This is a genomic window from Caballeronia sp. INDeC2, assembly GCF_023631325.1.
GTDB lineage: Bacteria > Pseudomonadota > Gammaproteobacteria > Burkholderiales > Burkholderiaceae > Caballeronia.
The window spans coordinates 1-56987 of record NZ_JALQDG010000028.1 but is presented as its reverse complement, the minus strand read 5'-3'; the positions used below and the strand labels follow the sequence as shown (position 1 = coordinate 56987).

Sequence of the window (56987 nt, the reverse complement as noted above, 5' to 3'; positions counted from 1 at the left end):
ACTCGTGCTCGTCGTGTTCCTGCCGCCGCTCCTGATGTACGGCGCGTACTTTTTCGTGTGGGACGACTTCAAGCGCAATCTGAGCGGCATCCTGCTGCTCGCGATCGGCGCGGTCGCGTTCACGACGCTCGTCGTCGGCATCGCGGTGCATCTCGTCGTGCCCGCGCTGCCGTGGGCCGCGTGCTTCGCGCTCGGCGCAGTCGTTTCGCCGCCCGACGCCGTCGCCGCCAAGGCCGTGCTCGAACGCGTGGCGCTGCCGCGCCGTCTGATGGTGCTGCTCGAAGGCGAAAGCCTGCTCAACGATGCGGCGGGCCTCGTGCTGTTCCGCTTCGCGCTCGTCGCTGCGATGAGCGGCGTGTTCAGCGCGCCGCGCGCCGTCGCGAGCTTCGCGGGGCTGGCGATCGGCGGGGTCATCGTCGGGATCGTCGCGGGCTTCATCGCCGTCAGAATCATGCGCGCGCTCGAGGACGACTATCTCGTCATCACCACGTCGATGCTCACCTCCTGGGTCAGCTATATCGCGGGCGAAGAACTGGGCGTGTCGAGCGTCATCGCGACGGTCACGTGCGGCATGGTCGTCGGCTGGCATCAGCACGAAGTGTTCACGGCGGCGCAGCGCATGCGCGGCACGGCTTTCTGGCAGGTCGTCGTGTTCGTGCTGGAGGCGCTCGTGTTCGTGCTGATCGGCTTGTCGCTGCGCGGCATCGCGGTGCGGCTCGGAGGCGTCGGCGATGCGTTCTCGCTGCTCGGGCCCGCCACGGTCGCCGTGATCGCCGTCGTGATCCTGTCGCGCTTCGTGTGGGTGTTCGGCGTCGAGGCCGTGAAATGGATCGCGTGGACCGTGACCGGACGCAAGCGCGCGGACCTCGGCGAAGCCAGCGTCGCCGTTCCCGACTGGCGCGCGGCCACCGTCGTGAGCTGGGCCGGCATGCGCGGCGTGGTGACGCTCGCCGTCGCGCTTTCCTTGCCCGAGTCGATGCCGGGCCGCGATCTCATCCTTTTCGCCGGCTTCGCGGTGATCCTCGTCACGGTGCTTCTGCAGGGTGCGACTATCGGCCCGCTCATCGCCCTGCTTTCTTTGACGCGCGGCCACGAGCGCTCGTCGCGGCATCTCACCGAACCGCAGGCCTGGGCGCGCATGGAAACCGCGCAACTGGCCGCGATTCAGCCGCTCGTGCACGACGCCGACGGCAACGTGATCCATCCGCGTCTGCTCGAGCAATATACGTATCGCGCGGGGCTCACGAAGCGTTTCGAAGACATGGAGGAATTTCCGACAGACGCGCGCCACGCACATTACGACGTCGTGCTCGCCGCAATCGCGGCCGGGCGCGCGGAGTTGCTGCGCATGCATCGTTCAGGCGAGATTCACGATGAACTGCTGCATTCGCTGGAGCACGACCTCGATCTTCAGGAGATCATCGCGCTCCATTCGCGCGGTTGAGCGCTAGTTGCCGCCATCGCGTGAATGCGACTGAACGACGAGCGGCGTCTCGTCGGATGATTCGTCGCACTGCATCCACGCGTAAGCGGTGAGCGTCGCGCGGGCGTTGTTCCGCAGGCGAATGAGCCATTCGCCTGCCGCCGCGCGACGCATGCCGCCGCGCGCCGCGGTCGGCGCGAGCGCGACGAGGATCATGTGCCCGTCGCCGCGCGCACCGCGGCCGAGATGCACCACGGTGCAAATCGCATCGCCGCCTCGCGTATAAGTGCCGATGTCGCCGAGCGTGAGCCACGCGCTCGCGACGCCGTCGGGCGGCACGATCTGCACATCGACGGCGGGCGCGCCGGCATCGCCCGAACACCAGATCTCCGCGAGACTCGGCGATGCGTAATGCGCGCGCACGGGCCAGCGCAGCGCCGATTCCGCGCGCTCCGCGATTTTCAGCGCCCCGCGGCAGTGCGACAGATCGGCGTTGCCCGATGGCAGCACGACGGAGCACGCGCCGGTGTCCATCAATTCGTCGAGCGCGCCTTCGATGAGCGAGCTGCCGTCCTGCTGCCACGCGACATGCCCGGCGTTCAGGCTGACGAGCGCATGACACGCCGCCCCGCCAATGTCCTGCGCGCGCTGCACGACATAGCGGACGGCGTCGAGCACTTCGGCGTCGGGACAGGGGCCCAACGCGTCGCGCATCGTGCGGCAGCGCCGTTTGAGCTGCACGCCGATCATCGGCAAGGGCGTGTCTCGAACGGCATCGGCATCACGCAACGCGCGCGATGGATAGCGGCTCGCGAGCTCGGCGGCCGCCGGGCCGTCATGCGCGAAACCGTACACGCGTGCGCCGCCGGCCGCATGTGCCGTTTCGGCATGAAGGCGCGCATCGTTCAGCATTGCGTCCATCTGATGTTTGAGCAACTCGCTTCCGTAACCGAGGCCGGCTGCCGGTTCGGCGGCATCGTTCTGATTCCAGAAACATTGAAAGCGTGTGCGCGAACCAGCCGCATCCTCCGAGAAACGCGCATGCGTGAACGCGATGTCTTCATCGCATACGCCGACGATCGCGTTACCCAAACCTTCGCGCATGGGCGCATGTGTGGACGGCACGCGATCCGCGCGAGCATCGACGTGTGACGTGATAACCAGCGCTTCCGTGAAGCGTTCGAACTTGCCCGCCAAGTCGGAATGCAGATGCGCGTAGAACTCGCGCGTCACGTGAGCCGTGCAGAAGCGCGTCGCCTCCAGCGCGGCGGGCGGATCGCCATAGAGCGCGGACATCCAGATCCAGTGCTGCCAGCCGTTACGCTCGATGGTTTGCGCGAACTGCTGCGCGGTATCGCCGCCCTGCTTCATCTCGATGGCTATCGGCACACGGCCGCGCGGCATGCCGCCCAGATCGCGATAATGCGTCGCGCTGGCCCACACGATATATGGATCGATCCGCACGACGGATGCGAGCGCTCGCGGCGCGATAGGCTCGAAACCCTCGCTTGCCGTGCCGATCTCCCAATGCGGGCTCATTCTTCCCTCCTGTCGCCTGCGTTCCGAGGAAGCGAGGCCGTGGGTACGCGCCGGATTCATCGTGCGACGGTTGTTCTTTTCTTTCTCTCGACGATTGATCGCAGTGGCCGCAACGCGCGATTCATCGGTGGATTAGTTCGGGAACCGAAAGGAATCGGGCGTGCGCTATCGCATACCGTAGTCACTCGACGTGTGAGAAGCAAGCCGAATTCCCGCACGCTAGTGTGTGAACTGCGAGTCGGCGCACAGTGAGTTCGCTTTATCGCCGCAGCGCCGCGGAATTCTTCAGTTGCTTCATGCCGATAGCGCGCGGCTCCCCTGCTTGTCCACAGGCTTGTGCACGGAAACTGTGGATAAGCGCCGCGCGCGCCGTTCGTTCGACGCTCAGCCCGACACGCCATCCAGACGACGCGAGCGATTTTCCGTCTGCACATTCGCATCCCGCTTGCCCTTCACGCGACGCGCCAGCAGATTCAAGCCTTCGACGAATCCCGCGAAGCCCATCGCCGCGTAGATGTAGCCCTTCGGCACGTGCGTTCCGAAACCTTCTGCAATCAGCGTCATCGCGATCACGAGCAGGAACGAGAGCGCGAGCGTCACGACCGTCGGATTACGCTCGATGAAGCGCGAGAGCGGTTGCGCGGCGAAGAGCATCGTCGCGACGGCGAAAATGACGGCGATGAACATGATCGGCAAATGCTCCGTCATACCGACCGCCGTAATGATGCTGTCGACGGAGAACACGAGGTCGAGCAGCAGAATTTGGCCGATCGCCGACCACGCCGTCATGCTGCTGAGACTCGACGCGACACCGGGCACATCGTCGTGATCCTTTCCGACGTGATGGTGCATCTCCTTGGTCGCCTTCCAGACCAGGAACAGGCCGCCCGCGAGCAGGATGAGATCGCGCCACGAAAACGCGTGATCGAACACGGTGAACACGGGCGCGGTCAGTTGTGCGATCCACGCGACGGTGCCGAGCAGCGCGAGCCGCATCACGAGCGCGAGCATGATGCCGATGCGCTGCGTGCGCGCCCGTTGCACGACGGGCAGTTTGTTGCTGAGAATGGAAATGAAGACGAGATTGTCGATGCCGAGCACGACTTCCATCACGATCAGCGTGACGAGTGCGGCCCACACGGCGGGATCGGCGGCAAGCGAGAGAAGGTATTCCATGAGCGATGAAAGGTTCGATTGACTGGGTGTATCGCGCCATGATCGCCGCAACGCGCGATCGTAAAAATCAGCGATAATCGAATCGACACTTCGGTTTTTTCGAAGCATTTGAACTCCACCAAAACGAAGGACGCGCGACGCATGCTCAACTATCGTCATCTGCATTATTTCTGGGTCGTCGTGAAGGAAGGCGGGTTCGCGCGCGCGGCGGAGCGGCTCGATATGGCGGTGCAGACTATCAGCGCTCAAGTGCGCGAGCTGGAAAAATCGCTCGGGCATCAGTTGCTCAAACCGTCGGGACGCGGCGTCACGATGACCGAGGCGGGACAGGCCGCGTACGCGCGCGCCGAGGAGATTTTTCAGCTCGGCCAGTTGATTCACGACGAAGTGCGCGAGGCGGCGAGCGGCACGCTTGCGCGTCTTGCCGTGGGGCTATCGGACGGCATCTCGAAGCTCGCCGCGCATGCGCTGCTCGCGCCGGTGCTCGGCAATCCCTCGCTGCGCCTGCTCTGTCACGAAGGCGAAACGGACGAACTGCTCGGCGAACTGGCGCTGCATCGGCTCGATCTGGTGCTCGCGAGCCACGCCGCACCGCACAATCACAATCTGCGCCTCACGAGCGAGCGGCTGATCGCCTCGCCGGTCGACTGGTACGGGCCGGCCTCCATCGTGCGCAAGAGCGCGATCGATCACTTTCCGGAGAGTCTCGCGTCGCTGCCCATTCTTCTGCCGACCGGCCATTCGTCGCTGCGCGCGCGGCTCGATCGCTGGCTGGAGACGCAAGGCATCGTGCCGCGTATCGTCGGCGAATTCGAGGATAGCGCGTTGATGGCCGTGTTCGGCGCGCGCGGCCTGGGCGTGTTTCCGCTCGCGGAGTTCGGCGCGGGCGATGCGCCGCTGTTGCGCGGCCTGCGCTGGCTCGGCCGCTCGCCGGAGGTGAAGGAGGAAGTGCACGCGATCGTATCGCGGCGCGGGCGGCATCATCCGTTGACGCAGCAGGTTCTTTCACACGCCGGGGCATGACTTCGGTTTTTTCGAAGTTCTTTTTCTGTTAGTTCTGCTTTTTCGTGCCGCGCCGACGCCTTACGCTGGTCGCATGTTCAACGAGGAGGCGTCAATGAAAGTCCTGTTCAAGTCCCGCGAACCCGAAGCCATTGCGATGCACGAGCTTGCGAAAGCGCGCAGCGAGTTCGTCTTTCGCCGTCTCGCATGGCTGATTTCGAAGGCGACCGTGAGCTTGTCCGACATCAACGGGCCGCGCGGCGGCGTCGACAAGCGCTGTCAGGTGGAAGTGCAGTTGAATCGCGAACACAAGGTCGTGGCAACCTCGATCGCGCGACTGGCGCGGCGCGATCGATCTCGCGCTCGCTCGCGCGGTGCGTACGCTCGTGCGCCGGCGTCAGAATCTCAAGCCGACGCGCCGCGTCCGTGCGCGCGGCCTTGCGTGGAATCTCGCACAGGAGCCGGTGCTGCAGGAAGCAATGGATCCGCGCGAGCGTCTCTTGAGGAAGATGGCGGGCGCGTAACTCAGGCGGGCGTGCGAATGAGAATTTGCGTGCGCGGCATGGCGCCATAAGCCGCGCGCGGCGCTTCCTGTTCGATAGACTCGAAGCCGCCGTCCGGCACGGCGTTCATCGACATATACAAGGTGCGCATTTCCGCGCTCAAACCGTGAAAATGGCAGAGGAACGTGTTGCGGTCGGCGTAGTACCACGGCGTGTTCAGATCCCTGAAGCTCACGAGTTCAGGCGAATCCATTTCGGGACACAGGCCGTGCGCGATCAGTTGTTCCATGAAGACGTACTGGTCGCCCTGACTCGAAAACGTGTACTTGACGTCCTCGATTTCATGCACTTTCGCGAGCACGGCGTCGAGCGCGCGCGCGTTGGCTTCCGTGTTGCGAAAGCCCATCACGCCCGAGTTGAAACGCCAGCCGCAGATGTCCGCGGTCAGTACGCGCTCGCGCCCTTCGGTGAACTTCTCGAGCTTCACGGTCTGATTCATCGCGATGATGTCCGCGTCCATCCAGAAGACCCATTCGTGCTGCGGCAGATATTTGCTGAGCAGGAACGGCTTGGCCCAGTTGTCGCATGCGTCGCGCCCGAAATCCGGCGGCACGTCGCGATGCACGTACAGCGTATAGCCATGCTGCTCGCAATACGCGCGCAGGCTTGCTTCGCCGAAGCGCGCATAACTCGCGATGTTCGGCGTGTAAAGCATCACCACGGCGATGGAACGCCCCGGCTGATACACGGAAAGCGGCTCGTGCGAATCGCTCGACAGCGGCGCCGCGCGATCGAAAACACGCAACTCGCCCGACGCGTGGCACGCATTCACATGACGTGCAAACATCGCGCGCCATAGCGGGCCGTACTTGCTGTAAAGGCGCGGCGTATAGACGAGCGACACGGCGACGACCTGCCTGCCGCAAAAATCGGGATGCTGGCCCGACCACATCGACGCGATCGGTAGCACGCCGTTCAGATCGTCCCAATCGGGCACCGTCGGCAGATCGTCGAGCAAGGCTTCCTCGGTGACGAAACTGCCGTACTCGAAGTATTTGCGGCATCGTGCGGCGAGTCCACGCGCGATGCGTCGGTTCTCTTGCGTGTTTCTCAGCACGAACATTTCCGTGTTCACGCCGAAATGGCCTTTGGTCAGCAGGAGGTCGCGGCCGGCCACGATCTGCTCGAAGTCGTGAAAACGGATGAACAGCGCGTTCTCCGTGACGAAGATGACCAGCTCGCCCTCTTCCGCTTCCCGCAACATGTCGCTCACCAGCTGATACTTGTAGAGCGTGCGCAGCTCGATCGAATCGACGCAGCTCGACATTGCCTCGAAGCGATGCTTCACGTTCATGCGGCGGCAATATTCAACGTGGTTGTCGCACGATGAGCTTGCGTTGCGATCGGAGAAACAGCTGACCAGAGTCACCATGGCGGTTTGACAATCGAAAGATGGAAATCGGGGTAAAGGCGTGCAGGCCGTCTGCCCGCATGAAGCGTCGGAGCATATCCGGCCAAGTCCGCGCATTTGTGAATTATTGAATCAATCGAGATGATCGACGTTAGGAATCGGCCGATTTTAGGAGTTTCTTGAGGCGATTCTTATGCGCAGCTCGGCGCGATTTCGGATTAGAAAGAGGCGCACGCCATATGCCGCACACGCAGCGTCGATTCCTGCTCGAAGCGCACGCGATAGTGCTCGCGAATCTCGCCGATGGCCTTATCGCTCGCTTCGTCGTCGGGATGGGCGAGGCTCAGCACCCACGTCGGTTCGTGCACCATCGAACCGTCCGCCGCGCGCCATTGCCCGTTCGCGCGCCATGTCGTGATGCCTTGCGGGAAGCGTGGCGTGACTTCGGTGCGCAGGAAGTCATCGAATTCTTGCGGAGAGACGAAATCCTTGGGCTTTGCGGTTCCGAAATAGATGAGGTCGCTCTCGACGCGCTGCTCGCCCGGCGCGCATTTTTCGTGGCTCAGCGTAGTGCAGGCGGAAAGAATCGTCGTGAGCGTCAGCAGCGAAATATTTCGGCATCCGAACATTATCGGTTTGGAATGAACGAAGTAATGGCGCGCTTCGCGAGGGATCCAGTGCCCAAGCGCAACGCTTTCAACCCGACACCGCGACGCGCGGCCCGTGCCCGGCCGGACGGCCGTCGAGCTCCGCCTTGCCGCATTCGATTGCGAAGTTCATGGCGGCCTGCGCTGTCGGAAACGCGCGAAGCGGTCCGATCGCGCGCCGCACGCCGCCGGGCCGCTCGATCAGGAGCGTCGCCACGAATTCGCCGGACACGTGCCGGATGATGACCGAAAGCTCACAGCCTCGATATTCGATAGGAGTGGAGTCCACCGCTGACCTCGCTTGCTTGAATGCACTGGCATGGGCTCAATCTACGCAAGGTGGACGAAAGACGTAACCCCGCGTGTGAGTGGCTGCGAACGTAGGCCGAACGATTGTCTGTTGCGCCGAACGCGCCGGGGCAGCGCAAACGTTTCAGGTCGCGCGTCGGCGCAAACAAGAATGACTCATATTTCTGCACGAACTTTCTTAAGTCTGTATCCTGCACGAACAGGCCCATACGAAAGATGCCGGACCCTTGTGAATCCGACCTCGCCGATGACAACCTCCAAAAACGAACGACGTTGCAAGAGCGCCGCGTGCGTGATCGTGTGTACGGCGCTCGCCATCGCGGCCGACGCGGCTCACGCGCAGGAATTCTCCTTGCTCGCCGGCCCGCTCAAGAGCAGCAGCCAGAACACCTACTCCTGGGAAGCCAACTATCGCGAAGGGCTCGGGCGCTATGCCGCCTGGAGTTTTTCGTGGCTGAACGAAGGCCATATCCCCGATCATCACCGTGACGGGCAGGCCGTGCAGATCTGGGGCCGCCTGCCGCTCTGGAACGACCGGCTGGAACTGTCGGCGGGCGCGGGGCCGTATCGCTATTTCGATACCAGCCAGGCGCAGGCCGGCGGCGACTATGCGAACACGCACGGCTGGGGCGGCATGTTCACGCTGCGCGCGGCGTATTACTTCGACAACCGCTGGATCGCCGAAATGAAGCTGAACCGCGTGCAGGCGTTCGGCGGACCGGACACGACCGCGTTGCTCTTCGGCATCGGCTATCAGCTCGACGCGTCCGAAGGACGCGGCTCGCGTGCGCGTCCCGTGCCGCGCACGACGAACGTCACGAACAACGAAGTCACCGTGATGCTCGGCACGACGATCCTGAACAGCCCCGACTCGGAAACGAATCTGGCGGAAAGCATCGAGTACCGGCGCGGGCTGTGGCATTACGTCGATTTCACCGCGTCGTATCTGCACGAAGGCGGACACGTGCAGTCGCGGCGCGATGGCGTCGCGGCCCAGCTTTGGGCAACGCGCGCGTTCTTCGACGACAAGCTCACGCTCGGCGTCGGCGCGGGCCCGTATCTGTCGATCACGCAAAACGACGACCTGCCGCAAAACCGCACCGGCGATGGCCGCTTCTCAGGCCTCGTATCGGTATCGGCGAGCTACCGGCTCACCAATCGATGGCTCGCGCGCGTGACGTGGAACCGCATGGTCACGCGTTATGACCGCGATGCGGACATCATCGAGGCGGGTTTCGGCGTGCGCTTCTAGCCTAGAACAGCTCTTTCTGACCCGACATCAGCGCGATGAAGTCGTCGCGCAGGAACGGCAGGATGCCGTCCGCGACCGGCTGAAGCTGCTTGCTCACGTAGTGCTCGTAGTCGATCGGCGCGTGCCGCGCTTCCACCGGCTCGGGACCGGCCGTCGTCATCACGTAGCTGATCCAGCCGCCGTTCTGATATTGCAGCGGGCGGCCGGCGCGCGCGTTGTATTCATCGGCGATGCGCGCGGCGCGCACGTGCGGCGGCACGTTGCGTTGATAATCGCCGAGCGTGCGGCGCAGACGCTTGCGATACACGAGCAGTTCGTCCATTTCGCCGCGCCGCGTGCTTCCGACGTAATCGCGCACGTATTCCTCATACGCCTCGCCCTTGAAGACGCGCATGTACAACTCCCGCTGGAAGCGCTGCGCGAGCGGCGTCCAGTCGGTGCGCACCGTTTCGAGGCCCTTGTAGATGATTTCCTCGCTGCCGTCCACGCGCGTCGTGAGTCCCGCGTAACGTTTCTTGCTGCCCTCTTCCGTGCCGCGGATCGTCGGCATCAGGAAGCGCTTGAAATGCGTTTCGAATTGCAGTTCGAGCGCGCTGTCGAGCCTGAATGTATCGCGCAGATGCTCGCGCCAATATTCGTTCACATGTTCGACGAGCGCGCGGCCGATACGCGCCGCGTCGTCTTCATCGCGCGCGCGGCGCAGCCACACGAAGGTGGAATCCGTATCGCCGTAGATCACGCTGTATCCGCGCGCCTCGATCAGCTCGCGCGTGCGATGCATGATTTCGTGGCCGCGCATTGTGATCGACGACGCGAGGCGCGGGTCGAAGAAACGGCAGCCGCTCGATCCCAGCACGCCGTAGAACGAATTCATGATGATCTTGAGCGCCTGCGACAGCGGCTTGTTACGCTGACGTTTCGCCGCCTCGCGCGCTTCCCACACTTGCGCGACGATCGCGGGCAGGCAATGCGTGTCGCGTGAAAAGCGCGCGCCGCGAAAGCCCGGCACGGTTTCGGCGTCGTCCTGTGTGGCCGTGCCTTGCGCGAGCCCGGCCGGATCGATCAGAAACGTACGGATGATCGACGGATACAGGCTCTTGTAGTCGAGCACCAGCACGGAATCGTAGAGGCCGGGACGAGAGTCCATCACGAAACCGCCGGGGCTCGCCTCCTCCGGCACATCGCCGAGATTGGGCGCGACATAGCCCAGCCGATGCATCCGCGGCATATACAGATGCGTGAACGCCGCGACCGAGCCGCCGCTGCGGTCGGCCTGCAATCCGGTAACGGTCGCGCGCTCGAGCAGAAACGGCAGCAGCTCGGTCTTCTCGAACACTTTCGTGACGAGCTCGCAGTCGTTCAGGTTGTAACGGGCGAGCGCGGGCTTGTCTTCCTGAAAGCGCCGCTCGATTTCGTCCATGCGCGCGTACGGACTGTCGATCGCTTTGCCCTCGCCCAGCAGCGACTGCGCGACATATTCCAGGCTGAACGACGGAAAATTCCACGTCGCCGAGCGCAACGCCTCGATGCCGTCGATCACGAGCCGTCCCGCGATCGCGGCGAAGAAGTGATTGCGCTTCATGCCGTGCTCGCGCCATTCGATCGTGCTGCCGTCGCGGCCGAGCGTGAGCGGCACGCCGTAATCGTCGGCGTGTCGCTGGAGGATGCGCAGGTCGAACTGCACGACATTCCAGCCGATGATCGCGTCCGGATCGTGCTGCGCGATCCACGCGTTGAAACGACGCAGCATGTCGGCGCGGCTTTCGCAATAATCGAGCGCGAAATCGGCTTGCCCGTCGACGCCATTCGGCGGACCGAGCATATAGACCTGACGCGCGCCGCAGCCTTCGAGCGCGATCGAGTAGAGATCGCCCTTCGCGCTCGTTTCGATATCGAGCGACACGACTTTCAGCGACGGACGGTAGTGCGGCGCGGGCTTCAGTTCGCTGGAAATGTGACCGTCGCCGACGACGCCTTCGAACGTCACCGGCGCCGTGATGAAGCGCTCCATCAGATAGCGCTCGTGAGGACGGATATCGGCTTCGAATACGTTGACTCCCGCGCTCCTGAGGTTCTTCTCGAGCGCGAGCAACTGTCGATACTGCGGGCAATAGAGGCCGAGCACCGGCCGCTGGCCAAAATCCTTGAGCGGCAGTTCGCGCAGATACGCGGCCCTTACAACGGCGACGATCGGCTCGGCCTTCGCGCGATCCTCCGCGCGTATGAACGCGACGCTCGTCTGTAACGCGATGCGGACTTTTCGCGGGCCATCGTCGGTGGCGAGCCAGAAATCGACTTCCGTCCCGGCCGCGGTGTCGCGCCAGTGACGAGTCAGCAGAAAACCCTGTTGTGCGGAGGCCAAGCCGATACCTTCGAGAACGCGTGCCATCGACGCATTTTACTTGGCCCCAAAACAAAGAGCCCGGCGGCCAATTCGGCGCCGGGCTCGGGAATTCGGGAAAAGAAAAAAGTAAAACACGGTAGCGGCGAACCGGTCATCCACCATCCTCGCGGACAGTCCCCGGAGGATGGCCAGCGGCCGCTACCGCCTAAGCAGCCTGTGCGACCAGGCTTGCCCGTTGCGGCTGCAAGGCCGCCACGTTACCGAGTGCCGTGTGCTCCGCATGCTCCGGCACTTCGTTCTTCGACATCACTACCTCCAGCGCGGCTTCTTGACTGGCCTGCTTCGCGGCCGCCGCTTTCTTGGTCTTCCCCGCGCGTGACGGCGGCTGGCAGGCCCCGCACACCACGTTGTTCTGCAAATCATGTTTGTGTGCGACGAACTTCCCGGTGCAGCGGCAGCAAGGTGTCATCTGCAGCATGCCCGCGTCGAAGAAGCGCACAAGAGTCCAGGCCCGCGTAAGGTCGAGTACCGCCTCGGCGCCGCTATGATTGCAGTGCTCGAGATACAGCCGATACCCTTTGGTCAACGCATCGAGATGCGAACAGCCAGCTTCGTTCTTCAGGAACGTATAGGTGTTATAGAAAAGCGATGCGTGGATATTGGCGAGCCACGTCATGTACCAGTCGGCCGAGAACGGCAGCATGCCTTTCGGCGGCGATACACCCTTCACTTCGCGATACAGGCGAATCATGCGATCCCGCGAGAGCGTGAGTTCGCTCTCCAGCACTTGCATGCGCGCGCCGAGCTCGATCAGCGCAATCGCGCGGAACACTTCCTGGGCGTCTTCGGTGAGGCTCTTCTTCAGCATGGCTCGCTCCGTCGTCCCTTAAGCGAACTGTTCGGCCGGCTGGCCAGCCAGCAGGATTGCCGCGTGCGTCGGCGCGATGTCCGCGTTCTTCGCGGGTTGCGTCAAGGCCGACAGCATCGTGTGATCGTTGAAGCGGAAAGCGCAGAGCAGGTTGTCCGACGACGCGAGCTTGACGACCTGCGCGAGCGTGAGGCCCGAGAGCAGATCGGCGAGTTCCGCCGACAAACCGAGCCGGAACATGCCGATGGCCCGGTCCTCGCGCAACAGACGCTGCGCGAGCATGATGTACGACAAGTTGATTTCCCGGATCGATTCCAGCGTTTCGCGACCGTTCATGGTTGCAACTTCCAGTAAATCCCCGAATTTCCGCCGGCTTTTTGCCGATATCTTTTTTGTGCCTCACCGGGCGAGTTCTGCCCGGCTACGTACCGCGTAATCTTTGTTTCAGAGCGTTACATCTTGTAACAACCACTGTGAAACGGATTCTAAGTACGGTTTGAAACTTAAGCAAGGGTGTCTCAATAATATTTTGTTGCAAACAACACTTTCGATCGGTAACTTTTTCTGTCTGGTAATTTCAGCCGTATTCGGCGCGCCTTCTCTATTCTTCTGATGTTTCCGGCGGTAAATCGGGCGGCTTGGTTTTTAGTCGGATTAATTGCCTGCCGCCAGCAATAACGGGGGATTTCGGGAATCGGTTGACGCACCTTGCAAGTATTTTCGAGACGATTCATCAGACGAGAAAAGTCTAAAATCGCTTCGTGATTGCTCTTTACCGAACCGTCGGTATACAGGCAATAATTACCTTATTGCTGTTACGCCGATGTTACGGCTCGCGTTACGTGGTTCGTAACGCCGCTTGTCACCTTTGAGGGACGCCTTTACTCCACGCATCCCAATGTGTAACAACCGTTTGTATTAAAGGAGTGCCGGCCCGGTACAGATTTTCGATGGCGGGCGCAAAACCGCCTTGCGCCGCGTAATTGAGCAGATTGTCGGCGGCCGGTTGTCCCTTGTAAGGGCGATCGAAATCGGAACCGGCGCGCAGCACCGCCACGCGCGACACGTCCACCCGCTGCACGCTCGCCGCCCGCTTGAGCGCCTCGTAAGTGGCGTTGTCTTCCTGCTGCGTCGTGCAGTACACGCCGCGACTGTCCGTCAGAAGCCGCGTCCACGCGCGTGCCCGCTCGCCGATGTAGTTGCCGGACCACCACGTATCGCCCGCGAGCGTGTCGCACTGGATCACGCGCGGCGGCCGGTTCGCCGGCGCGTAGTTGAACTTCGCGCGCGCGGCCTTGGCCTGGTCGCTGTCGGTGAGCACGACGTTGCGCGAGAGCGCGTAGGCCGTATCGGCGAGCGTCGCGTTGAGCGCGAACACTTCCGTGCGATAGTCAGGCGCCGGCTTCTCGTTCGGCCCCTTCGTGTTGATGCCGATGAATCCGCTCGGCCAGCGGGCGGGCTTTTCGCGCGCGTCGAGTTCCCATTGCGGGCCGAAGTCGACGAGATACTTCGCCCACGCCGCCGAGCCGACCGTGCCTTGCGCCGGATCGATGCCCGCAATGCCCGCGATCAGAAAGTACGCGTGGCGCAAGTCGAAGCGGTCGGAGAATGCGAGCGCCATCATCGACGCGGCCGCATTGGTGTGGCCCATGCCCGTCGTGACGACGCACACGTCGTCGTGATTGCAGTGCACGTCCGGATATTCCGGCGACAGTCCCGCCACCTTGATCGCGTCCCACGGACCGAGCCTGTCGAGCCACACTTTGCCTTCAGGCGCGAACATCGTGACGATCATGACCTTGACGGGGCGCGCGCCGCTCGTGCTATCGGGCGAGCGCGGCGCGGATGCGCATCCCGCGAAGCCTGCTACGCCGGCGGCGATCGTCATGGCGATGACCGCCCTCCCCAACTTGAATTCCGATGCGGCGACTCTCATGGCGGGCGTGATCCTCGTAAAAGTTCGACCTTCAAAAAAATCGCGCCCGTCAGAGGGCGCGATCGGGGCCGAACGATTATAGGATCACGTGCCGCTTTGCGAGCTTCGCGGCGGCGGCGCATTCGATGCGACATTCGCTTGGCCCGCCGCCTCGCTCGTCGGATGCTGCGCGGCCTTCGACGGCTCGCCGCGCTGATCCACGCCCGCTTCGTCGGCGTCTGGAACGCCTTCGGGATTGGCGTCCTGCGTGCCGCCATTGACGATCACGAAGTTACGCTGCGGATTCGCGATTTCGATGCCGCGCGCCGTGAACTCGTTGAGGATGCGCCGATTGAACTCGCGCTGCACCGGCCAGCGCGCGCTGTCGCGGCACTGGATCTGGCCCGCGAGCGTGACGGTCGAACCGTCGACGGCATCGACGCCCCAGAAGCTGAAGTCGGAGAGAATGCCTTCGCGGAAGGCGTCGTCCTCGCGCAGCGCCGCGCCGATTTCCTTCAGCGTGGAGATCGCGAGATCGACGTCCTGGCCGAGCGCGATCGACACGCGCACCGCCGCATTGCCGATGCCGCGATTCGTGTTGTTCACCGTCGATACCGAACTGAACGGCACGGTGTAGAGCGAGCCGTCGCCGCCGCGCAGACGCACCGTGCGTATCGACAGATACTCGACGGTGCCCGACACGCCCGCGAGCGTCACCCAGTCGCCGACCTGCATCGCGTTTTCCATCAGCAGGAAGATGCCGGTGATGAGATCCTGCACGAGCTTTTGCGAGCCGAAGCCGAGCGCCACGCCGAAGATGCTCGCGCTCGCGAGCAAAGGCGCCGTGTTCACGCCGATCTCGGAGAGGCCCGTCATGACGACGACCATCGCGATCACGATGAAGAGACCCGAGCGCATCATCGGCAGCAGGGTGCGCAAGCGCGCGGCGCGCAGACGCTCACCGCTCGCGGTCCATTGTTCGAGCCGCTGCTCGACGACGATGTTCGCCGCCTCCCACACCAGCACGGCGAACACTGCCGCGATCAGGATCGTGAGAAGCGCCGATGCGAGCCGGTTGCCGACACCGCCCGACGTGAGGAAATGCAGGATATCGACGTGCCACACTTCGAGAAGCGCGACCACCGTGACGATCGAAATGAGCGCCTGCACGATGCGCCGCAACGCCGGGTAATAGCGATAAGCGCGGCGCCGCACGATCGATTCGCCCGTCACATCTTCCTCGTCGCCCTGATGAAAGACGCGGCCGAGCGCGCCGAACGCGACGATCGCCAGCACGCGCGCGCCGACGAGCACGAGCAGCGACACGCCGCCCAGATGAAAGAGCGTCGAGTAGCCGTTCTGCACGTCGAGCGCCCACACGAACCACAGCGCGAGCACGAAGAAGATCGCCACGCCCGCCCAGACATCGGCGACCCAGTTGCCGAAGAGCCGCACCGAGCGATTCGTCCGCGCGCGTTCCCGGATGCGTTCGGCCACCGACGTGCGGCTCTCGAAGATCACGAACGCGATCATCAGATGCACGATCAGCAGGACGATCTTCAGGATCGCGATGCGCGCGTCGGCGGACAGACCGAGCGGCTCGGCTGCATTGGCAAGCCCGATGCCCGCGCCCGCGATACACACGATGCGCTGCACCCAGCGATGCAGATAGGCCGCATAGAAATCGCTGACCTGGAAGAGGCGCAAGCCGGGCGCACGCGGCGCGACGAAAAATCCGCTCACGATGACGATCGAGCGGCAGACCAGATACACGTCGATGAGCGTGCCCGCGACGCGCGCTTCGGGTGTGTTGTCGTCGATGAAGATCGACATGAGCAAGGTCACCGCGCCGATGAAAACGACGAGCGGAACCAGCGAGAGAAAGCCGTACAGCAGCGCGCTCGGCAGACGCTGCAACAGCGTCCAGTGACGCGCGGCGTGACGCTGGCCGCGCGCGGTGTCGGCCTTGCGCTCGGCAAGATGCATGGCGGTCGCGTCGCCGCTGCGCGCCGCGGCGTCCTCCGCGCGCTCGGCCGCGTGTTGTTCGCGCACGAGGTCGGGATCCTGCTGCTCGGCATCGACGACGCCGCGTGCCGCGATCCGCGCGCGCGGCCGCTTGAGCAGCCGCAAGCACAGAAATTCGAGCAGCAACGCGGGCACGAGCGACGCCAGCACCGTCCACACCACATGTCCGACGAGCGCGCGCCCTTCAGGATTCGACGTCCGGTCGCGCCACCACGAAACGACCGAGCCGAAATCGAGCAGCGCCACCGTCGAGTGGCGCAGGCCCGTGCCGATCTGCACGAGCCAGTGCCCCGCCTGCCGCGACAGTTGCGATGCGAGGCCGTTCGCGGTCAGCGAATGCGCAAGCACGCTCGACGCGCCCGATGCCGGCGCCGCACCGCCAGCCGCCGTCGATGCCGCCTGCGGCGCGCTCGCGGGCGCGGACAGTGCGCCTGCCGCCGCAATGGCGCGCAGCGTATCCGCGACTTGCGAACGACGTGCGGGATCGTTGAGCACCGAGAGCGCATCGCGCGCCTGCTGCGGCGTCAGCGCGACGCCCGGCTGCGACGCGTGCTGCGCGGGAGCGGCTGCGGCGAAGGAGGACTGGGAACAGATCGGAAGAAGGCTCGACACTACGACGAGCAGCACAGCAAGGAGCGATTTGCGCATGGGTCGGATGAAGATCACGAAATGTCAGGGACTCGATGCGGACGACGCGCACGGCGTTATGTTAACGCGACGCTGTCGATACGGCAGAAGCGGTCCTGAACGACCCTGTCTTCGGTAGCACGCGGCGCGCCTGCCCTTCCCCCACCCGTGAACTTACAACGCCGCCGGCTCGCCCCGATCGCGCGCGATGTCGGGTTCGAAAAACACCCAGCGCACTTGCGGAAATGCACGCTGCAGATCGTCCTCGATGATGTTGATCGCATCGATCATCGCCCGGCCGCTCGCGTAATCGATCATCTCGGCCTGCACCGCGACGACCACATGCTTGCCCCATTGCAGCGTGATGAGACTGATGATGCGCGTGATCTCGGGACGCGCGCGCAAGTGCGCATCGATCGCCTTGCGCACTTCCGGGCTCGCCGATTCGCCGACGATCATCGACTTCACTTCGCGCGCGACGAGAAACGCGATGATCATCAGCAGCACGCCGACGCCGATGGAACCGGCGGCATCGTATGCGGGATTGCCGGTGAGCATCGTCATGAGCACGGCGGTGAATGCGATGGCGAGACCGAGCAGCGCCGCGACATCCTCGCCCGCGACCACGAGCAGTTCCGATTCGCGCGTCTCGCGGAACCATCGCCACAAGGTCTTGTTGGGCGCGCCCTTGCGAATCTCGCGGATGGCGCCCGCGAGCGAGAACGCTTCGAGCACGACCGAGATGCCGAGAATGACGAGCGCGACGATCGGATTCGACAAGGGCTCGTGATGCATCAGCCGATGCGCGCCTTCATACACCGAAAACGCGCCGCCGACGAAGAACAGCAGGAGCGCGACGATCAGCGCGTAGAAATAGATCTCGCGCCCCGAGCCCAATGGATGCAGCGCGTTGGCGGGCGCCTGCGCGCGTTTCAGACCGAAAAGAAGCAGCAGTTGATTGCCGCAATCTGCGGTGGAATGGATCGCTTCGGCGAACATCGCGCCCGAACCGGTGAAGGCCGCCGCCCCGAACTTGCAGACGGCAATGCCGAAGTTCGCGGCGAGCGCGTAGAAAATGGCTTTCGGAGATTCTTCCTTCATGCGCTCGTTCTTATTGGTTCAGATCACGTCGACGCGGCCCGCGCCATTCACCATCTCGCCGATGACCGTCGCATCGTCGAAACCGTCTGCACGGAAGATCGCGAGCACGTCGTTCACCGCTTCCGGCCCGCACGATACGAGCAGCCCGCCCGAGGTCTGCGGATCGGTGAGCAAGGCGCGGGCCTCGTCGCCTTCGATGTTCAATGTGATGTCGTTGCCGTATGCGTTCCAGTTGCGTGCCGACGCGCCCGTGAATATGCCCGCGCGCACGAACTCGCGCACGTGCGGCAGCCACGGCAGGTCCGCGTAACGGATTCGCGCCGTGAGCTTCGCGCCGCGTGCGAGTTCGAGCGTGTGACCGAGCAGGCCGAAGCCGGTCACATCGGTGAGCGCATGGACGCCGTCGAGTTGCGCGAGCGCCGCGCCGGGGCGATTGAGCTTGGTGGTCGCGTCGATCATCGCCTTGTAGCCGGCCGCATCGAGCTTGTCCTTCTTCAGCGCCGCCGACAGCACGCCGACGCCGAGCGGCTTGCCGAGCACGAGCACGTCGCCCGGGCGCGCGTCCGCGTTGCGCTTCACGCGCGACGGATGCACGATGCCGAGCGCGGCGAGCCCGTAGATCGGCTCGACGGAATCGATCGAATGGCCGCCCGCCACCGGAATGCCGGCTTCCGCGCAGACCGCTTCGCCGCCTTTGAGCACTTGCGCGATGACCTCGTGCGGCAGCACGTTGATCGGCATGCCGACGAGCGCGAGCGCGAGAATCGGCTTGCCGCCCATCGCGTAGACATCGGAGAGCGCGTTGGTCGCAGCAATGCGGCCGAAGTCGAAAGGATCGTCGACGATCGGCATGAAGAAGTCCGTCGTCGCGACGATCGCTTGTTCGTCGTTGAGCTTGTAGACGGCGGCATCGTCGGCGGTGTCGTTGCCGACGAGAAGATTCGGGAATGCGGGCAGCGGCGTTGCGCGCTTGAGCAGGTCGGCCAGCACGCCGGGCGCGATCTTGCAGCCGCAGCCGCCGCCGTGGGACAGGCTCGTGAGACGGGGAGAAGTCGTATCGTTCATCGTTCGGATCTCGGATCAGGGCAAGCAATGAACCGCATTATCACGCGACGCGCTTGAAGAGTCCGGGATAATCGAGCACGAGGCCGCTTTCGTCGACGGTGATGTCCGCCGTGAAGCCCGTGTCGAGCCCTTCGTAGCGGTAACGATGATCCGGCTCGAAGCACGTGTACGCCTGCTCGACCGCGCTCACGCTCAACTCCGGCACGCGCACGTAGACGACGCGGATCACGCGACGCTCGCCGCGCGCCAGTTGCAAGCGGCGAATCGGCAGCGTGTTGGTGAACGGCGTCGCGGTGATGTCCACGTCGATGCAGCCGCGAAGCTGCTCTTGCGGCTCCCCGTTCGCGTCGGTCCACGCATGGGCGTCGCCGTTGTTGCCGTCTTGGCGATGCAGGTCGAGCGATGCGCCGCCCGCCAGCTTCAACGCAAGCCGCATGACCTGCCAGCGCGCATCGCATTCGATGCGATAGACGAGGCCGAACGCATGCGCCTCGTCCTCGCCCACGACCGCGCTCTCGATCACGACGCCATCGTGCGTCTCGTTCAGAACGAGATGTTCGAGCCCTGTGCCGTCCTGTTGCGACCATCGTGCCGCTTTCATCGCGCGCCTCCTTCGTGTGTCCATCTTCTCGAAGGATACAACGCGGCGCGCAAGGCTTTCGATCGGCATTCGGCATGCGCGATGTGCTCGACGCCACAAAACTTCACACGGTATACTTTGCGCCGTTCCTGCGCAGGCGCGCGCATCGCAACGTCTCTGAAGACCCCTTTTGATCGCCCATCGCATGAAGACCATTCTCGCTCCCGCATTGCTCGCCCTCGCGCTGTCGGCGTCGATGTTTCAGATCGTCCAGGCGCAGGAAACGCCTGATCTGCCCGAGGATTATTCGTACCTGACGAAGCTCCACGTGCCCGAGGCCGTCGCGCAATGCGTGGCTGCGTTCGACCGCTGGGTGGAGAACGCGCCGAAGTACGACACGCTGATCGTGCCCGACCGGCGCGTGCTCTCCGCGAAGATTGACGACGATACTGCGATCAACAGTGTCGGCGACCCGATTCCGGTCGACAAGGTGATCGTGATGCGCGCGTTCGCGAAGGCGCGCGGCAAAGCGCAGTGGACGCGCATGGACAGCCGCTGCGGCGTGCGCGATGGCCGCGTGGTCGGCGTTTCACTCACGCCGAACATGAAGCCGAAGATTGTTCGCTGAGTCTTTCAGTTCTTGGCTGCACGCCGTTGATGGGTGCGCTCGTCGAGCCATTTGACGACCTGCGGGCCGAAAGTGCGCGGCGCTTTGGCGTGCACGCGGCCCGCAAGATCCGCTAACCGGTCCGCCGCGAGCGCCTCGCGCATGCGCTTCTCCGCGTTCTTCATCACCGCGTGAACGGCGCACACGCCGCTCGTCGCCCAAGGCGGCGCGTCGTCGCCGAACACGGCGCAGCGCGATCGGATCTCCCTGCAATCGAAGAGAGGCTTGTCGCCGTCGATCGCGTCGACGACATCGAGCACGCTGATTTCCTTCGACGGCCGCGCGAGCGTAAAGCCTCCGCGCGCACCTTCCGTCGCGACGACGAGCCCCGCCTTGTGCAGCTTCGTGAAGAGCTTCGCGACGTATTCCGCGGGCACGCCCTGCAATTCCGCGAGATCGCGCACGCTCGCCTCGCGCACGCCGTGCGGCGGCTCCGCGAGATAGAGCATGCAGTGCAGCGCGTACTCGACGCCCGTGCTGATGTGAGACATATCCACTCCGACATTCCGAATCGGAGTTCAGGATAACGCGTCGTGCGTCTGCGTGCAACGGCGCTGCGCTTTTACAGACGCCCGTCGCAAATATTTCAAGTCACACGTTTGCTTACAAACGAACACGGCTTGTCATTTTGCGAACCGCTAAATTGGTCTTCATGGATTCACACGGAGAAACCCATGAAGAAACTAGCGATCCTTGCAGCGTTGGGCGTGTTGTTGAGTAGCGCGCTCTCGGGCTGCATCGTCGTGCCGGACGGTGGCGGGTATCACCATCATCACGATTACTACCGCGACTGAGCTCTTTCGAAGCCGCACTAGAAAACACCGAAACTGCTACCTCATGACTCGCGGTTTCGACTGCAAGCAAACGACCAAGGAGCAAAACATCATGATGAACAAGACGAAGAAGAGCCTGCTTATCGCCTCCCTTGCCGCCGCGCTGGGCATGGGTCTCGCAAACGTCGCCTCCGCCGAGGTGCATCACAGCCCGCCGCATCACGTGACCGTCGGTTGGCACGGCGAGCGTTACTGGGACGGCCATCGCTATTGGCAGCGCCAGGAATGGGAGCGTCATCATCATGTCGCGCCGCCTGCGCATCGTTACTACTAAGCTCTTTCAGACATGAGAAAGGCCGCAGCGAGATTGATCGCTGCGGCCTTTTTCATGTGTAGCCGGTTCACCAGCTCTTCGGATCGCCGCCGAGTTCCTTGCATGTATCGTAGGCAATCGCCTGCAGCTTCGCCTCGCCGATCTGACCCGAGAGCGCATAGCCGACCCGATCCCACGCCCAATAGAACGTCGTGCGCTGCCCGTCCTTGAGCGTTCTGATCTTGCTGTCGTTGCGCCTGATCGTCGCCGTTGTCATGTAAAGCGTGAGCCGCTCGCCGGCCGCGTTCTGATACATGAACTGCGCAGCCGGGCCTTCCTCGTCCGGCAACAGGCGTCCGCCGACGAGCTGAAAGCCGTATTCGGCGAGCGACGGAATCGTCACCGCGCGATTCAGCCGCTTCGACAGCCAAGTCACGAGATGATCCTGTTGCGACGCGGCCACCTCCACCGCATGCCGCTGCTCGGGCGCATACACGGCGTAGGCGATATCCGCGCGCTCCGCAAAGCGCGGACTCTCGCCGAGCGATGGCAAGAGCATATGCATCAGGAAACCGCACGCGACGCCGACCACCAGAAAGCACGCCGCGATCAGATAACGCTCGCGGGCGCGCGGGCGCAAGCGCACGACCTGGGGCTCGCTCTGATCGGCGAAGAGCGCGCGCAGCGCGTCGTCCTGCGCGCGATAAGCGGAAACGGTCGCCTCGCTCGCGGGATCTGTCGCGATGCGCTGCGCCACGGCGTCGCGCTCGTCGCCGTGCAGTTCGTCGTCGATGAAGGCGGACAGCGCCTGCAGATCGCGATCGGGTTTCGGGGGACCCATACGGTCGCCGCCTTCGGATGGACGGTCTTGGTCGGTCATGATCGGCTCACCACTTTCAGCGAGGATGGCGACGTCTTGCGGCCGGGTTCTTCGCCGAGCAGAACACGCATGTGCTCCCGCGCTCTCGACAAGCGCGACATCACGGTTCCGGTCGGCACGTTCAACACCACGGATGCCTCCTGATAACTCATTTCCTCGACGCACACGAGCAGCATCACTTCGCGCTGCTCGACGGGCAGGCAGTAGAGCGCGCGTTGCACGTCGCGCAGCACGAGGCCGTCGACTTCGCCGCGCGGCGCGGCCATCTGTCGCCAGGGCGCGGTTTCATCGTCGACAGCGATATCGCGCCGGCCGCGCAACTGGTCGATATACAGGTTGCGCATGATCGTGAACAGCCACGCGCGCAAATTCGTGCCGGTCTGGAACGACTTCGCTCGGTTGAGCGCGCGCTCGGTCGCGTCCTGCACGAGATCGTCGGCCCAGGCGCGATCGCCCGTCAGCGCGCGCGCATAGCGGCGCAACTGCGGCAAATGCGCGAGGAGATCGCTCTCGAAGCTCAAGACCGTACGCCCGCGTGCATGAGGCAAACGTGAGAGGCGTTCGTCATCAGTAGCTGCCTCCGCCGGACGGCCCGCTCGGCGCGCCCGACGAATTCGGCGCACTTTGCGTGCCGCTCGCGCAACCCGCCGCGCCGAGCGCGAGACCGAGCGCGATCAGGAGCGCCGTCACTCCGATCGATCGTTTCATGATCGTTACCCGTTGATTCATAGACCGGCAGGCTCGCCGATTTATTCCGCGAACCCGCCGCTTCCTGAGGTCTGCCTCGCTCGATCAGGGCTTCACGACATGCCAGACGTCGCGGAAGTTATCCCCGTTCTTGTCGCCGGGCTTCGTGTCCTTCGCAAAGCGATAGACGCGCTTGCCGTCGTAGGCCCACTGCTTGCCGCCGTCGGCGGCTTCGGTGGTCCATTTGCCGCTCGGCTTGTCGGAGTCGCTCGCCATCGCCGCGGGCCAGGCCTGCGCGCAGCCGCCGGTGCAGGCGCTCGGGCTGCCTTTCGTGTCCTTGTCGAACGTATAGAGCGTCATGCCGTTTTCATCGACGAACATGCCGTTCGCTTCTTTCGGCGCCGCGGCGTAGGCGGATGAAGCAAGCGAAGCGAAAGCGGTGGCGACTGTTGCGGCAGCGGCGAACATCTGGATGCGCTTCTTCATTTCAACTTTCCCTTTTTGTAGAAGTATCCGTAGAACGTTCGGAAGCGCTGCACTATTCCGCGGACGATGAAATAAACCGATGCGGCAGCGCCGTCGCATCGCCAGTCGGCAATCCATTCAAGACCATTCGCGCGCGCCTTGCCAGAGGTTCATCGAAATTTCGTCGACGGGACCGCGAATTCCGCGCTCAGGCGCCGACCGCGGCGGCGGTCGCGTCACGCCAGCGGCGGGTGTCGCGCAGCGGCGGCGCGCCGAAGAGCCGGCTGTACTCGCGGCTGAATTGCGACGCGCTCTCGTAGCCCACGCGATGCGCGGCCGTGGCTGCATCGACGATGTCGAGCATCATCAGGCGGCGCGCCTCCTGAAGCCGCAACTGCTTCTGATACTGCAGCGGGCTCATCGCCGTGACGGCCTTGAAATGATGATGCAGCGACGACACGCTCATGTGCACGTCCCGCGCAATATCCTCGACGCGCAGCGGCTGGTCGAAATGCTGGCGCAGCAACCGGATGGCCTTCGCGATGCGCTGCGTCTGGCTGTCCTGCAGCGCGATCTGCCGCAGCCGCGCGCCCGAGCCGTTCATCAGCAGGCGATAGAGAATCTCACGCTTAACGAGCGGCGCGAGGATCGGCACGTCTTCGGGCATATCGACGAGACGCAGAAGGCGCAGCACGGCGTCGAGCATCGAGTTGCCGAGGCGGTTTACATAGAGACCGCGCGAGGCGTCGGCCTGTGTCGCGGGCGGCAGGTTTTCGTCCTGGATCAGCGACGTGATTTCCTCGACGTCGAGTTCGAGCCGCATGCCGAGGTACGGCTCTGACTCGCTCGCCACCGACACTTGCCCGCACACGGGCAGATCCACCGACGACACCAGATAGTGCATCGGATCGTAGATATAGACTTCGTCGCCGACCATGAGACGCTTGCTGCCCTGCGCGATCAGCGCGAGCGCTGGCGTCTGGATGCCATGCTTCGGCCCGCCCGGATTCATCAAGCGATGCAGGGCGAGGCCCGGCACCGGCGTGTCGACCGAGCCTTCGCAACCGGCGGTGAAGCGGTCGAGCAGCGCGACCAGATCCAGCCGCGCCTGATCCAGCCCGGGATCGGGCGCGCCGACGTGGCGCATCTCCTTCGACTGGTCGTGACTGTCTTTTCCGGCGAGGCCGGGGGTGTCGTTCAGAGCCATGTTTAAAGGATGGTTTCGAGATGGGAGGAGTCTGCCTAGCTTACTCGCGCGGGCGCGGGATTGCTCGCGGCCGACCCGAGCGTTTGCAGAAACAGGCAAGGATTGAACAGGATCAGGCTATGAACCGGCCGCGCGCCGGGACGATACTGCATTGCCGGCCGGGTCGCTCGTGCAGTTTGGGCGATGCCGCGCCTTTCCAGTCAATCGGGAGCAACCATGCGCTACAGGAAATTCGGCAATACCGGTCTTTTCGTCTCTGAGCTTTGCCTGGGCACGATGACCTTCGGCGGCGGAACGGGTGGAATCTGGGACAACATCGGCCAGTTGCAGCAGGCGGACGCGGACAAGCTGATCGGCCGCTCGCTCGATGCGGGCATCAATTTCATCGACACCGCCGACGTGTACGCCGACGGCCAGTCGGAAATCATCACCGGTCAGGCGCTGAAGAATCTGAAAGTGCCGCGCGAGAACGTGGTCGTCGCGACGAAGATCCTCGGCGAAACGGGAACGAAGGGCACGAATTCGCGCGGGGCGTCGCGCTATCACATCATCGATGGCGTGAAAGCCAGCCTGAGGCGCTTGCAACTGGATCACGTCGACCTGTACCAGATTCACGGTTTCGATCCGGCGACGCCGATCGAGGAAACGCTGCGCGCGCTCGACAACCTCGTGCAACATGGGCATGTGCGTTATATCGGCGTGTCGAACTGGGCGGCGTGGCAAATCATGAAGGCGCTCGGCATCTCCGAGCGGCTCGGGCTTGCGCGCTTCGAGTCGCTGCAGGCGTACTACACGATCGCGGGCCGAGATCTCGAACGCGAGATCGTACCGCTCTTGCAAAGCGAAAGCGTCGGACTGATGGTCTGGAGTCCGCTCGCGGGCGGCCTGCTTTCGGGCAAGTTCACGCGAGAAGGCGCGAAGGAAGAAGGCAGTCGTCGCACCAAGTTCGATTTTCCGCCGGTCAACGTCGAGCGCGCGTATGACTGCGTCGACGTGATGCGGCGCATGGCCGAAGCCAAGGGCGTGTCGGTCGCGCAGATCGCGCTCGCGTGGCTGCTGCATCAGAAGGTCGTGTCGAGCGTGATCATCGGCGCGAAACGCATCGAGCAACTCGACGACAACATCGCGGCGACGAAAGTCCGGCTCAATGAAGACGAACTCGCCGCGCTCGATGAAGTCAGCCAGTTGCCGTCGGAATATCCGGGCTGGATGCTTGCGCGGCAGGGTGAATATCGGCGCAACCAGTTGAAGGAGGAGTCGGCCGAGTAAGGCTACCCGACGCGCGGAGGGCCTGTTTGCCGTCCGCGCGTCGTAGGGACTTACCCGCAGTTCACCCACTTTCAGGCCATTTTCGGGCCTTTATCTCAAAACGACATAGACCGTATCCGCCGTATCGCGTTGCGGCATAAGGCCGCGCTGCCGACACTGTACGCACAACATCCACTGCCTCTCGGAGACAAACATGCGTACTCAAGTCGGCATCGTCGGCGCGGGCCCCGCCGGGCTTCTACTTTCTCATCTGTTGCATCTGCGTGGTATCGAATCTGTCGTGCTCGAAGCGCGCAGCCAGAACGACATCGAATCGACGATTCGCGCCGGCGTGCTCGAACAAGGCACGATGGACACGCTCAATCAGGCCGGTCTCGGCGCGCGCATGCAGGCCGAGGGCGCGCTGCATCACGGGTTCGAACTCGCCTTCGAGGGTCAGCGACGCCGCATTGCGCTCACCGAACTGACCGGGCATTCGATCACGGTCTACGCGCAGCACGAAGTCATCAAGGATCTGGTGGCGGCTCGACTCGCGGCGAACGGCGCGCTGAAATTCAACGTGTCGAACGTATCGCTGCACGATTTCCAGGAAGGCCGCGATCGCAAGCCGCGCATCAAGTATCAGCACGAAGGCCGCGACGAAGAGCTGGAATGCGACTTCATCATCGGCTGCGACGGCTCGCAGGGCGTCGCGCGCCAGTCGATTCCCGAAGCTGTCCGGCAGGACTATCAGCGCATCTATCCGTTCGGCTGGTTCGGCATTCTGGTCGACGCGCCGCCCTCCTCCGACGAACTCATCTATGCACGTCACGACCGCGGCTTCGCGCTCATCAGCACGCGTTCGCCGGGCGTGCAACGCATGTACTTCCAGTGCGATCCGAAGGATACCGTCGACGCCTGGTCCGACGACCGCATCTGGGCCGAACTGCACGCGCGCGTCGATAGCGCCGATGGCTGGCAGATCACCGAAGGCAAGATCTTCCAGAAGAACATCGTCGGCATGCGCAGTTTCGTCTCGACGCCGATGCAGTCGGGCAAGCTCTTCCTCGCGGGCGACGCCGCGCACATCGTGCCGCCGACGGGCGCGAAGGGCCTCAACCTCGCGGTGTCGGACGTGCGCGTGCTGAACGCCGCGCTCGACGACTTCTACACGGAAGGCCGCACCGAGAAGCTTTCGCGCTACACCGAAACGGCGCTCAAGCGGGTCTGGCGCGCCGAACACTTCTCCTGGTGGATGACGCGCATGCTCCACAAGCTCGACGACACGTCGCCCTTCGAACAGCGTCTCCAGGTCGCGGAACTCGAACACGTGACTACGTCGCGCGCGGCCGCTACCGCGCTCGCCGAGAACTACGTCGGCAGCGTGGCGGTTTAATTGCGCATCGCACGCACAGCGCCACCGTGGCGCTGTGCGCTTCCCGCATCAAAGCACCGCGACCACTCGCACATCGCCTTCCACCGACGGAATCACCTGACCGCCGACCCGCCGGAACGTGATCGTCGCGGTCTTGTCGCCAAGACGCAGATCGCCGATTTCGAGCCAGTCGATGCCTTCGGGCAACGCGGGCCGGTCGATGCGCACTTCATCGTTGACGGCGTCGACGGTCACGCCCAGACACGCTTCCAGCACCATGAAAGGCGCGCCTGCCGCCCACGCCTGAGGCAGACAGGCGACCGGATAGGCGATCGGCCGTTCGCCGCGCTGACGCGTGAATCCGCAGAACAGCTCGGGCAGACGCATATCGAACGTGACTGCGGCCTCGAACAACGATTGCAGCAGGCCCACGGCCGCGCCGCGGTCGCCGTAACGCGCGAGACCGCGTGCACACAATGCCGTGTCGTGCGGCCATACGGAGCCGTTGTGATACGACATCGGATTGAAGCGCGGCTGCCCGGCCGCTAGTGTGCGCACGCCCCAGCCGGTGTGAAAGAGCGTCGATTCGAGCTGACGCGCGACCGCCTCGCCGCGCTTGCGGTCGACGAGATCGAACGCGAGCAGATGCCCCGCATTCGACGACAACACGCGGCACAGTTCACCCTTGCCGTCGAGCGCGATGCCGTAGAAGTCCATCTCCGGCATCCAGTACATTTCCTCGACGCGCTCGCGAATATGACGCGCGCGGCGCTCGAAGTCGCGCGCGCTTTCGTCTTCGCCGCGTTCGCTGGCGAGACGCGCCATCGTTGAGAAAGCCGTCGATGCGTAGCCCTGCACTTCGACGAGCGAGATCGGGCCGACCGGGAATTTTCCGTCCGCGTGGAACACGGAATCCTGGCTGTCCTTCCAGCCCTGATTCGCGAGACCGTGCTCCGACGCGCGTTGATAATCGAGCAGGCCGTACGGATTCTTGTCGCAATGGCGCGCGACCCATTGCGCCGCGAGTTGCAGCGCAGGCCAGATTTCGTCGATCAGTGCGCCGTCGCCGGTGCGCTCGGCATAGGCGCCCGCGAGCACGATGAAGAGCGGCGTGCTGTCGACCCCGCCGTAATACAGCGCGAATGGCACCTCGCCGGTCGCAGCCATTTCGCTCTTACGCGTCTCGTGCATGATCTTGCCGATTTCGGCGTCGCGGAACGCCGAGTCCTCGCGCGCCTGATGAGCGGCGAGAAAGCGCAGCACGCCGCGCGCGAGCGTCGGCTGCAGCCAGAGCATTTGCAGCGACGTGATGATCGCGTCGCGGCCGAATGCCGTCGAAAACCACGGAATGCCCGCGTAGGGATAAGGGCCGGTTTCGAGATCGGTGGTGAGCAGGCCAAGATCGGCGAACGAACGGTCGATCCATTCGCTGAAAAGTGGATTGCTCGAACGCACGCGCGCGCTCGCGCGGCGTCTGTCGCGCATGCGGCGGTGCGCGTCGACGAGCGCCTCGCGAATTGCCGGGCGGCCCGATTCGGGCGCGCATTCGGCAGCTTCGGCGGCGTTGCGCTTGCTTTCTTCGCTGGCATCCGAGAGCGCGTGCGTCACGGCCGTCACCGACAGATACACGGAGATCGCGGTCTCCGACTGGATATGCAACGCGTAATCGGCGCGCGTGGGCGACAGCACGTCCGGCGCGGGCGTGAACTGAATGCGCGCCGTGCGCTCCACTTCATCCAGACCGACATAGCGCAACACGACCTCGCCGTTCTCGACCATCGGCGGCCGCAGCGCGCCGCGCTTGCCTCGTTTCGCGCCGCGCACCTCGAACATGTCGAGAAAGTCCGCAGCGAAGGAGATCGAAAGCGGCACGGTGGATGGCTCGGTGCCGTAATTCGTCAGCACGATGCTCTCATGCAGCACGTGCCCTGACAGCACCCGCTTGCGTTCGACGTGAATCACGCCTTCGGGTGTGTGGGCACCGCCTATCGGCGGCAGCGGGCGGTTGGTCAGATGCGCCGTGAAGACGGCGTTGTCGCTCGATACGCTGCCCGAAAGCAGCGACGGCGCGCGCCCGCCGAACGTCAGCACGAGTTCCGAAAGCACCCGCGTGTCGTTGACGAAAAGGCCGTCGTCGCCACCGCGGATGTCGCCGTTCGCATCGTAGACGGCAAACGTGTTGCCGGATTTCAGGACGAACTGGCGCTCGCTCGGCATGTTGGCATGCTCGGTCGGGATGAACGCGTCATCCGCGAGTCGAGGCTGCGACTCTTGCGTTTGTTGCTGCTGTTGTTGCTGCTTTTGCGACTGTTCCTGTGTATTCATTGCGCCTTCCTGAAAGTAATCTGAAGGATTTTCCTGAGCCGCTCTGGACGCGCTCGAACCTCCGGGCATGCCGCGATCGCCCGGACAAGCGCCGCTCTCACGCAGCAAGTGAGTCGCTTACCCGCTATCATCGACGGTTTTTCGACCCTACCAGGCCTGACCGGTTCTCCGCGCGCAATGTCATTTCCGCATATCGACTTACTTTATTCCGCCTCAGGGCTCGCGGTGGGCTTTCTGGTCGGCCTGACCGGCGTGGGCGGCGGCTCTTTGATGACACCGCTGCTCGTGCTGCTGTTCGGCATCCACCCGGCGACCGCCGTGGGCACCGACCTGCTCTACGCGGCCGCGACTAAGACCGCCGGCACGCTCGTCCACGGCATCAAGGGTTCGGTCGACTGGCGCATCACCGGCCGTCTTGCCGCGGGCAGCGTCCCGGCGGCGGCCGTCACACTGTACTTCCTGCACTCGCACGGCATTGCATCGCCCGGCACCGCGCGGCTCATCCAGTCGATACTCGGTACGGCGCTCCTCATCACCGCCATTTCGCTGATCTTCCGGCCGCAACTTGCGCGCCTCGCGTACAAGAATGGACATGGCCGGCCCGAGCACCCCATGCGCACCGCCGCCTGGACGGTGCTCACCGGCGCGATTCTCGGCGTGCTGGTTTCGATCACCTCCGTGGGCGCGGGCGCGATCGGCGTGACCGTACTGCTTCTGCTGTATCCGCGTCTCGCGACGGTGCGCATCGTCGGCTCCGACGTGGCCCATGCGGTGCCGCTCACGCTGATTGCCGGCGCCGGCCACTGGATGCTCGGCTCGGTCGACTGGGCACTGCTCGCCTCGCTCCTCGTGGGTTCGATTCCGGGCATTGCCATCGGCAGCATGCTGTCCTCCAGGGCGCCGGAAGCGCTGCTGCGCCACGTGCTCGCCGCGACGCTCGTTCTCGTCGGAGCAAAGCTCGTGTTCAGTTGATGTTAGTCACGGTCGTTCGCGCTTTCCAGTCGGCTGAAAGACATAGGCCGATTCGCACGATGTTCCTGTTTTTCTCCTATGCCGTTTGGCCGGGTTTCGCACCGCGTGTCGATACGGCATCATCCCCACTCAGTTGAGCCGCGGGCAGCAAAGCGGCCAGGTCGGGGCGCCGAGTAATGGGCGCGTCATCTTTCGGCGTCGATAATGCAGGCGCGTCATTAGGCGTGCGCGGCGTCTTCACGAGGAGTCAGGCGATGAATGAGAAGGACCATCCGCAGCACGAGCTTCCCTCCAGCATTGACACGCATGCCGGCGACGCGCCAGCGGACCCCGCGCGGCGGCGGCTGCTTGCGGCGGGGGTGGGCCTCGCAGGGCTGTCGCTCGGCGGGTGCAATCTGTTCGAAAACAAGCCGTCCGCGCCCAAAACCGCAGCCGATGTCGCGCTCGACCGCACGCTCGCGGCGAAGGTTCAGCATATCGTCGTGATTTACGCCGAGAACCGCAGCTTCACCAATCTCTATGGCAACTATCCGGGCGTGCAATATCCGCTCTCGGCCGTGCCCGCATCGCATTACACGCAACTCGACCGCGACGGCCTCACGCCCATGCCCACGTTGCCGAAAATCTGGGGCGGGCTCGTGCCGCAGGCGCAGGAAGTCGGCGGCCAGCGCTTTGCGATCTCTGAGCAGCAGATCACCAACCTACGCAACGCGCCCTTCCAGATCATGGACGCGAGCGGCGCGCCGCTTCCGAATTCCGTCATCACGCGCGATCTGGTGCACCGGTTCTATCAGAATCAGATGCAGATCAACGCTGGCCGCAACAATCAGTTCGCGGCATGGGGCGACTCGGGCGGCCTCGTGATGGGCCATTACCAGAATTCCCCTGACACGCTGAAGCTGTGGGGACTCGCGCAGCAATACACGCTCTGCGACAACTTCTTCATGTCGGCGTTCGGCGGCTCGTGGCTGAACCATATTTTCCTGATCTCCGCGCAAGCGCCCTTCTATCCGGATGTGAAAGGCAGTCCGGCGGCGAAGCTGCTTGCGGTGATCGAAGGCGACGACCCGACAGGCTCGCGCCTCAAGCTCGCGCCCGATTCGCCGAAATCCGCACTCGAAGGTCCGCCGAAGTTCGTGCGCGACGGTGCGCTGACCGCCGACGGCTATGCGGTCAACACGATGTTCCCGCCGTATCAGCCGAGCAACGTGCCGCCTCCGCAAGGCGGCGATCCCCGTTACGCGGAGCGATCGAACGCGCTCGTGCTGCCGCCGCAAACCTACGCGACCATCGGTGACCGGCTTTCAGAGAAGAACATCGACTGGGCGTGGTACAGCGGCGCCTGGCAGTACGCGCTAGAGCATCGCGACACCGGCGCGGTGCCGGATTTCCAGTATCACCATCAACCGTTCAACTACTTCGCGAACTACGCACCGGGCACCGCCGCGCGCGCTCAGCATCTACGCGACGCGGGACTGGGCGACGATCCGTCGACGAACAAGCTGCTCGCCGACATCGACGCCGGCCGCCTGCCCACCGTCACGTTCTACAAGCCGCAAGGCAATCTCAACATGCACGCGGGTTATGCGGATGTCGCTTCGGGCGACCGGCATATCTCGAACGTGATCGAGCACATTCGGCGCGGGCCGCAATGGGAGAACACTGTGGTGATCGTCACCGTCGACGAAAACGGCGGCTGGTGGGACCACGTCTCGCCGCCGAAGGGCGATCGGTGGGGGCCGGGCTCGCGTATTCCGGCGCTCGTGATCTCGCCGTTCGCGAAGCAGGGCTACGTCGATCACACCGTGTACGACACCAACTCGATCCTGCGTTTCATTTCGCGCGTGCACGACCTGCCGCCGCTCGACGGCGTGGCCGCGCGGGATCGCGCGTTCGCCGCGAACGGCCAGACGCCGCTCGGCGATCTGACGAAATCGCTGGACCTCGCGTAACGGCTAGCCGCGTTCGATCCAGGCCCGCGCCGAGACTTCCAGCAGATAGCCGTAGTGCAGCGCGCCGACCGGCACGACGGCGCGCGCCGGCTTCCACGCGCCGAAGTGGCGCGCATAGATCTCGTTGAACGCCTTCCAATGGTCGACGCCGGCGAATACACCGTCACTTCGATGCAGTCCGCGAGGCTCGCGCCCGCCGCTTCGAGCACGGTGCGCAAATTGGATAATGTCTGTTCGGCCTGCTCTTCGAACGGCAGATCGCCGGTATGCGTGCCGTCCGGACGAATCGGCAACTGGCCGGACACACAGACGAGATTGCCGGCGCGCGTCGCGTGGCTGTAGTGCCCCGCAGGAATCGGCAGGCCGGGCGCGTTGATGGTTTCGATCGGTGGCATGGTCAATAAAGACAAAGTCGGTGGATTATTGATTCCGAGTCAAGTTTGATTTGAGACTATCGCCGTTTTTGCGAAAGTCGAAGCGGCTCATACTGTGCCCAACGTAGTTTGAACATTCAACGGAGCACGAACATGAACATCTTCATCACTGGCGCGGGCGGTTTCATCGGCGGGTCGATTGCGGCGGGACTCGCGCGCGACGGTCATCGCGTGCGCGGGCTCATCCGGCGCGCGGAGCAGGCCGACGAACTGAAGCGCCTGAATATCGAACCGGTGATCGGCAGTCTGGAAGATACAGACTTGCTGGCCGCCGAGGCGCGCGCCGCCGATGCCGTCATCAACGCGGCGAGCAGCGATCATCGCGACGCGGTTCAGGCGCTGATCGGCGCACTCGAAGGCACGAACAAGCCGATGCTGCATACGAGCGGATCGAGCATCGTCGGCGATGCGTCGGGCGGCGAGGCATCGGACAAAATCTACACCGAAGACGACCTGCCCGAGCCGACGCCCGACAAGGCGCCGCGCGTGGCCATCGACAACCTCGTGCTCGATGCCGCCAAACGCGGCGTGCGCTCGACCGTGCTCTGCAACACGCTGATCTACGGCCACGGCGCAGTGCCGAATACGGCGAGCGTGCAGTTGCCGCGGCTGGAGCGCCAGGCAAAGAAGAGCGGCATCGTGCGCCACGTGGGACGCGGTCTGAACATCTGGTCGAACGTGCATATCGACGATGTCGTCGAAATTCACCGCCTGGCGCTCGAAAAATCGCCGGCGGGCACGTTCTACTTCGTCGAAAGCGGCGAGGCGCAGTTTCGCGACATGACTACGGCGATGGCTCGGGCGCTCAAGCTGCGCGGCCCGGAAGACTGGCCGCTCGACGAAGCGATCAAAGAATGGGGCTACGAAATGGCATCGTACGGTCTCGGCTCGAACAGCCGCGTGCGCAGCAAGCGCACGCGGGAGATTCTCGGCTGGCAGCCGAAACGCACGTCCGTCATCGATTGGATCGAGAAGGACCTGGCCGGCTGATCGCGAATGGCGCGGCAAACTGGTTTGACCAATTTTCCGCGCCGGGGACTTGCGTCAGGCGCTACTTCAGCGCAGCCGCAAACTTCTCGATGTCTGCTTCCGGCATGCCCGACTTCGTTGCCGAGTCGCGGATCTGGCTCCACGTCGTCGGATCGATCGCGATACCGTTCGCCGTGCGGTCCGCGCGACGCGCTTCCTCCGGTTCGCCCGGCGCGTAGATCGCATCGACGCCTGACGCGCGCGGCGAGGCCTTCATCCATTCGAGGAACGCTTCGGCCTCGGCCTGCGCGGCGGGCGCATCGAAGGCATTCGGATCGACGATCACCGAGGTCATGCAATTGATGATCGCGCTCGACTTTTCCAGCGTCTCTTCGTGCGTCGTATAGCCGCCCGAGAGCGCTCCGCCGAAAATCTCGCACAGCGCGGCAAGGCCCGAACCCTTGTGCAGTCCGAACGCCGTGAGCGAGCCGAACGGCTCTTCGTGCATCACCTTGGGCTCGATGGTCGGCTTGCCTTCGTGATCGAGCAACATGCCCGGCGCGACCTTCACGCCCTTGTTGTACGCGACGCGCGTCTTGCCGTACGCGATGCCGGCAGTCGCGAAGTCGAGCACGAGCGGACTCTTGCCGTCGCGCGGATAGGCTGCGCAGAAAGGATTCGTGCCGAAACGCCGGTCGATGCCGCCGAAGGGCGCGACGAGCGGATCGCCCGCCACGTTCACGAAATGGAACGACACGAGCCCCGCCTTCGCACACTGCTCCGCCCAATGGCCGATGCGTCCGACGTGATGCGCATTGCGCAAGCCCACCGCGCACACGCCGAGCTTCCTGGCGCGCTCGATGCCGTGCTCCATCGCTTCGTAGGCGACCACTTGCCCGAAGCCCTTGCGGCCATCGACGGTCAGAACCGCGCCCGCATCGCGCACGATTTCGGCGTGCGTGTTGAGCTTCAACTGGCCCTCGCTAAGCGACGCGACGTAACGCGGGATCATGCCGACGCCGTGCGAATCGTGACCCGACAGATTCGACATCACGAGGTGATCCGCAACCAGTTCCGCCTCGCGCGGCGCGCTGCCGGCCGATTCCCAGATGGCGCGGACATAGGCGTGCAGCGTGTCGGCGGCGATGCGCTGTTCGGTGGCGGAAGGGGTGGACGTGGGGGATGCATTCATTGCGGCACTCGTCTCCGTAGTTGATGGCTCGCGCGTCCGAATCTCGCGGCGCGCGCGGGCCTATCACTTTACAGACGATCAACTGGCCTTACCAGTTTGTTTTACAAAATCGCTGAAAACGGGCGAAAAAAAGCCCGGACGAACCGGGCTTTCTAGAATGTCGACCTGTGGCCCGACGCTCAGGGCGCCGCCGCAATCACTTCCGCGACCGACGCAGTCAGCTTTTTCGCATACGGGACGTGCAGGAATTCATTCGGACCATGCGCGTTCGATTTCGGACCGAGCACGCCGCACACCATGAACTGCGAACGCGGAAACCCTTCCTTGAGCGTGTTCATCAGCGGGATGGTGCCGCCCTGCCCGATGTACGCGACGTCCGACCCGAAGTGGCGCTTCGATGCCTCGTTCAGCGACGAACGCAGCCAAGGCGCGAGATCCGGGGCATTCCAGCCGGTCGCGGCGCCCGCTTCCGGCTTGAACGTCACCTTGGCGTTGTACGGCGGATCCATTTCGAGCAACCGCTGCAACTTCACGACCGCCTTGTCCGCATCGACGAGCGGCGGCAGACGCAACGACAGCTTGAACGCCGTACGCGGCGCGAGCACATTGCCCGCGTCCGCGAGCGGCGGCAGGCCCGACGCGCCCGTCACCGTGAGCGACGGACGCCAGGTGGAATTGAGGAGCGCTTCGCGGGGATCGGTCGTTGTCGGCAGGACGCTGCCGCCATCCGCGCCGCAGCTCCACGGCAGCTTTTTCCAGACATCGTCGCCAAGGATGCGCGCGGTCGTTTCGGCTTCGCGCCGGCGCAGCATAGGGATTGGACAGTGAAAGCTCTCCGGCAGCAGATTGCCGGTGCTCGCATCTTCCAGGCGTTCGAACAGTTGCCGCATGATGCGGAACGTCGATGGCGCAATGCCGCCATAGCCGCCCGAGTGGATGCCCTCTTCCAGCACCTGCACTTCGAGATCGCCCGCGACGAGACCGCGCAGCGACGTCGTGAGCCAGAGCTGATCGTAGTTGCCCGCGCCGGAATCGAGACAGATCACGAGGCCGACATCGCCGAGGCGGTCGCGCAATGCATCGATATAAGGCAGAAGGTCGTAGCTGCCCGATTCCTCGCACGTCTCGATGATGCCCACGCAGCGCGGACGCTCGACGCCCTGCGCATCCAGCGCCGCCAGCGCGGTGATGCTGGCGTAGGTGGCGTAGCCGTCGTCGGCGCCGCCGCGGCCGTAGAGCTTGTCGTCTTCGAGCTTCGGCGTCCACGGACCGAGGCCGCTGCGCCAGCCTTCGAACTCCGGCTGCTTGTCCAGATGGCCGTAAAGCACGACCGTCTCGTTGCTGCCGCTGCGCGTGGCGGGCGTCTCGAAGAAAATGACCGGCGTACGTCCGGGCAGGCGCACGATCTCGACTTCGAGACCTTTCACCCGCTGCGTCTTGATCCAGTCGACCGCATCCGTGACTACGCGCTCGATGTAGCCGTGGCGCGCCCAGTCGCTGTCGAACATCGGGCTCTTTGCGGGCACGGCGATGTAGTCGGTCAGCGCGGGCACGATTTCGTCGTTCCATTTGCGATCCACGAACTCGCGCAGCGCGTCGGAATCGAGCCCTACTGCTTCGTCGTGTTGCGTGCTGTCGCCGATAGTCATGACCCTGTTCCCATTCGAGGCAAACTCCCATCATAGACGGGATTTGCCCACGGCTGGGGCGGCGGCAGCCAGTGCATGCACCTCTCGCGTAATTTTTCTAGCGCGTTGGCGTGACCGCTGCGCCTTCGCGCGTTCCTGATACGACGACGCGCGTCACCGCCGGGTCGGAATCGATCGACTGTTCGGTAAACGGAAAGCGCGACCAGCGCTTTGCCGCGAACGCGCGCGTTGCATCGCCCGAGTGCGGCGAGGCCGGATCGTCGGATTCGGCGTGCGAGAGCATCGTGTCGGCCTCCACGCCGTTTTCGCCGAACGTGACGACCTGCACGTAGCTGTCGCCCTGGCCGCTGATGTCCATCGGATAACCCTTCGCGTCGAGCGGACGCCGCGCGCAGACGACGGTAAAGTAGCCCGCTTCATCGCAACCGCCGTAGAGCGGCACGCGCGCGCCATTGCGCGTCGTGTAGAGCATGTCGCCACGCCGTGAATCGAGCGCGAAGCCGTTCAGCGTCAGCGCGAGCGCCGCGCCGCCGAGCGCCTGGCGCAAGTCCTGAAGCACCGCGGGATTGCCGGAATTGAATCCTGCGGGCGTCGCGAGCGGCTTCTTCGGATCGAAACCCGACTCGTACAGACGCTCCGGCGCGATACGCGTCGCGCGCAGCCAGAACTCGTCCCACAGATTCGCCCCGCGCGCATCGATATCGGCTGTGCCGTTCCATTTGCGCAGGACCTCGCAGGCCTCGTGCAGCGGGCCGACCGCTTCGTTGACCGTGCAGACCGCATCGAGCAGCGGCTGTCGGTAGAGCCGCTCGGACATCGAATTCGTCTCCAGCACCGCCGATTCGAGCGCTTCGCGCGTCACGCCGCCGCGCTCGCGTTGCAGGCGCGCGGCGAGCAGATGACCGTAACGCGTGCGCAGCGATTGCTCGACGCCCGTCGCGCCCGCGATGCGCGGATAGCCCGACATCGGCGCATTCGCGTTGGTGAGCCAGTAGCTGTCGTTGAAGTTGCCGACATAGTCACCGCGCACGGTGTTCGGCAGTTGCTCGACGGGCAGCGCGCCCGGCTGCACGCTCGACGCATCGACGCGCCATGCGCACGCGCTCTTCGAGCCGTCGAGGAACGGCACGCCCGGCACGCGGCCCGCGAACGCGCGCCCGGCCGGCGTCGTGCATGCCTCCCCGAGCGCGTCGGGCACGTTCGGGATCGGGCCGATGTCGGCGAACCAGACACGCTCGTCGCCGCGCCCGATCGCGAAGGTGTTCGCCCACGGCATCGCGGCGTAGCGCTTCTGGATCGCCATGAAGTCGGCGAGCGAGCGCGCCTGGCTCCACGCGAAAAAGTTCTGAAACGCCCGCGTGTTGTCGATGTTCACGTCGGCGAGCGCATACGCGCGCTGCGCGCTCCAGCCGAGTCCCTGCGCCATCGGCGACAAATCGACGACCGGACCGTAGCGCGTCCTGTACAGCGTGCGCGACACGGATTCGTAGGTGCCATCGGCGCGGCGCGAGCGCACCGTGAGCGGCACGGGCGTCATCGCTTCACTGTGGCCATCGACGAGGTAGCGCGTCGGATCGGCGGGATCGAGCGTCAACTGGAAAATGCCGAAGCGCCGCGCGCTCGACACCGTATGCGTCCACGCGATGTTCTCGTTGAAGCCGAGCACGATCAGCGGCACGCCGAGAAACGACACGCCCGCGACGTTCAACTGGCCGGGAATCGTCAGTTGCGCCTGATAGAAACGGTCCGGGCCGCGCCAGAACCAGTGCGGATTGCCGAACAGGATGCTGCGTTTGTCGCGCGTGATCGGGGCGCCGAACGCGAGCGCATTGCTGCCGATGCCCGGATTCTCGCCGATGGAAAAGCGCAATGATTCGAGCGCGGGTTGCGCTGCGTCGGACGTTGCGGCGGGCTTCGGCGGATGCGCCATCGCGATCGGCGTCACGAAGCGCGCCGAGCCGCCCGCGAGATTGGCCGCGATCAGGCGCAGGTAGACGTCGTCGGCGCTGATCTTGTCGACCCATGGCTTGCCGCGACACGCCGTATGCGCGTTCGGGAAATTGCCCCCGTTCAGATCGGCGAGATAGCGGTTGTAGCCGTTCGCGAAACCGTCGATCAGATTGCGCAGTTCGGCCGGTTGCGCCGAACGGTAACGCTCGACGGCCCCCTGATCGCCGATCAAACGAAAGAAGAAATCGGCGTCGATGTTGCGCGGCTGGCCGAAGGTCGCGGCGGACGGCGGGCGCGCATCCGGACCGAACCATGCCGAGCGCTCGCCACGATACGTGACGAAGCCGTCCGCGAGCGTGCACAAGTTGTCCTGCGCCTGCGCGTAGCCGAAACCGAAGCCGAGGCCGCCCCAGTCGGCGGCGCGGATATGTGGAATGCCGTCCTGCGTGCGGCGGATCTCGGCGCTCCACGCGCTCTGCGCGGTCGAACTCGCCTGGCCGCTCTCGACCGACGATTCCGGCGTCGCGACGCAGCCGGCCAGGAACGCGCTCAGAAGCATGCCGGAGATCGCAAGCTTGACGAATTGATTCATCGCGTGAGTCCCCCGGTCCGATCGACGTGATGACGGGCGCTTTGCCGCCCCGCGCGCAGTATCGCATTGTGCGCAGCGCGATACGCCGCCAAATTCTAGCCGCTCGCGTCTGTCAGGCGTTGCCGTTGCACAATGAAGCGATGAACGATCCATCCGATCACACCTCCAATCCGCGCCCGGTGCCGCCCGAGCGTCCGCTGCCGGAAGACTGCTGTCAGAGCGGCTGCAATCCGTGCGTTTTCGATCTGTATCAGGAGGCGCTCGAGCGCTATGAGGCGGAATTGCGCGCGTGGGAAGCGCGGCATGAAGCGCCGTGAATCGTTCCGGCCGTTTCGAGCAAGCAACTGAGCGGGGCGCTATGCTTGTGTCCCCTGTCGCTATCGAAACCAGAACTCAAGGAGCGCAATCCCATGTCTCTCACGATGTATCGCGCATCGATTCCCGTGTTTATTCGCGGACTCGAAGTCTGCGCGGATCTATTGAAAAAAGGCGCCGCCTTCGCCGATGAAAAAGGCCTCGCCCACGCCGATGTGATCAACGCGCGCCTCGCGCCCGACATGCTGCCGCTCGCCGCCCAGATCCAGCGCGCGAGCGACACGGCGAAGCTCTCGGCGGCGCGCCTTTCGGGCGTCGAAGCACCGCGCTTCGAGGACGACGAAGACAGTTTTACGGCGCTGCAGGCACGCATCGAGAAAACGATCGCGTTCCTGAAGAGCATCGACAAGGCGTCGCTTGCCGGCTGCGAAACGCGCACGGTTACGTTGAAGTTTCCGGATTTTTCGCCGTCGTTTTCGGGCGACGATTATCTGTTTGGCTTCGGGCTGCCGAACTTCTATTTTCACGTCGTCACGACGCACGACATCCTGCGCCATCTCGGCGCGCCCATCGGCAAGCGGGATTTTCTCGGGCCGCTGAAGTGATCTGAACGCAGCGTTTGGTGAGCCGCCCGATCGGACGATCGAGCGGCCACGTGAAGGCGCGTGCGAGAACTAGCCCTGCCGCGCCGCGATCTGCTTGCGCCAGCCCGCGAGAATCCGCCGCGCGAGCGCATCGTAGTCGCCGCCGAAGTGATGATCGCCCGGCAGCTTCACCACTTCGATACCCGTCTTTGTCAACTGCGGACACAGCGTGTCCTCTTCCTTCTCGCCGTAAATGCATTGCACCATCGGCGGCGGCAGCTTGTTGAATTCCGGCCGCACCTTGAGCGCCTTTTCGCTCGCGCGCATGCCGAGCCAGCCGGTCACACGGATCTGAAAATCCGCCGCGGGCGAGAATCCCATCAGCGAGATGTACGACACCTGCGCCCGCACTGCGTCCGGCAGACGGTTATACGCGAATGGCATCACATCGGCGCCGAACGAATAGCCGACGAGCGCCACATGGCTCGTATGCCAGCGCGCGTTGTAGGCGCGGATCACGCGTGCGATGTCGTTGGCCGTTTGCTGCGGCGTCTTCTCGCTCCAGAAGTAGCGCAGCGAGTCGATGCCGATCACCGACACGCCATCGCGTTGCAGCGCGAGCGCCATCGTCTTGTCGAGATCGCGCCAGCCGCCGTCGCCAGAAATCACGATCGCGAGCAGATCGGTCGGTTGCGCCGCGCGCAGTTCGATAAGCGGGAGATCGGAGACGTCGCTGTCGGTTGCGGGTTCCGCCTTTTTGAGGTGCGGCACGGTCATCGCGACGAGCGCGGCGGCCTTCGTCTGGCTCGGTTGCAGCGCCGTGCGCTCCAGGAAGCCGGGCAAACCCTTCACGTGAATGATGGTCGGGTCCGGGGGGCACGGTTTGAAGCGTGCGTCGAGTTGCGCATCGGCGGAAAGCGACACCGCACCCGCGACGGTGTTGTCGGGCGCCTGCTTCAGCGAGCTTTCCGCGAGGGTCGCGCCCTGCCCGGTGCCGACGAGAATCGGCGAAAAGTAATGATTCGACTGCACGGTGCGTTCGAGCTGATGGCTCATGTTCTCCGCATCGCCGACGAGGTTATGGCAGGACTTCTCCGTCTTGTCGGCGGCAACGCGCGCGGCGTAACGAGGCGTATCGACGCCGATCACCATCGCGCCTTTGGCGGCGAGCGCGTCGGCGGCGGCCTGATCGGCCGGCGTCCATCCGCTTTTCTCGGAAAACAGCACGACAAAGCCGGTCATGTCGCCGGTGGGCTTCGTGAGCGTCACCTGACCGTAACGTCCGCCGGGAATCGATTCAGCGGCATGGGCCGCACTCATCATGGACGCACCACAGACGGCGGCCGCCACGAGCGCCGCCGCTTTCTTGCAAAGGAATTTCATGAACGCCAACCGCCCGCGAGGAGCGAAAGATCCGCTAAAGTGAAAAATACGCCAACCGAGCCGGACGCCGCGAGATAACGCGGCTCCCAGCGCGGCTGGAACTTGCTTTTGAATCCGCGCAGTCCGCGGAAGTTGTAGAAACGGCCACCGAAACGCCAGACGAGCCCCGCGAGCCGATGCCAGTGCGACGCGAGCGGCGTCGGTTCCATGCCCGACAGCGGCGCGATGCCCAGCGACAGCGATTTGAACCCCGCTTCCTTCAGATGCAGCGCGAGCTTGGTGAAGAGGTACTCCATCGCGTAAGACGACGCAGCCGACACATGGCGCATCACGCCGACGGTCGCTTCGGTGTTCATGTCGGTCGTCATGAAGGTGACGAACGCGACCGGCGCGCCCTGCTGACGCACGAGCAGCACCGACTGCGCCGCGAGGTACTCCTCGTTGAACGCCGCGACCGAGAAGCTCTTCTCACGCGCCGAGCGGCTGTTGAGCCAGTCGTCGGAGATCGCGCGCAGCATCGGCATGCTTTCGGCGATGTGCTCCGGCCCGATGACTTCCGTATCGAAGCCATCGCGTTCGCCGCGCTTCAATGCATAGCGCAGATGCGAGCGATGCGAACCCTTCAGATCGAACTCGGAAAGCGCGACGTGCGCCTCCTCGCCGAGCTTCATCAGCGTGAGGCCGGCGTCGAGGTAGAGCGGCAGCGCATCGGCACGCACTTGATAGAACGCCGCGCGGCCGTTGTGCGCGTGCGCGAGCTCGACGAATTTGCGGATCAATTCCGCCCACTCGCGGCGCGGACCGACCGGATCGTGCAACGCGGCCCACGTACGGCCGTGCTTCGCGTACATCAGGAACGCTTCGCGCGACTCGGAGAAGAGGAAGCTCTTGTCGCCCATCATCGCGAGACCGGCGTCGCTGCGCTCCTGCGCGCGGAAGATGCGCGCGGCATCGGCGAGATCCTGCGGCGCGGGTTTCACGAAACGGCCCGCCGCCGGACGCAGCAGTTGCCATACGCCGAAGGCCGCCGCGAACACCGCCGCCGCGAGCGTCGCACGCAGCGCACGCGGGGCGCGCTCGTCGAAGGCGAATTGCCACCAGAGATCGCCGCTGTACGGCACGTCGCGGAAGGCGAAGAGCATGATCCACACGGCGAAGGCCATCACGACGCCGATCGAAATCAGCCACGTCGCGGTGAAGCGCTCGGCGAAGAGCGACGAGCGGCGGTTGAAGCGCTCGCGCGTCAGGACGAGCAGCACGACGAGAAACGCGAGCACGCCGGCTTCGACGAACGCGAGACCTTTCGCGAGCGACAGCGCGAGGTTCGTCACCGCAAGCGCGAGCGCGAGCCACCAGGCGGCATCGAGGCGGCGCATCAGACCGCGCGCGACGAAGAGGAGCAGCACGCCGAGCACCGAGCCGAGCAGTTGCGAGCTTTCCAGCACCCACAGCGGGACGATGGTCTGCAACAGCGCGATACGCATCTTGAACGCGGGCGTCGCGCCCGAGATGACGAGCATCGAGCCCGCTGCGAACGTGACGATCGACAGGAACAGCGGCGCGAGCTGCGACACGTGACGCCGGCTCAGCATGCCGAAGCGGCCCTTGAGCGCACGGCCTTCGAACGCGGCCATTACACCGGCGGAAAGGATCAGCGGCAGGCCGAAATAAATCGCGCGATACGCGAGCAGCGCGGCGAGCACGTCCGGCGTCTGGGCGCTGTTGCCGAGCGCGAACACCATCGCCGCCTCGAACACGCCGACGCCGCCCGGCGTATGGCCGATCATGCCGAGCAGCATCGCCGCCGAGAACACCGTCATGAATTCGCCGAAACCGACTTGCGCGTTCGGCAGGAGCGCCCAGAGCGCGAGTCCGGCGCCGAATACATCGACGACGGCGAGCGCAGTCTGCGAGACGAAATCGCGGCGCGCCGGCACGGTGAACGACAGCCACTTCCAGCGCGAACGCAGCGTGCGCGGCGCGCTGCCGCAGACGACGACCATTGCGACGAACACAGCGAGCAGCGCCGCGCCGGTCACGCGCAGCACGGCCGGCGGCACGTGCATCATGGCCGACAGCGTGTTCGCGCCGAACAGCATGCCGGCGGCGGCCATGAACGCAAGGGACAGCGCCAGCGTGACGCTCGTAAAAATCGTCAAGCGGCCGACCTGCGCGGGCGTGACTTCGGCCGCGCCGTACACGCGGCAGCGCACCGCGCCGCCCGTCAAAGCGCCGAAGCCCGTCACGTTGCCGAGCGCCGAGCCGACCGTCGCGCCGACCCACAGCAAGGAGCGCGGCACCGCGACGCCGATGTGCCGCAGCCCGACCGCGTCCCGCCCGACGAGCGCGGCAAAGCTGAGCGCGGTGGCAAACAGCGCGGCCATCCACGCTTGCGGCGTCATCATGCGCAGCGAGTGGATCACCGATTTGTAATCGACCGAGCGAGAAAGATGCTGGAACACCACGAGCAGCAGCACGCAGATGACGACCGTGAGCACGGGCGCGGCGAGCCGCTGGAGATCGATGCCGCCGGATGGACGTCCGATCGGGGAAATGGCGCGAAGCCGGGCAAGCAACTTTGTGCGAGACATGCGTTCTATCAAACTGGCTCCCGCCGCGCATCGGCCGCAAGCGATCGATGGCAACGGTACAACACGGTTATCTGGGCCCGCGCACTACGCGCGGTCGGAGAGCGCCACTTCGGCTCCCGCCGCCCGCGCTCGCGCCATACAAAAGGCTTCAAAGCGTGAAACGCCTGTATAACGGCGGCGGTTGACCAGACTTGACTAATATTGGGAAAACTACGGACCGAAAGGTTTGCAATCAGATCTGGCGCGGTTTCCCGGACGGCTCGACCAGCACGAATGACCGACCGCCTCTACTTTACGGTTTGTCAGGAAAGCGGTTAGGATCGACGGCCACGAAGCGTTCGGGCGTCGACGAGCACGGGACGGTAGCTTAAGCGGATACTACAAAAAAAGGCATCGGAATCATGAGAAAAAACATCGCAATCTTGTTTGCCGCAATCGGCGCATCCGCGTTGAGCGCGTGCGTGTCGACCGACGACGCCCTGCTCAAGACCGTGCCCTTCGGGTCCGGCACGTCGCAGTACAAGCCGTACGATTTCATCCGCTGCGTGAAGGAAAAATGGACGCCGATCGCGCCGCGGGTGCGCGAATACTCGCCGAGCGCCGATACGCTGGCCGTTTCGGTGCCGAGCGGCGGCATGACGAGTCAGTCGGTGGTGCTGGTGATCGCGCAGGCGTCCGCGAACGGCACGGGCTACACGATCTACGGCGACGTCGCAGCCGCCGGCCGCTACGTCACGGCGACGCACACGTGCGATTAAGCTGCCGTCTTAGCGATCAGGAAGGCTTGCCGTTGCGCATGTCGACGCCGGCCAGATGCGTCCCGACGACGCGTCCGATCAGATAACCGTCCGATGCGCACGCATTGGTGCGCTCCTTGCCGTCCCACTGGATCTTGTACTGATCGTCGAGCGAATGGACCGTGGATGCGTCGAACTTGCGCCGGGCCTTGCCGCCGTTGCGCACGTCTTCGCTCACGAGGCGGTTCCAGGTCAGCGCGTAGCCGTAGCGCACGCCGTCGGCGAATGCGGTGTCGTCGCAGACTTGGGACGGGGGCGTCGTCTTGAGCATCAGATGGTAGCCATTCGCGGTGCCGACCATGATGCGCTGCTCGCCCGGCGGTGCCGGGGGGGCGGGCGGCCTGGCCGGAGCCTGAACCGCCTGCGTGGCCGATGCCGCCGACGCCGCCGCGGCCGCGTCGGTGCCGTTCTGCTGCGGAAGCGGCGCGCATGCGCCGAGAACGAGCGCCGCTGTCACCGTGATGGCCGTGCCGGCGCCTTGCATTTTTATGAACGTCATCCTGCGAATCACCTACGCTGACCCCATCTCAAATTTAGTCCGGGCTCTACCTTACCATCCTTGGGTGTATTCCTCGGAGCGATCAGAAAGAGGCGCCGCAGATGCGACGACGCGGGCGCCTTAGGGGCGGCCCGCGTCGAAAAAGATGAGTGTGACGCTCAGGACGCCGACGACGTATTGCTCATCGGCATTTCGATTCCCCGCCGCGCCATCTCGACGATCAAAAACGTTCGCCGCGTGACGTGAAAGCGCGCGAGCAGATCGCTCGAATATTCCTTGGCGGTGTTTTCGCTGATGTTCATTTTGCGCGCGATGGCCTTGTTCGACAGCCCCTGCAGCAGATAGCGCAACGTTTCGGTCAGGCGCGGCGGCAGATCGAGCGATTCGACTGTGACCCCCGCGTGCGGCGAAACTGGTTTCGGGCTGTGGCCGCCCTTGCCGAGCACCGTGTTCGGCAGGTAGACGCGTCCGTTGAGAATCGTTTTCAGCGCTTCGCGGAACACGCCCGCGCCCTGCTCACTGCCCTTCGAGATGAATCCGCACGCGCCATTCTTGATGCATTCGAGCACGGTGTCGCGATCGTCCTGCGCGGAAAGCATGATCGTCTGGATCTCGCGCTCTTCCTCGCGAATCCAGTTGAGCAGATCCATGCCCGTGGCCTGGCCTCGCAAGTGGTAGTCGAGGAACATCAGATCGTAGGTATTGGCGGACAGCTTGGCTTTCGCTTGCTCGAAGCCGTCGGCTTCGTCGATTTCGAGCAACGGCTCGTTCGCCAGGATGAGGCTTTTCATGGCGCTCCTGGTGAGCCCTTCGTCCTCTACTAGCAACACAGTTTTGAAATAGCCATTTTCCATTGCGACGCTCCGAGAACGGTTCCGATATTACGCGCGCGCCGTGCGACTACCACCCCCCTTTCGCAGGGATACATTCGGCAGTCTCCCAAAATCCTCCGCATCCCCCTCCCGTGCCGGGTTTAGCCGCCGGCACGTTCCGTCGAAACTGGCCGCAGTCGAATCAACCACATAACGCAATACGAGAATGGAGGATGAGATGTCAAGCCGCCTTGCCGACAACGAACGAGAATTCGCGTTGTGGCGAATCAAGCGGGCCCGCACGGCCGATACTTCCCGCCGTGTGCTGATTGCCCATAAGGACAAGTCGATCGGCGATTCCCTCGCCGTGCAACTTCGGCTCAAAGGCTTGCAGGTCATTCATTCGCAGGATCTGAAATCCGTGCGCGCGCTGGTGCATAGCTGGCAGCCGCAGGCGCTGCTTCTCGACACGAGTCTCGACAACGATTCCGGCTACGTCTTTCTGCGCACGCTGCGCATGGACGCCGACGTCACGGGACGGCTTCTCGTCGCGATGAGCAACGTGTGGCCGGCCGACCCGGTTCAGACGCTCAAGGAAGCCGGTTTCGATGCCCACTGCCGTCGGCCTTGCGCGACCTGGCGCATCGTCGATCTCGTGGAGTCGTTCTTTTCCATGCCGCTCACGCGCTGAATCTGGAGGTGCCGCCATGAACAGGGACCTTTGCCTCGTCGCCGGGGGATGGTTGCCGGCGAATGCGTCGCGCGTTCCTGCCGTTCGCGAGCGCGCCTGCGTGGAAGCGCGCGTCAGGCGGCGTCGCCGTCGCGCGGGGCCGGGCTCGCGCCGGTTGCCATCGCGAGCGACGCCCGTATTTCACTACCTGGCTCGATGATGGCGATGCCGGTTCTCGGCAGCCCTTGCGCCGCGAGGTTGAAGCCGTCGCTCACGTGCGACACCGGTTCGACGCACAGATAACGCGCGCCCGCCGGACAATGCACGACGGCGTGGTTCAACGTGTCGTCGGCTTGCAGTTCAAGCGTGCGGCCATCCGCGTAACGCAGCGTGGCGCGGCCGTCCCAGCCGCTCAGATAGCGCGTGTAGCCCTCCGTTTCCCGCACATGTCGATGCGCGGGCGGCTTGAGCGTCGGCTCGATCGCGATCTCCGCTTCGTGACGCCAGTGCGTCGTTGCATGAAGTTCGGCTTCATGCGCGCCGAAGTACGGGTGAAAGCCGAGGCCGACCGGCATCGGGCTGGCCGACCGGTTCGCGACGCGCATCGACAAGCGCGCGCCTTGCGCATTGGCTTCGATCAGCTGCACGGCCTCGAACGCCCACGGCCAGCCCTGCTCGCCCTCGCCGTGCACGTAGCGCAACACGACACAATCCGCCTCCTGAAGTTCGACGTTCCACGCCGCGAACTGGCCGAAGCCATGCAGCGCGTGCGCCATGCCGGGAAACGTCGCGAGTTCGACGATGGAACCGCCCGGCGCGGCAAAACGCGCATCGCGCACGCGGTTAGAAAACGGCACGAGCGGATAGCTGCCGCCCTTGGGCCACGCATCGCACGGCCAACTGGCGGCCGTCAGCGGCACGAGCCAGTCCTGCCATCCGCGTGCGCCTTGCGTGGCGAAGCGCGTGATGCGCCCGCCCGCCGCCGGCGCGATCTCGATGACATGCGGCCCGCTCGATATGCTCAGGCGCGGCTCGGCGTTCAGCGTTACGACTTCACGAAATTTCGTCACGACACGACTTCGATATAAAAGAACCCGCGCAGGCAAACGTCACTGCTTCTGTTCCTTCACGCGCGACACGAGTTGCGTCGGGCTCACGAACTGCAGCGCGATCAGCACCCAGACCATCGTGATAGCCATGTAGATCATCGCCATCGCGTCGATGGATTGCGGCGCGCGCACGCCCGTCGAGAACACGGCGTAATAGAGCGCCACGACGAGCGTTTGCGTCGTCGGCCCCGCGGTGAAGAACGTCAGCTCGAACATGCCGATGGTGCGCACCAGCACGAGCAGTCCCGCCGCCAGCATGCCGGGCACGAGCAGCGGCAGCAGCACGTAGCGGAAGTAGCGGAACGTGTTCGCGCCGAAGATGCGCGCGGCCGATTCGAGATTCGGATCGATCTGCTCGATGAACGGCGTCATCACGAGAATGACGAACGGCAGCGCAGGCACCAGATTCGCGAGGATCACGCCGGTCAGCGTGCCTGCTAGATGGAACTTGTACATGACCGTCGCCATTGGGATGCCGTAGGTCACGGGCGGCACCATCAGCGGGAGCAGGAACACGAGCATCGCGAAACGCTTGCCGGGAAACTGCACGCGCGCGAGCGCATACGCCGCCGGCACGCCGAGCACGATGGACAGCAGCACCACCGCGCCCACCACTTCCAGCGTCACGAGCAGCACGCTCGACAGCTGGAAATCACTCCACGCCTGCGCATACCAGTGCAGCGTGAAGCCCTGCGGCAGGAGCGTGCCGAACCAGCGCGTCGCCACCGAGTTCACGGCGACGGTCGCGATCAGCAGCAGCACGTTGACGAGGAAAAAGCCCATCGTCGCCCAGACGAAGAACTTCCATAGCCTGTCGCGCAGGCTCACTTGCTGTTTCATGTGCTTGCCGGTGCCGTTTGCGGTTTGGGTCGGCGCGCCGGCCTGCCAGCCGGATGCCGCGCGGTTATCGGTCGTCATTATCCCTTGCCTCCCGTCACCGGACCCGTATAGAAGAAGCGGCGCGCGCCGAGCATGCCGCCCACCACGAGCAACTGGACAAAGCCCATCACGATCGCGATGGTCGATGCGAGCGCGTAGTCGTAGCTTTCGAACGCGGCTTCGGATGCGGCGATCGAGATCACGCGCGTCGGACCGGCGGGCGCGCCGAGCAGCACCGCCGACGGAAACACCGAGAACGCCTGCACGAACGAAAGACACGCGGTCATCGTCAGACCGGGCAACAAGAGCGGCAGATAGATCTGGCGGAACTGTTGCCACGGGCTCGCGCCGAGCGTCGCGGCGGCGCGCGCGAGCGTCGGATCGATGCCCGTCACATACGACAGCGTCAGCAGAAACGCGAACGGAAAGCCCGACACGATCAGCGAAATCAGCACGCCCCAGTAGTTGTGCGTGAGGCGCACTTCATCGCTATAGAGATGCAGCGCCTGCAATGCCTGCGGAAACCAGCCGTTCGGGCTGAAGTACGTCAGCATGCCGTCGGCGATCAGCACCGTGCCGAGCGTCACCGGCACGACGAGCAGCGTCGTTACGAACTTCTGCCACGGCGAAGTGCGGCGCAACGCGAACGCGACCGGCACGGACACGCCGACGTTGATGATCGTCGCGGGCACGGCGAGCTTCAGCGTGACGATGATCGTCGGCCACATCGACGAGTCGGTGAAGAACGTGATGTAGTTCGCCCAGACGCTGCCGCCGTTCATCGGATTGAACGACAGCATCAGCCCGTAGGCGAACGGATAGATGAACAGCGCGAGGATGAAGAAGAGCGCGGGCGTGACGAGCCAGCCCTTCGGATCGCGCTGCGCGGGAAGCGCGATCATTTTTCTTCTCCGTACACGAGCGTTTTCGACGGCGCGACGCGCAGGGAGATGCGCTCGCCTTCGCTGCATTCGCCCGCGATGCGCGCCCACAGCTTGCCGAACGCGGTATTGACGATGATGAGCGAATCGCGGCCGCCGTATTCGACGACCTCGACGTGCGCATCGAAGGCGTTCTCGGCGCCGGGCGTCGCGCGTTCCATGTCTTCAGGACGCAGCGCGACGGCCACGCGCTTGCTGTCGAAACCTTCCATCGGCGTGCCGATGAGCCGCACGCCGTTCGCGTTCACCGCGACGGTTTCGCCCTGCGTGCCTTCGAGGGTCGCCTGCACGACGTTGCGAAAACCCATGAAGCGCGCGACATGCAGATTCTTCGGCCGCGAATAGACTTCCTTCGGCGAGGCCACTTGCTGGACGACGCCCTCCTTCATCACGACGATGCGATCGGCCATCGACAGCGCTTCGTCCTGATCGTGCGTCACGTAGATGGTCGCGCGCTCCAGCTTGCCGTGGATGCGGCGAATTTCGGCGCGCATCTCGATGCGCAGCTTGGTGTCGAGGTTCGAGAGCGGCTCGTCCATCAAGACGAGCGGCGGCTCGATGACGATCGCGCGCGCGATCGCCACACGCTGCTGCTGACCGCCCGACAGTTGACCGGGAAGCTTGGCGTCGTGACCGATCAGTTGCACGAGCTGCAGTGCGGCCTTCGCGCGCTTGGTCGCTTCCGCCTTCGGCATGCCGCGCATCTTCAGGCCGAAGCCGACGTTGTCGAGCACCGACATATGCGGAAACAGCGCGTAGTTCTGAAAGACCATGCCGAAACCGCGCTTTTCGGGCGGCAACACGTCGATACGCTTGTCGTCGAGCCAGATGCCGCCGCCCGTCAGCGGTTGCAATCCGGCGATGCAGTTCAGCGCGGTCGACTTGCCGCAACCCGACGGCCCGAGCAGCGCGATGAATTCACCGCGCTGGATGTTCAGATCGAGTCCCTTCAACGCTGCGAGCTGCTGCCCTTCCGCGTTGGTGAAACTGCGCGAGACCGAGTCGAGGCGCAACTGCTCAAAAGTGTGCTTCATGACAATTCCTGCGCTTTTTTTGTGCAAGCGGCGACGCGCCCTGACGGGAGCGTCGCCGTCTCATTACAGCGTTATGCCGACTTACTTGGTCTTCGCCGCGCCGATTTCACGGTCCCATTTCTGGAAGGCCGCGACCATCGCCTGCGCATTGAGCGGCAGCACGTGCGGACGATCGGCAAGCAGCTTCGCGTATTCGGGCCGGCCGAACTTCTGGATGACTTCCTGGCTCTTCGCGGGGGCCATCGAGAGCGGTACGTCCTTCACCGCCGGGCCCGGATAGAAGTAGCCATCGTCATAGGTCAGCGCCTGCTGCGCCGGCTCGAGCATGAAGTTCATCAGCTTGTAGAGCACGTCGAGCTTTTCCTTCGGCACGCCCTTCGGGATAACCATGTAGTGGGCGTCGTTCACCCAGGTCATGTTGTCGAATGCGCCCACTTTGAACTCCGCGGGCACGATGCCGAGCGCGCGCGGGTTGATGTCCCAGCCGGTCACCGTGACCGTCATGTCGCGCGTGCCTTCGCCCAGTTCCTTCATGACGGCCGACGTGCCGCCCGGATAGTATGGAATGCAGTCGTTCAGCTGCTTGAGGAACGCCCACGTCTTGTCCCAGCCGTTGATTGGATCCATCGGATCCTTGTCGCCGAGCACGTACGGCAGGCCCATCAGGAAGGTGCGGCCCGGGCCGGAGTTCGCCGGGCGCGCGTAGATCAGCTTGTTCGGATGCGCCTTGCACCATGCGAGCAGTTGATCCGGCGTCTTCGGAACGTCGGCGACCTTGGCCGGGTTGTATTCGAGCAGCGGACCGGCGGGCATATAGGTCACTTCGAGACCGTAACCCTGCGCGATGTCCTGCATCTTGCGCGGGCCGGGCGCGTATTTGTCGAGCACGCCGGGGAATGCCTTCGCGTTGTCGGGAAGCAGTTTCTCCCACAGGCCTTGCTGGATGCCGGCCGCGAGTGCGTCGGTGCCGGTCACGACGAGGTCGATGTCCGAGCGCCCCGCCGCCTGCATCGCCTTGATCTTGCCCGGCAACTGCGGCGCGGGCGCGTTCGTGAAGGTGATGCTGGAGACCAGATCGGGATATTTCGCCTTGAACGCCTCGAAGCCCTTTTGCGTCAGTTGAAGATTGCCCGCAACGTCGACGATGTTGATCGATACGGCATCGGCCGCGTGTGCCGCGCTCATGCCGAAGGCCGCGCTGACCGCGACGCAAACTGCCGCCAGTTTCACTGACAGTCCTGCCTTGAAATCCATGTTGTCTCCTCACTTCTCTCGCAACCCGTGGTCGGGAAAAGGTCCGGTCGTATCGTCGATCGCCGGCCTGTTTGTGCTTCTTTGTTGATTCGTTTCTTGATTCGTTTGTGCGCCGCTTGCCGGCACCTTGAATGTAGCGTGTCTCTGTACGCGTGCGTCCTCTTGGCGACCGGATGCTGAAAAATAGCTAACAGGGTCATAGGATGTCAAGCAAATTGGGGCTTTCGAGGCTGTTACCGAAACCTTGATGAGGCGGTTTTTCTTCTGGCGATAGCGGTTTGCGGGAGGTGTCGGGAGATACCCGGAGCGGTTGTTACCTGTCGGTTTAACCTTTGTTTCCCTCGGAATTCGCTGCGTGTTTCCTGAAGGTTGCGGGTGTTGATGTGCTCGCGGCCAAGCGTCTGTTGAATCAACGCCTACGGCGCGAGCCATTCGATGGAGCGGTTAATGGAGCGCGCAAGAGTGCTCGCGAGAATTCGGCGCGGCCTTTGATGTCGGCGCGCTCTTCAGCAGGAGCAAAGGCGACCGTTATTGATCTTTTAAGAACGCGAACGGCACCGGACCGCGAGGTTCACGATACCGAAATCCTATGCACGGCAGTAGTTGCACAGTTCGCTAGCCAGTCCTAGCCACGATGTGCGTCTGATCGGCGCGGCTTGCGCTCGTTTCAGTTGAGAGCCGAATCACGTGGGCGTTGTGATACCGCTCGCTCTGCTGCTGCGGGGAAAGTGAGCGCTGAACGATCGAAGGTCCACGGAAGCGCAGAGATCATCCGAAGTTGTCAAACAAATCCGCCTTCGTTTGGAGCGATTTTGCGGATACACGCGAAGGTTGTGTGACAACTGCACCGATGGTTAGTCGCCGAACATCCGATCGAGCGCGTTCTCAAGATGCGCCCTCATCGCCTTCCCGGCGCGAACCGAATCGCGCGTACGGATCGCTTCGAGCACTTCGAGATGTTCACGTTGGACGACGCGCTGTCGTTCGAGCGTCTTTACGAACGACAAATTGCGCGACAAATTCATGCTGACTTCGACCTGTTCCTCGATGAACGACAACGCGCTGATAAAAAACTGGTTCTTCGACGCCCGCGCGACCGCCAGATGGAATGCAAAGTCGTCTTTCGCGCCGATGCCCTGCTGCGTTTCGACGACGCGCTCGAGCTGGTCCCAGGCGTCCCGAATCGCGTGAATAGCCCCATCTTCGCCCTTGACGGCGGCCAATTCCGCGGCGCCTGACTCCGTCACGATCCGAAATTCGTAGCAGCGGCGGATGTCCGACAGCGTTTCGAGCGGGGCGAAACGGCGCACGTCGGGATCCGGTCGGCGTCCGACAATCGTTCCCGAGCCGCGCCGCGTCACAATGATGCCGTCCGCACGCAGCCGCGCCAGCGCTTCGCGCACGGTCGGGCGAGAAGTCGCAAACCGTTCGGCGAGCGCGTGTTCGGTGAGAAGCCGGTCGCCCTCCTTGAACTCGCCCTCGACGATGCTATTGAGGATGTCGCTGTAAATCCGGTCGGCGAGTCCGGATGACTTACGCTCGTTCATGTTCGCGCTTGACGTGCTTGTCAGGGAGGAGACCCGATTGTAAGGCAGATTTGCGAGAGGAACGCCGCCGGAAGTTGAAGCGCGGCAATGCAAAATCGGTCGACGCAGTGACTGCGTCGACCGACCTCGATCACTCGGCTGTTACTTCAGGCGCTACCACTGATGACCCGCGCCGATCGTGAAGCCAACGTTGCCAGAACTGCTGGTATTGCCCGACGCCTTCACGACCCACCGATCGTCCTGCGTCACGTACGAAATACCGATCGCCGCGCCAGATGCGCTCGCGTAACGCGCCCCCGCGATAGCCACCATGGTCTTGCCCGGACCGGTAGGCTGCGGCAATCCCGCTGCTGCCATCGCCGCGGCGATGCCGCCGTAAGCCGTGCTGGCGACGTTGTTGATCTGGCTCTGCACGCCGGCGATGCGCGAATCCGTATAGCTCTGCGCCTGCGCGGATGCCAGGTTCAATTGTCGGACATTGACCGCGTCGGTGTCTTGCTTGCCGTCGGCGACGTTCGTGATCTGGCGTTCGTTGCCTGCCGATCCGACGGACACCGTGTTCGCCCGGTCGGCCACCGAGTTCGCACCGAGCGCGACGGAATTGTCCGCGCTCGCGTTCGCGTTCGCGCCCATCGCCGTGGCATGCTCGCCGGTGGCGGTGGCGACCTCGGCGGTGCGATCCCCGTTGGCCGCGAACAACGGATTGCCACCGCTCTCGGCGATGTCCGTCACGCGGTCGAGCGCGGCGTTCATCTGGTTCACGTTCACGGCATCCGTGCCTGCGGCGCCGTCCGCGACGTTGTGAATCGTCGTCGCGCCGGTGCCGTTGCCGAGCGTCAGGTTCGCGTAGTCGGGTTTGCCGTCCGCGCCAGTGCCATAGGTGACGGCAGCCTTCGACGAGCCGTCGCCGTTGATCAGGCCCGCCTGCTTCAACTGCGACACATTGACGGCGTCCGTGTCCTGCGTGCCGGCCGCGACGTTCGTGATTTGACGCGACGCGTTTGCCGAGCCGACCGAAACGGTATTAGGACGATCCGCCACCGAGTTCGCGCCCAACGCCACCGAGTTGGCCGCCGTCGCCGACGCACCGCCGCCGATCGCCACCGAGTCCGCGCCCGTCGCAGACGAATCCGGCAGCGTCGAATTGGCGTGGAAGTACTTGATCCCGCCGCCCGTCGTGATGTTGTTCAGCGTGTTGTTGATCGTGGTGATGTCGGACGTGTTCTGCGCGACGCGGCCGTCGAGGTTGGTGAGCGCATCGCCGACGTTGTCGAATGTCGAGTTATCCGTGAACTTGTAGGCCGGCTTGACGATTTTGCCGTCCGCATCCACGGTTGCTCCGCCGCCCAGCGCGGCCGCGGCGCTTTGCGCGGTCGTAAAGAGCTGCGAGCCGTTGATCGCTTCGCGGCTCGTCTCGTCGACCTTGCCGTTGGCCACGTTATCGATCGTGACCTGCGCTGTCGGATCCGCCGCGTGCAGCGTAACTTTGGTGCGCGACGAATCGTCGTAGGTCACTGTGTTTGCCAGGCTCGACGAGATCGTCGAAGTCAGCTGCGAGACGTTGACGGCATCGTTCGCGTCGATGCCCGCCGCGACGTTCGTGATCCGACGCTGCGAGCTTGCCGAGCCTACCGATACTGTGTTCGGCTGATCAGCCAACGAGTTGGAGCCGAGCGCGACGGCGTTATTTGCAGATGCGATCGCGTTGCCGCCGATCGCCACCGCATCGGTGCCGGACGCGGAAGAATCGGCGAGGGTCGAGTTGGTGTGGAAGTACTTGATGCCGCCGCCGTTATTGATCGTGCTCAGCGTCGTGTTGATGATGCTGATGTCCGATGTGTTCTGCGTGACGCGGCCGTCCAGGTTCGTGAGCGCATCGCCGACGTTTTCGAACGTCGAATTGTCGGTGAACGTGTAGGTCGGCTTGGTGATCTTGGCGTTGGCGTCCACGGATGATCCGCCGCCCAGCGCCTCGGCGGCGCTTTGCGCGGTCGCGAAGAGCTGCGAGCCGTTGATCGCTTCGAGGCTGTTTGGATTGACCGCCCCAGGCGCGACGTTCTTGAGCGTAACGGGCGTGCCGAGCGTGCCGAACGTCACGCTCGTGTGATTCGGATCATCGTACTGGACGGTGTTGTATAGCGCGACCGACAGTGAAGTGACGCCCGTCGACAGCGAGACCACGGCGCTCGAAGTCGAAGTCGAAAGCGTATCGATGCCGGTTGACAGGGATGTTACGGCCGTAGAGGTGGACGCGGACAGCATGTCGATACCCGTCGACAGAGACGCGATGCCGGAGGTTACCGTGCTGAGTCCGGTGGAAAGCGACGCGACGTTCGAGGTCATCGTGCTCAGGCTCGTCGAGGTCGATGTCGAGAGCGAATCGAGGTTCGATGTCACCGTGCTTAGGCCCGTCGAGGTCGATGCCGACAGCGAACTTAGACCCGACGTCACCGTGCTCAGACCCGTCGATGTCGAACTCGACAGCGAGTTGAGATCGGAACTCACCGTGCTGAGGCCCGTGGAAAGAGAATCAATGTTCGACGTAACTGTGCTCAAACCCGTCGAGAGTGAACTCACATCGGACGTCACTGTGCTGAGTCCGGTGGACAGCGAACTCACGTTGGATGTGACCGTGCTCATGCCCGTCGACAGCGAACTGACATCGGAGGTCACGGTGCTTAGTCCGGTGGACAGCGATGCGACGCCCGACGTCACCGTACTCAAGCCTGTCGAGGCGGACGTCGATAGCGAATCGAGGCCCGAAGTCACCGTGCTCAAACCCGTCGAGGTCGAACTCGACAGAGAGTCCAGACCGGACGTCACCGTGCTGAGACCGGTCGACAACGAACTCACGTTGGACGTGACCGTGCTCACGCCCGTTGACAGCGAACTGACATCGGAGGTCACCGTGCTCAAGCCGGTGGACAGCGATGCGACGCCCGACGTCGCCGTACTCAAGCCTGTCGAGGCGGACGTCGACAGCGAATCGAGGCCCGAAGTCACGGTGCTCAAACCCGTCGAGGTCGAACTCGACAGAGAGTCCAGACCGGACGTCACCGTGCTGAGACCGGTCGACAACGAACTCACGTTGGACGTGACCGTGCTCATGCCCGTTGACAGCGAACTGACATCGGA

General features: G+C 64.0%; 50 protein-coding genes and 1 pseudogene (1 of these 51 running past the window's edge). 16 read left to right on the top strand and 35 right to left on the bottom strand.

All coding sequences use genetic code 11. The features are described from left to right. Positions 1–1444, top strand: partial view of a Na+/H+ antiporter gene (locus tag NCS28_RS17865; RefSeq protein ID WP_250515096.1) — the 3' portion only. Its footprint begins 167 nt before the window's first position; the window shows 1444 of its 1611 coding nt (coding positions 168–1611); its start codon lies beyond the left edge, outside the window; the stop codon is at positions 1442–1444. Between the two features lie 3 nt (positions 1445–1447). On the opposite strand, the gene NCS28_RS17860 is transcribed toward NCS28_RS17865, so the two are convergent. Both NCS28_RS17860 and NCS28_RS17855 read right to left on the bottom strand, forming a co-directional pair. Beyond that, the gene (locus NCS28_RS17860; protein ID WP_250515095.1) at positions 1448–2962 is read right to left on the bottom strand and encodes a hypothetical protein; all 1515 of its coding nucleotides are present in this window, start codon (positions 2960–2962) and stop codon (positions 1448–1450) included. 384 nt (positions 2963–3346) lie between these two features. Beyond that, complete coding sequence (locus tag NCS28_RS17855) at positions 3347–4138, bottom strand: TerC family protein (protein WP_250515094.1); 792 nt, start codon at positions 4136–4138, stop codon at positions 3347–3349. 141 nt (positions 4139–4279) lie between these two features. Between NCS28_RS17855 and NCS28_RS17850 the strand changes: the two genes are divergently transcribed. Together NCS28_RS17850 and NCS28_RS17845 are read left to right on the top strand one after the other, a co-directional pair. Beyond that, positions 4280–5161 carry a LysR family transcriptional regulator gene (locus tag NCS28_RS17850; RefSeq protein ID WP_250515093.1) on the top strand — a complete coding sequence of 294 codons (882 nt, stop codon included), beginning with the start codon at positions 4280–4282 and terminating at the stop codon, positions 5159–5161. Between the two features lie 353 nt (positions 5162–5514). Then, the gene (locus NCS28_RS17845) at positions 5515–5664 is read left to right on the top strand and encodes a hypothetical protein (RefSeq protein ID WP_250515092.1); all 150 of its coding nucleotides are present in this window, start codon (positions 5515–5517) and stop codon (positions 5662–5664) included. Between the two features lies 1 nt (position 5665). Here the strand turns inward: NCS28_RS17845 and NCS28_RS17840 are convergent, their stop codons facing one another. From NCS28_RS17840 to NCS28_RS17830, 3 genes are all read right to left on the bottom strand, one after another. Then, the gene (locus NCS28_RS17840; RefSeq protein WP_250515091.1) at positions 5666–6997 is read right to left on the bottom strand and encodes a DUF273 domain-containing protein; all 1332 of its coding nucleotides are present in this window, start codon (positions 6995–6997) and stop codon (positions 5666–5668) included. Between the two features lie 275 nt (positions 6998–7272). After that, positions 7273–7683: a DUF3574 domain-containing protein gene (locus tag NCS28_RS17835; protein WP_250515090.1), complete on the bottom strand. Its 411-nt coding sequence runs from the start codon at positions 7681–7683 to the stop codon at positions 7273–7275. 67 nt (positions 7684–7750) lie between these two features. After that, positions 7751–7990 carry a hypothetical protein gene (locus tag NCS28_RS17830; protein WP_250515089.1) on the bottom strand — a complete coding sequence of 80 codons (240 nt, stop codon included), beginning with the start codon at positions 7988–7990 and terminating at the stop codon, positions 7751–7753. A 267-nt stretch (positions 7991–8257) separates the two neighbouring features. Between NCS28_RS17830 and NCS28_RS17825 the strand changes: the two genes are divergently transcribed. Continuing rightward, positions 8258–9262 carry a hypothetical protein gene (locus NCS28_RS17825; RefSeq protein ID WP_250515088.1) on the top strand — a complete coding sequence of 335 codons (1005 nt, stop codon included), beginning with the start codon at positions 8258–8260 and terminating at the stop codon, positions 9260–9262. Between the two features lies 1 nt (position 9263). On the opposite strand, the gene NCS28_RS17820 is transcribed toward NCS28_RS17825, so the two are convergent. From NCS28_RS17820 to NCS28_RS17785, 8 genes are all read right to left on the bottom strand, one after another. Then, positions 9264–11651, bottom strand: coding sequence for a DNA polymerase II (locus NCS28_RS17820; RefSeq protein WP_250515087.1), 2388 nt, complete (start codon positions 11649–11651; stop codon positions 9264–9266). 160 nt (positions 11652–11811) lie between these two features. Further along, positions 11812–12474, bottom strand: a complete 663-nt coding sequence (flhC, locus tag NCS28_RS17815) for a flagellar transcriptional regulator FlhC (RefSeq protein ID WP_250515086.1) — start codon at positions 12472–12474, stop codon at positions 11812–11814. 18 nt (positions 12475–12492) lie between these two features. Beyond that, positions 12493–12810 carry a flagellar transcriptional regulator FlhD gene (flhD, locus tag NCS28_RS17810; RefSeq protein WP_014250878.1) on the bottom strand — a complete coding sequence of 106 codons (318 nt, stop codon included), beginning with the start codon at positions 12808–12810 and terminating at the stop codon, positions 12493–12495. Positions 12811–13336: 526 nt separating this feature from the next. Continuing rightward, positions 13337–14362: a purine-nucleoside phosphorylase gene (locus NCS28_RS17805; RefSeq protein WP_250515085.1), complete on the bottom strand. Its 1026-nt coding sequence runs from the start codon at positions 14360–14362 to the stop codon at positions 13337–13339. A 132-nt stretch (positions 14363–14494) separates the two neighbouring features. Next, the gene (locus tag NCS28_RS17800; protein WP_250515084.1) at positions 14495–17062 is read right to left on the bottom strand and encodes a mechanosensitive ion channel family protein; all 2568 of its coding nucleotides are present in this window, start codon (positions 17060–17062) and stop codon (positions 14495–14497) included. Positions 17063–17215: 153 nt separating this feature from the next. Beyond that, on the bottom strand, positions 17216–18142 hold the full coding sequence (locus NCS28_RS17795; RefSeq protein WP_250515083.1) for a cation diffusion facilitator family transporter: 927 nt from the start codon (positions 18140–18142) through the stop codon (positions 17216–17218). A gap of 18 nt (positions 18143–18160) precedes the next feature. After that, positions 18161–19207: a selenide, water dikinase SelD gene (gene selD / locus NCS28_RS17790; protein ID WP_250515082.1), complete on the bottom strand. Its 1047-nt coding sequence runs from the start codon at positions 19205–19207 to the stop codon at positions 18161–18163. Between the two features lie 40 nt (positions 19208–19247). Further along, on the bottom strand, positions 19248–19808 hold the full coding sequence (locus NCS28_RS17785) for a putative glycolipid-binding domain-containing protein (RefSeq protein WP_250515081.1): 561 nt from the start codon (positions 19806–19808) through the stop codon (positions 19248–19250). Between the two features lie 184 nt (positions 19809–19992). On the opposite strand from NCS28_RS17785, the gene NCS28_RS17780 reads away from it, so the two are divergent. Next, entirely contained in the window at positions 19993–20415 is a 423-nt protein-coding gene (locus NCS28_RS17780) for a BspC domain-containing protein (protein ID WP_250515080.1), read from the top strand. Positions 20416–20420: 5 nt separating this feature from the next. Here NCS28_RS17780 and NCS28_RS17775 read toward each other — a convergent pair whose 3' ends face one another. Continuing rightward, a complete protein-coding gene (locus tag NCS28_RS17775) occupies positions 20421–20945 on the bottom strand; it encodes an RrF2 family transcriptional regulator (protein ID WP_250515079.1) in 525 nt (174 codons plus the stop codon). Between the two features lie 397 nt (positions 20946–21342). Between NCS28_RS17775 and NCS28_RS17770 the strand changes: the two genes are divergently transcribed. Beyond that, the gene (locus NCS28_RS17770; protein WP_250515120.1) at positions 21343–21561 is read left to right on the top strand and encodes a hypothetical protein; all 219 of its coding nucleotides are present in this window, start codon (positions 21343–21345) and stop codon (positions 21559–21561) included. A gap of 67 nt (positions 21562–21628) precedes the next feature. Here NCS28_RS17770 and NCS28_RS17765 read toward each other — a convergent pair whose 3' ends face one another. From NCS28_RS17765 to NCS28_RS17745, 5 genes are all read right to left on the bottom strand, one after another. After that, complete coding sequence (locus NCS28_RS17765; RefSeq protein ID WP_250515078.1) at positions 21629–22420, bottom strand: anti-sigma factor family protein; 792 nt, start codon at positions 22418–22420, stop codon at positions 21629–21631. Next, positions 22417–22941 (bottom strand): RNA polymerase sigma factor, encoded by a 525-nt coding sequence (locus NCS28_RS17760; RefSeq protein WP_250515077.1) that lies wholly within the window; start codon positions 22939–22941, stop codon positions 22417–22419. Before NCS28_RS17760 ends, NCS28_RS17765 begins: the two co-directional genes overlap by 4 nt. Before the next feature lie 46 nt (positions 22942–22987). Next, positions 22988–23128 (bottom strand): hypothetical protein, encoded by a 141-nt coding sequence (locus NCS28_RS17755; protein ID WP_250515076.1) that lies wholly within the window; start codon positions 23126–23128, stop codon positions 22988–22990. 84 nt (positions 23129–23212) lie between these two features. Next, positions 23213–23593, bottom strand: coding sequence for a COG4315 family predicted lipoprotein (locus tag NCS28_RS17750; RefSeq protein ID WP_250515075.1), 381 nt, complete (start codon positions 23591–23593; stop codon positions 23213–23215). A gap of 187 nt (positions 23594–23780) precedes the next feature. Next, on the bottom strand, positions 23781–24779 hold the full coding sequence (locus NCS28_RS17745) for an AraC family transcriptional regulator (protein WP_250515074.1): 999 nt from the start codon (positions 24777–24779) through the stop codon (positions 23781–23783). 216 nt (positions 24780–24995) lie between these two features. Between NCS28_RS17745 and NCS28_RS17740 the strand changes: the two genes are divergently transcribed. Further along, a complete protein-coding gene (locus NCS28_RS17740) occupies positions 24996–26048 on the top strand; it encodes an aldo/keto reductase (RefSeq protein WP_250515073.1) in 1053 nt (350 codons plus the stop codon). Between the two features lie 193 nt (positions 26049–26241). Continuing rightward, complete coding sequence (locus NCS28_RS17735) at positions 26242–27423, top strand: 4-hydroxybenzoate 3-monooxygenase (protein WP_250515072.1); 1182 nt, start codon at positions 26242–26244, stop codon at positions 27421–27423. Between the two features lie 48 nt (positions 27424–27471). On the opposite strand, the gene NCS28_RS17730 is transcribed toward NCS28_RS17735, so the two are convergent. Further along, a complete protein-coding gene (locus tag NCS28_RS17730; protein ID WP_250515071.1) occupies positions 27472–29727 on the bottom strand; it encodes an amylo-alpha-1,6-glucosidase in 2256 nt (751 codons plus the stop codon). Between the two features lie 177 nt (positions 29728–29904). Between NCS28_RS17730 and NCS28_RS17725 the strand changes: the two genes are divergently transcribed. After that, positions 29905–30699 carry a sulfite exporter TauE/SafE family protein gene (locus NCS28_RS17725; RefSeq protein ID WP_250515070.1) on the top strand — a complete coding sequence of 265 codons (795 nt, stop codon included), beginning with the start codon at positions 29905–29907 and terminating at the stop codon, positions 30697–30699. 254 nt (positions 30700–30953) lie between these two features. Further along, on the top strand, positions 30954–32651 hold the full coding sequence (locus NCS28_RS17720; protein ID WP_250515069.1) for an acid phosphatase: 1698 nt from the start codon (positions 30954–30956) through the stop codon (positions 32649–32651). 3 nt (positions 32652–32654) lie between these two features. On the opposite strand, the pseudogene NCS28_RS17715 reads toward NCS28_RS17720, so the two are convergent. Then, positions 32655–33046, bottom strand: a pseudogene (locus tag NCS28_RS17715) (RidA family protein). 132 nt (positions 33047–33178) lie between these two features. Here NCS28_RS17715 and NCS28_RS17710 point away from each other — a divergent pair. Then, positions 33179–34075, top strand: a complete 897-nt coding sequence (locus NCS28_RS17710) for an NAD-dependent epimerase/dehydratase family protein (RefSeq protein ID WP_250515068.1) — start codon at positions 33179–33181, stop codon at positions 34073–34075. Positions 34076–34136: 61 nt separating this feature from the next. Here NCS28_RS17710 and NCS28_RS17705 read toward each other — a convergent pair whose 3' ends face one another. The 3 genes from NCS28_RS17705 to NCS28_RS17695 all read right to left on the bottom strand — a co-directional run bounded on the left by NCS28_RS17705 (position 34137) and on the right by NCS28_RS17695 (position 39437). Continuing rightward, a complete protein-coding gene (locus tag NCS28_RS17705; protein WP_250515067.1) occupies positions 34137–35246 on the bottom strand; it encodes a malate/lactate/ureidoglycolate dehydrogenase in 1110 nt (369 codons plus the stop codon). A gap of 179 nt (positions 35247–35425) precedes the next feature. Then, positions 35426–36895 (bottom strand): M20 family metallopeptidase, encoded by a 1470-nt coding sequence (locus NCS28_RS17700; RefSeq protein ID WP_250515066.1) that lies wholly within the window; start codon positions 36893–36895, stop codon positions 35426–35428. A gap of 97 nt (positions 36896–36992) precedes the next feature. Next, positions 36993–39437: a penicillin acylase family protein gene (locus NCS28_RS17695; protein WP_250515065.1), complete on the bottom strand. Its 2445-nt coding sequence runs from the start codon at positions 39435–39437 to the stop codon at positions 36993–36995. Between the two features lie 92 nt (positions 39438–39529). Here NCS28_RS17695 and NCS28_RS17690 point away from each other — a divergent pair, with 92 nt between their 5' ends. Beyond that, positions 39530–39754, top strand: a complete 225-nt coding sequence (locus NCS28_RS17690) for an oxidoreductase-like domain-containing protein (protein WP_502801204.1) — start codon at positions 39530–39532, stop codon at positions 39752–39754. A 93-nt stretch (positions 39755–39847) separates the two neighbouring features. Further along, positions 39848–40357: a DUF1993 domain-containing protein gene (locus NCS28_RS17685; RefSeq protein WP_250515063.1), complete on the top strand. Its 510-nt coding sequence runs from the start codon at positions 39848–39850 to the stop codon at positions 40355–40357. A 69-nt stretch (positions 40358–40426) separates the two neighbouring features. Here the strand turns inward: NCS28_RS17685 and NCS28_RS17680 are convergent, their stop codons facing one another. Together NCS28_RS17680 and mprF are read right to left on the bottom strand one after the other, a co-directional pair. Further along, the gene (locus NCS28_RS17680; RefSeq protein WP_250515062.1) at positions 40427–41719 is read right to left on the bottom strand and encodes a virulence factor family protein; all 1293 of its coding nucleotides are present in this window, start codon (positions 41717–41719) and stop codon (positions 40427–40429) included. Beyond that, positions 41716–44310: a bifunctional lysylphosphatidylglycerol flippase/synthetase MprF gene (gene mprF / locus NCS28_RS17675; protein ID WP_250515061.1), complete on the bottom strand. Its 2595-nt coding sequence runs from the start codon at positions 44308–44310 to the stop codon at positions 41716–41718. Before mprF ends, NCS28_RS17680 begins: the two co-directional genes overlap by 4 nt. A 401-nt stretch (positions 44311–44711) precedes the next feature. Here mprF and NCS28_RS17670 point away from each other — a divergent pair, with 401 nt between their 5' ends. Continuing rightward, a complete protein-coding gene (locus tag NCS28_RS17670) occupies positions 44712–45068 on the top strand; it encodes a hypothetical protein (RefSeq protein ID WP_250515060.1) in 357 nt (118 codons plus the stop codon). Between the two features lie 16 nt (positions 45069–45084). Here the strand turns inward: NCS28_RS17670 and NCS28_RS17665 are convergent, their stop codons facing one another. Continuing rightward, positions 45085–45606 carry a hypothetical protein gene (locus tag NCS28_RS17665; RefSeq protein WP_250515059.1) on the bottom strand — a complete coding sequence of 174 codons (522 nt, stop codon included), beginning with the start codon at positions 45604–45606 and terminating at the stop codon, positions 45085–45087. A 158-nt stretch (positions 45607–45764) separates the two neighbouring features. After that, on the bottom strand, positions 45765–46460 hold the full coding sequence (locus NCS28_RS17660) for a response regulator transcription factor (RefSeq protein ID WP_061115843.1): 696 nt from the start codon (positions 46458–46460) through the stop codon (positions 45765–45767). A gap of 196 nt (positions 46461–46656) precedes the next feature. Between NCS28_RS17660 and NCS28_RS17655 the strand changes: the two genes are divergently transcribed. Next, on the top strand, positions 46657–47109 hold the full coding sequence (locus NCS28_RS17655; protein ID WP_250515058.1) for a response regulator: 453 nt from the start codon (positions 46657–46659) through the stop codon (positions 47107–47109). Positions 47110–47222: 113 nt separating this feature from the next. On the opposite strand, the gene NCS28_RS17650 is transcribed toward NCS28_RS17655, so the two are convergent. The 7 genes from NCS28_RS17650 to NCS28_RS17620 form a co-directional block, all read right to left on the bottom strand. Beyond that, positions 47223–48158, bottom strand: a complete 936-nt coding sequence (locus tag NCS28_RS17650) for an aldose epimerase family protein (RefSeq protein ID WP_250515057.1) — start codon at positions 48156–48158, stop codon at positions 47223–47225. A 39-nt stretch (positions 48159–48197) separates the two neighbouring features. Further along, the gene (locus NCS28_RS17645; RefSeq protein ID WP_250515056.1) at positions 48198–49115 is read right to left on the bottom strand and encodes an ABC transporter permease; all 918 of its coding nucleotides are present in this window, start codon (positions 49113–49115) and stop codon (positions 48198–48200) included. Beyond that, on the bottom strand, positions 49115–49978 hold the full coding sequence (locus tag NCS28_RS17640; RefSeq protein WP_250515055.1) for an ABC transporter permease: 864 nt from the start codon (positions 49976–49978) through the stop codon (positions 49115–49117). The genes NCS28_RS17645 and NCS28_RS17640 overlap by 1 nt, the downstream gene beginning before the upstream one ends. After that, entirely contained in the window at positions 49975–51051 is a 1077-nt protein-coding gene (locus NCS28_RS17635) for an ABC transporter ATP-binding protein (RefSeq protein ID WP_250515054.1), read from the bottom strand. The genes NCS28_RS17640 and NCS28_RS17635 overlap by 4 nt, the downstream gene beginning before the upstream one ends. An 81-nt stretch (positions 51052–51132) precedes the next feature. Continuing rightward, the gene (locus NCS28_RS17630) at positions 51133–52236 is read right to left on the bottom strand and encodes an ABC transporter substrate-binding protein (protein ID WP_502801203.1); all 1104 of its coding nucleotides are present in this window, start codon (positions 52234–52236) and stop codon (positions 51133–51135) included. 923 nt (positions 52237–53159) lie between these two features. Continuing rightward, on the bottom strand, positions 53160–53852 hold the full coding sequence (locus NCS28_RS17625; protein ID WP_250515052.1) for a FadR/GntR family transcriptional regulator: 693 nt from the start codon (positions 53850–53852) through the stop codon (positions 53160–53162). 153 nt (positions 53853–54005) lie between these two features. Next, the gene (locus tag NCS28_RS17620; protein WP_250515051.1) at positions 54006–56033 is read right to left on the bottom strand and encodes a YadA family autotransporter adhesin; all 2028 of its coding nucleotides are present in this window, start codon (positions 56031–56033) and stop codon (positions 54006–54008) included. Between NCS28_RS17620 and NCS28_RS17615 the strand changes: the two genes are divergently transcribed. After that, positions 56008–56987: MSCRAMM family adhesin SdrC (locus NCS28_RS17615; protein ID WP_250515050.1), on the top strand; the 980-nt coding region annotated here is incomplete at its 3' end. The genes NCS28_RS17620 and NCS28_RS17615 overlap by 26 nt on opposite strands.

What these genes read in the sequence shown, in the direction of transcription:
- NCS28_RS17855 (WP_250515094.1), bottom strand. Translation starts at nt 4,138, where the DNA reads ATGGAATACCTTCTCTCGCTTGCCGCCGATCCCGCCGTGTGGGCCGCA.
- NCS28_RS17665 (WP_250515059.1), bottom strand. Translation starts at nt 45,606, where the DNA reads ATGACGTTCATAAAAATGCAAGGCGCCGGCACGGCCATCACGGTGACA.
- NCS28_RS17765 (WP_250515078.1), bottom strand. Translation starts at nt 22,420, where the DNA reads ATGACCGACCAAGACCGTCCATCCGAAGGCGGCGACCGTATGGGTCCC.
- NCS28_RS17770 (WP_250515120.1), top strand. Translation starts at nt 21,343, where the DNA reads ATGAACAAGACGAAGAAGAGCCTGCTTATCGCCTCCCTTGCCGCCGCG.
- NCS28_RS17680 (WP_250515062.1), bottom strand. Translation starts at nt 41,719, where the DNA reads ATGAAATTCCTTTGCAAGAAAGCGGCGGCGCTCGTGGCGGCCGCCGTC.
- selD (WP_250515082.1), bottom strand. Translation starts at nt 19,207, where the DNA reads ATGAACGATACGACTTCTCCCCGTCTCACGAGCCTGTCCCACGGCGGC.
- NCS28_RS17735 (WP_250515072.1), top strand. Translation starts at nt 26,242, where the DNA reads ATGCGTACTCAAGTCGGCATCGTCGGCGCGGGCCCCGCCGGGCTTCTA.
- NCS28_RS17645 (WP_250515056.1), bottom strand. Translation starts at nt 49,115, where the DNA reads ATGACGACCGATAACCGCGCGGCATCCGGCTGGCAGGCCGGCGCGCCG.
- NCS28_RS17625 (WP_250515052.1), bottom strand. Translation starts at nt 53,852, where the DNA reads ATGAACGAGCGTAAGTCATCCGGACTCGCCGACCGGATTTACAGCGAC.
- NCS28_RS17795 (WP_250515083.1), bottom strand. Translation starts at nt 18,142, where the DNA reads ATGAAGGAAGAATCTCCGAAAGCCATTTTCTACGCGCTCGCCGCGAAC.
- NCS28_RS17860 (WP_250515095.1), bottom strand. Translation starts at nt 2,962, where the DNA reads ATGAGCCCGCATTGGGAGATCGGCACGGCAAGCGAGGGTTTCGAGCCT.
- NCS28_RS17630 (WP_502801203.1), bottom strand. Translation starts at nt 52,236, where the DNA reads ATGAGCGCGGCACACGCGGCCGATGCCGTATCGATCAACATCGTCGAC.
- NCS28_RS17635 (WP_250515054.1), bottom strand. Translation starts at nt 51,051, where the DNA reads ATGAAGCACACTTTTGAGCAGTTGCGCCTCGACTCGGTCTCGCGCAGT.
- NCS28_RS17850 (WP_250515093.1), top strand. Translation starts at nt 4,280, where the DNA reads ATGCTCAACTATCGTCATCTGCATTATTTCTGGGTCGTCGTGAAGGAA.
- NCS28_RS17835 (WP_250515090.1), bottom strand. Translation starts at nt 7,683, where the DNA reads ATGTTCGGATGCCGAAATATTTCGCTGCTGACGCTCACGACGATTCTT.
- flhC (WP_250515086.1), bottom strand. Translation starts at nt 12,474, where the DNA reads ATGCTGAAGAAGAGCCTCACCGAAGACGCCCAGGAAGTGTTCCGCGCG.
- NCS28_RS17825 (WP_250515088.1), top strand. Translation starts at nt 8,258, where the DNA reads ATGACAACCTCCAAAAACGAACGACGTTGCAAGAGCGCCGCGTGCGTG.
- NCS28_RS17805 (WP_250515085.1), bottom strand. Translation starts at nt 14,362, where the DNA reads ATGACGATCGCCGCCGGCGTAGCAGGCTTCGCGGGATGCGCATCCGCG.
- NCS28_RS17640 (WP_250515055.1), bottom strand. Translation starts at nt 49,978, where the DNA reads ATGATCGCGCTTCCCGCGCAGCGCGATCCGAAGGGCTGGCTCGTCACG.
- NCS28_RS17655 (WP_250515058.1), top strand. Translation starts at nt 46,657, where the DNA reads ATGTCAAGCCGCCTTGCCGACAACGAACGAGAATTCGCGTTGTGGCGA.
- NCS28_RS17705 (WP_250515067.1), bottom strand. Translation starts at nt 35,246, where the DNA reads ATGAATGCATCCCCCACGTCCACCCCTTCCGCCACCGAACAGCGCATC.
- NCS28_RS17755 (WP_250515076.1), bottom strand. Translation starts at nt 23,128, where the DNA reads ATGAAACGATCGATCGGAGTGACGGCGCTCCTGATCGCGCTCGGTCTC.
- NCS28_RS17780 (WP_250515080.1), top strand. Translation starts at nt 19,993, where the DNA reads ATGAAGACCATTCTCGCTCCCGCATTGCTCGCCCTCGCGCTGTCGGCG.
- NCS28_RS17660 (WP_061115843.1), bottom strand. Translation starts at nt 46,460, where the DNA reads ATGGAAAATGGCTATTTCAAAACTGTGTTGCTAGTAGAGGACGAAGGG.
- NCS28_RS17775 (WP_250515079.1), bottom strand. Translation starts at nt 20,945, where the DNA reads ATGTCTCACATCAGCACGGGCGTCGAGTACGCGCTGCACTGCATGCTC.
- NCS28_RS17685 (WP_250515063.1), top strand. Translation starts at nt 39,848, where the DNA reads ATGTCTCTCACGATGTATCGCGCATCGATTCCCGTGTTTATTCGCGGA.
- NCS28_RS17840 (WP_250515091.1), bottom strand. Translation starts at nt 6,997, where the DNA reads ATGAACGTGAAGCATCGCTTCGAGGCAATGTCGAGCTGCGTCGATTCG.
- NCS28_RS17820 (WP_250515087.1), bottom strand. Translation starts at nt 11,651, where the DNA reads ATGGCACGCGTTCTCGAAGGTATCGGCTTGGCCTCCGCACAACAGGGT.
- NCS28_RS17740 (WP_250515073.1), top strand. Translation starts at nt 24,996, where the DNA reads ATGCGCTACAGGAAATTCGGCAATACCGGTCTTTTCGTCTCTGAGCTT.
- NCS28_RS17750 (WP_250515075.1), bottom strand. Translation starts at nt 23,593, where the DNA reads ATGAAGAAGCGCATCCAGATGTTCGCCGCTGCCGCAACAGTCGCCACC.
- NCS28_RS17720 (WP_250515069.1), top strand. Translation starts at nt 30,954, where the DNA reads ATGAATGAGAAGGACCATCCGCAGCACGAGCTTCCCTCCAGCATTGAC.
- mprF (WP_250515061.1), bottom strand. Translation starts at nt 44,310, where the DNA reads ATGTCTCGCACAAAGTTGCTTGCCCGGCTTCGCGCCATTTCCCCGATC.
- NCS28_RS17670 (WP_250515060.1), top strand. Translation starts at nt 44,712, where the DNA reads ATGAGAAAAAACATCGCAATCTTGTTTGCCGCAATCGGCGCATCCGCG.
- NCS28_RS17700 (WP_250515066.1), bottom strand. Translation starts at nt 36,895, where the DNA reads ATGACTATCGGCGACAGCACGCAACACGACGAAGCAGTAGGGCTCGAT.
- NCS28_RS17785 (WP_250515081.1), bottom strand. Translation starts at nt 19,808, where the DNA reads ATGAAAGCGGCACGATGGTCGCAACAGGACGGCACAGGGCTCGAACAT.
- flhD (WP_014250878.1), bottom strand. Translation starts at nt 12,810, where the DNA reads ATGAACGGTCGCGAAACGCTGGAATCGATCCGGGAAATCAACTTGTCG.
- NCS28_RS17725 (WP_250515070.1), top strand. Translation starts at nt 29,905, where the DNA reads ATGTCATTTCCGCATATCGACTTACTTTATTCCGCCTCAGGGCTCGCG.
- NCS28_RS17730 (WP_250515071.1), bottom strand. Translation starts at nt 29,727, where the DNA reads ATGAATACACAGGAACAGTCGCAAAAGCAGCAACAACAGCAGCAACAA.
- NCS28_RS17745 (WP_250515074.1), bottom strand. Translation starts at nt 24,779, where the DNA reads ATGGCTCTGAACGACACCCCCGGCCTCGCCGGAAAAGACAGTCACGAC.
- NCS28_RS17695 (WP_250515065.1), bottom strand. Translation starts at nt 39,437, where the DNA reads ATGAATCAATTCGTCAAGCTTGCGATCTCCGGCATGCTTCTGAGCGCG.
- NCS28_RS17800 (WP_250515084.1), bottom strand. Translation starts at nt 17,062, where the DNA reads ATGCGCAAATCGCTCCTTGCTGTGCTGCTCGTCGTAGTGTCGAGCCTT.
- NCS28_RS17710 (WP_250515068.1), top strand. Translation starts at nt 33,179, where the DNA reads ATGAACATCTTCATCACTGGCGCGGGCGGTTTCATCGGCGGGTCGATT.